This window comes from Streptomyces sp. NPDC046303, assembly GCF_055588085.1.
Map to the genome: position 1 here is coordinate 112951 of NZ_JBVJFA010000014.1, position 55571 is coordinate 168521.

At 72.2% G+C, this 55571-nt stretch carries 53 protein-coding genes and 1 pseudogene (2 of these 54 only partly in view); 23 read left to right on the forward strand and 31 right to left on the reverse strand.

All coding sequences use genetic code 11. The annotated features are described in order from the left end of the window. Positions 1–1464 carry the 3' portion of a DNA primase gene (gene dnaG, locus ACZ6I1_RS16950; RefSeq protein ID WP_469287827.1) on the forward strand. The gene continues 438 nt to the left of window position 1, outside the view, so 1464 of the gene's 1902 nt are visible here — the last part of the coding sequence; its start codon lies beyond the left edge, outside the window; its stop codon occupies positions 1462–1464. Here dnaG and ACZ6I1_RS16955 read toward each other — a convergent pair. After that, positions 1461–1937: a gamma-glutamylcyclotransferase family protein gene (locus ACZ6I1_RS16955; protein ID WP_469287829.1), complete on the reverse strand. Its 477-nt coding sequence runs from the start codon at positions 1935–1937 to the stop codon at positions 1461–1463. The genes dnaG and ACZ6I1_RS16955 overlap by 4 nt on opposite strands. Positions 1938–2143: 206 nt before the next feature. Here ACZ6I1_RS16955 and ACZ6I1_RS16960 point away from each other — a divergent pair, with 206 nt between their 5' ends. From ACZ6I1_RS16960 to ACZ6I1_RS16975, 4 genes are all read left to right on the forward strand, one after another. Next, positions 2144–2500 carry a hypothetical protein gene (locus ACZ6I1_RS16960; protein ID WP_469287831.1) on the forward strand — a complete coding sequence of 119 codons (357 nt, stop codon included), beginning with the start codon at positions 2144–2146 and terminating at the stop codon, positions 2498–2500. Positions 2501–2740: 240 nt separating this feature from the next. Beyond that, the gene (locus ACZ6I1_RS16965; protein ID WP_469287832.1) at positions 2741–3502 is read left to right on the forward strand and encodes a sensor histidine kinase; all 762 of its coding nucleotides are present in this window, start codon (positions 2741–2743) and stop codon (positions 3500–3502) included. Positions 3503–3685: 183 nt separating this feature from the next. After that, positions 3686–4228, forward strand: coding sequence for a hypothetical protein (locus tag ACZ6I1_RS16970; RefSeq protein ID WP_469287834.1), 543 nt, complete (start codon positions 3686–3688; stop codon positions 4226–4228). Between the two features lie 142 nt (positions 4229–4370). After that, the gene (locus ACZ6I1_RS16975) at positions 4371–4997 is read left to right on the forward strand and encodes a class F sortase (RefSeq protein ID WP_469287836.1); all 627 of its coding nucleotides are present in this window, start codon (positions 4371–4373) and stop codon (positions 4995–4997) included. A gap of 15 nt (positions 4998–5012) precedes the next feature. Here ACZ6I1_RS16975 and ACZ6I1_RS16980 read toward each other — a convergent pair whose 3' ends face one another. The 3 genes and pseudogenes from ACZ6I1_RS16980 to ACZ6I1_RS16990 all read right to left on the reverse strand — a co-directional run. After that, on the reverse strand, positions 5013–5789 hold the full coding sequence (locus tag ACZ6I1_RS16980) for a sulfite exporter TauE/SafE family protein (RefSeq protein WP_469287838.1): 777 nt from the start codon (positions 5787–5789) through the stop codon (positions 5013–5015). Between the two features lie 344 nt (positions 5790–6133). Next, complete coding sequence (locus ACZ6I1_RS16985; protein ID WP_469287840.1) at positions 6134–6676, reverse strand: ferredoxin reductase domain-containing protein; 543 nt, start codon at positions 6674–6676, stop codon at positions 6134–6136. Between the two features lie 22 nt (positions 6677–6698). Beyond that, a pseudogene (locus tag ACZ6I1_RS16990) lies at positions 6699–7079 on the reverse strand (ferric reductase); the annotation flags it as partial. Positions 7080–7235: 156 nt separating this feature from the next. Here ACZ6I1_RS16990 and ACZ6I1_RS16995 point away from each other — a divergent pair. From ACZ6I1_RS16995 to nirD, 3 genes are read left to right on the forward strand one after another with little or no spacing between them, the layout of a single operon-like run. Further along, the gene (locus tag ACZ6I1_RS16995) at positions 7236–8507 is read left to right on the forward strand and encodes an NAD(P)/FAD-dependent oxidoreductase (RefSeq protein ID WP_469287842.1); all 1272 of its coding nucleotides are present in this window, start codon (positions 7236–7238) and stop codon (positions 8505–8507) included. 1 nt (position 8508) lies between these two features. After that, positions 8509–11034 (forward strand): nitrite reductase large subunit NirB, encoded by a 2526-nt coding sequence (gene nirB, locus ACZ6I1_RS17000; RefSeq protein WP_469287844.1) that lies wholly within the window; start codon positions 8509–8511, stop codon positions 11032–11034. After that, positions 11031–11363 (forward strand): nitrite reductase small subunit NirD, encoded by a 333-nt coding sequence (gene nirD / locus ACZ6I1_RS17005; protein ID WP_469287846.1) that lies wholly within the window; start codon positions 11031–11033, stop codon positions 11361–11363. The genes nirB and nirD overlap by 4 nt, the downstream gene beginning before the upstream one ends. Before the next feature lie 6 nt (positions 11364–11369). Here the strand turns inward: nirD and ACZ6I1_RS17010 are convergent, their stop codons facing one another. After that, on the reverse strand, positions 11370–11780 hold the full coding sequence (locus tag ACZ6I1_RS17010; protein WP_469287848.1) for a VOC family protein: 411 nt from the start codon (positions 11778–11780) through the stop codon (positions 11370–11372). Positions 11781–11914: 134 nt separating this feature from the next. Next, the gene (locus ACZ6I1_RS17015) at positions 11915–12376 is read right to left on the reverse strand and encodes a group III truncated hemoglobin (protein ID WP_469287850.1); all 462 of its coding nucleotides are present in this window, start codon (positions 12374–12376) and stop codon (positions 11915–11917) included. 279 nt (positions 12377–12655) lie between these two features. Between ACZ6I1_RS17015 and ACZ6I1_RS17020 the strand changes: the two genes are divergently transcribed. Then, positions 12656–13816: an alkaline phosphatase PhoX gene (locus tag ACZ6I1_RS17020; protein ID WP_469287852.1), complete on the forward strand. Its 1161-nt coding sequence runs from the start codon at positions 12656–12658 to the stop codon at positions 13814–13816. A 71-nt stretch (positions 13817–13887) separates the two neighbouring features. Here the strand turns inward: ACZ6I1_RS17020 and ACZ6I1_RS17025 are convergent, their stop codons facing one another. From ACZ6I1_RS17025 to dusB, 3 genes are all read right to left on the reverse strand, one after another. Continuing rightward, complete coding sequence (locus tag ACZ6I1_RS17025) at positions 13888–14934, reverse strand: ArsR/SmtB family transcription factor (RefSeq protein WP_469287854.1); 1047 nt, start codon at positions 14932–14934, stop codon at positions 13888–13890. A 387-nt stretch (positions 14935–15321) separates the two neighbouring features. Beyond that, the gene (gene ppdK / locus ACZ6I1_RS17030; protein ID WP_469287856.1) at positions 15322–18030 is read right to left on the reverse strand and encodes a pyruvate, phosphate dikinase; all 2709 of its coding nucleotides are present in this window, start codon (positions 18028–18030) and stop codon (positions 15322–15324) included. Positions 18031–18394: 364 nt separating this feature from the next. Beyond that, a complete protein-coding gene (dusB, locus tag ACZ6I1_RS17035; protein ID WP_469287986.1) occupies positions 18395–19555 on the reverse strand; it encodes a tRNA dihydrouridine synthase DusB in 1161 nt (386 codons plus the stop codon). Between the two features lie 34 nt (positions 19556–19589). On the opposite strand from dusB, the gene ACZ6I1_RS17040 reads away from it, so the two are divergent. Next, on the forward strand, positions 19590–21056 hold the full coding sequence (locus ACZ6I1_RS17040) for an MFS transporter (protein ID WP_469287858.1): 1467 nt from the start codon (positions 19590–19592) through the stop codon (positions 21054–21056). A gap of 68 nt (positions 21057–21124) precedes the next feature. Here ACZ6I1_RS17040 and ACZ6I1_RS17045 read toward each other — a convergent pair whose 3' ends face one another. Beyond that, complete coding sequence (locus ACZ6I1_RS17045) at positions 21125–21580, reverse strand: MarR family winged helix-turn-helix transcriptional regulator (RefSeq protein WP_469287859.1); 456 nt, start codon at positions 21578–21580, stop codon at positions 21125–21127. A gap of 91 nt (positions 21581–21671) precedes the next feature. Here ACZ6I1_RS17045 and ACZ6I1_RS17050 point away from each other — a divergent pair, with 91 nt between their 5' ends. From ACZ6I1_RS17050 to ACZ6I1_RS17060, 3 genes are all read left to right on the forward strand, one after another. Further along, on the forward strand, positions 21672–22016 hold the full coding sequence (locus ACZ6I1_RS17050; protein WP_469287861.1) for a DoxX family protein: 345 nt from the start codon (positions 21672–21674) through the stop codon (positions 22014–22016). A gap of 63 nt (positions 22017–22079) precedes the next feature. Next, the gene (locus ACZ6I1_RS17055) at positions 22080–23123 is read left to right on the forward strand and encodes an aldo/keto reductase (RefSeq protein WP_469287863.1); all 1044 of its coding nucleotides are present in this window, start codon (positions 22080–22082) and stop codon (positions 23121–23123) included. 21 nt (positions 23124–23144) lie between these two features. Then, positions 23145–23738, forward strand: coding sequence for a TetR/AcrR family transcriptional regulator (locus ACZ6I1_RS17060; RefSeq protein WP_469287865.1), 594 nt, complete (start codon positions 23145–23147; stop codon positions 23736–23738). Between the two features lie 156 nt (positions 23739–23894). On the opposite strand, the gene ACZ6I1_RS17065 is transcribed toward ACZ6I1_RS17060, so the two are convergent. Further along, on the reverse strand, positions 23895–25277 hold the full coding sequence (locus ACZ6I1_RS17065) for a glycine--tRNA ligase (RefSeq protein WP_469287867.1): 1383 nt from the start codon (positions 25275–25277) through the stop codon (positions 23895–23897). A gap of 155 nt (positions 25278–25432) precedes the next feature. On the opposite strand from ACZ6I1_RS17065, the gene ACZ6I1_RS17070 reads away from it, so the two are divergent. The 4 genes from ACZ6I1_RS17070 to ACZ6I1_RS17085 are packed head-to-tail and all read left to right on the forward strand — an operon-like array spanning position 25433 to position 28654. Then, positions 25433–26482: a metal ABC transporter substrate-binding protein gene (locus ACZ6I1_RS17070; protein ID WP_469287869.1), complete on the forward strand. Its 1050-nt coding sequence runs from the start codon at positions 25433–25435 to the stop codon at positions 26480–26482. A 30-nt stretch (positions 26483–26512) separates the two neighbouring features. After that, positions 26513–27304, forward strand: a complete 792-nt coding sequence (locus ACZ6I1_RS17075; RefSeq protein ID WP_469287988.1) for a metal ABC transporter ATP-binding protein — start codon at positions 26513–26515, stop codon at positions 27302–27304. Then, positions 27304–28170 carry a metal ABC transporter permease gene (locus tag ACZ6I1_RS17080; protein WP_469287871.1) on the forward strand — a complete coding sequence of 289 codons (867 nt, stop codon included), beginning with the start codon at positions 27304–27306 and terminating at the stop codon, positions 28168–28170. Before ACZ6I1_RS17075 ends, ACZ6I1_RS17080 begins: the two co-directional genes overlap by 1 nt. A gap of 52 nt (positions 28171–28222) precedes the next feature. Further along, complete coding sequence (locus ACZ6I1_RS17085) at positions 28223–28654, forward strand: Fur family transcriptional regulator (protein WP_469287873.1); 432 nt, start codon at positions 28223–28225, stop codon at positions 28652–28654. Here the strand turns inward: ACZ6I1_RS17085 and ACZ6I1_RS17090 are convergent. The 5 genes from ACZ6I1_RS17090 to ACZ6I1_RS17110 form a co-directional block, all read right to left on the reverse strand. Next, positions 28651–29175 carry a YcxB family protein gene (locus ACZ6I1_RS17090; protein ID WP_469287875.1) on the reverse strand — a complete coding sequence of 175 codons (525 nt, stop codon included), beginning with the start codon at positions 29173–29175 and terminating at the stop codon, positions 28651–28653. The two genes, ACZ6I1_RS17085 and ACZ6I1_RS17090, sit on opposite strands and share 4 nt — an antisense overlap. Before the next feature lie 33 nt (positions 29176–29208). Continuing rightward, complete coding sequence (locus ACZ6I1_RS17095; RefSeq protein ID WP_469287877.1) at positions 29209–30030, reverse strand: isoprenyl transferase; 822 nt, start codon at positions 30028–30030, stop codon at positions 29209–29211. Positions 30031–30041: 11 nt separating this feature from the next. After that, positions 30042–30788 (reverse strand): DNA repair protein RecO, encoded by a 747-nt coding sequence (gene recO / locus ACZ6I1_RS17100; RefSeq protein WP_469287879.1) that lies wholly within the window; start codon positions 30786–30788, stop codon positions 30042–30044. 85 nt (positions 30789–30873) lie between these two features. Further along, positions 30874–32490, reverse strand: a complete 1617-nt coding sequence (locus ACZ6I1_RS17105) for a nucleobase:cation symporter-2 family protein (RefSeq protein ID WP_469287880.1) — start codon at positions 32488–32490, stop codon at positions 30874–30876. Positions 32491–32931: 441 nt separating this feature from the next. Then, positions 32932–33627 carry a TerB family tellurite resistance protein gene (locus ACZ6I1_RS17110; protein ID WP_469287882.1) on the reverse strand — a complete coding sequence of 232 codons (696 nt, stop codon included), beginning with the start codon at positions 33625–33627 and terminating at the stop codon, positions 32932–32934. Positions 33628–33797: 170 nt separating this feature from the next. Between ACZ6I1_RS17110 and ACZ6I1_RS17115 the strand changes: the two genes are divergently transcribed. After that, complete coding sequence (locus ACZ6I1_RS17115; RefSeq protein WP_469287883.1) at positions 33798–34556, forward strand: SDR family NAD(P)-dependent oxidoreductase; 759 nt, start codon at positions 33798–33800, stop codon at positions 34554–34556. A gap of 89 nt (positions 34557–34645) precedes the next feature. Here ACZ6I1_RS17115 and leuA read toward each other — a convergent pair whose 3' ends face one another. Continuing rightward, positions 34646–36409: a 2-isopropylmalate synthase gene (leuA, locus tag ACZ6I1_RS17120; protein ID WP_469287885.1), complete on the reverse strand. Its 1764-nt coding sequence runs from the start codon at positions 36407–36409 to the stop codon at positions 34646–34648. A gap of 365 nt (positions 36410–36774) precedes the next feature. On the opposite strand from leuA, the gene ACZ6I1_RS17125 reads away from it, so the two are divergent. The 4 genes from ACZ6I1_RS17125 (at position 36775) to ACZ6I1_RS17140 (ending at position 39872) form a co-directional block, all read left to right on the forward strand. Further along, positions 36775–37845: a M4 family metallopeptidase gene (locus ACZ6I1_RS17125; RefSeq protein ID WP_469287887.1), complete on the forward strand. Its 1071-nt coding sequence runs from the start codon at positions 36775–36777 to the stop codon at positions 37843–37845. A gap of 9 nt (positions 37846–37854) precedes the next feature. Then, complete coding sequence (locus ACZ6I1_RS17130) at positions 37855–38124, forward strand: protealysin inhibitor emfourin (protein ID WP_469287889.1); 270 nt, start codon at positions 37855–37857, stop codon at positions 38122–38124. A 154-nt stretch (positions 38125–38278) separates the two neighbouring features. Continuing rightward, on the forward strand, positions 38279–39097 hold the full coding sequence (locus ACZ6I1_RS17135; RefSeq protein ID WP_469287891.1) for a GNAT family N-acetyltransferase: 819 nt from the start codon (positions 38279–38281) through the stop codon (positions 39095–39097). Positions 39098–39218: 121 nt separating this feature from the next. Then, positions 39219–39872, forward strand: coding sequence for an SAM-dependent methyltransferase (locus tag ACZ6I1_RS17140; protein WP_469287893.1), 654 nt, complete (start codon positions 39219–39221; stop codon positions 39870–39872). Between the two features lie 13 nt (positions 39873–39885). On the opposite strand, the gene era is transcribed toward ACZ6I1_RS17140, so the two are convergent. The 3 genes from era to ACZ6I1_RS17155 form a co-directional block, all read right to left on the reverse strand. After that, entirely contained in the window at positions 39886–40836 is a 951-nt protein-coding gene (gene era, locus ACZ6I1_RS17145) for a GTPase Era (RefSeq protein ID WP_468348006.1), read from the reverse strand. Positions 40837–41939: 1103 nt separating this feature from the next. Further along, complete coding sequence (locus ACZ6I1_RS17150) at positions 41940–43322, reverse strand: beta-xylosidase (RefSeq protein ID WP_469287894.1); 1383 nt, start codon at positions 43320–43322, stop codon at positions 41940–41942. A gap of 63 nt (positions 43323–43385) precedes the next feature. Next, positions 43386–44423 carry a GlxA family transcriptional regulator gene (locus ACZ6I1_RS17155; RefSeq protein WP_469287896.1) on the reverse strand — a complete coding sequence of 346 codons (1038 nt, stop codon included), beginning with the start codon at positions 44421–44423 and terminating at the stop codon, positions 43386–43388. 70 nt (positions 44424–44493) lie between these two features. On the opposite strand from ACZ6I1_RS17155, the gene ACZ6I1_RS17160 reads away from it, so the two are divergent. Further along, complete coding sequence (locus tag ACZ6I1_RS17160; protein WP_469287898.1) at positions 44494–45834, forward strand: MFS transporter; 1341 nt, start codon at positions 44494–44496, stop codon at positions 45832–45834. A 12-nt stretch (positions 45835–45846) separates the two neighbouring features. On the opposite strand, the gene ACZ6I1_RS17165 is transcribed toward ACZ6I1_RS17160, so the two are convergent. The 11 genes from ACZ6I1_RS17165 to dnaJ all read right to left on the reverse strand — a co-directional run. Beyond that, complete coding sequence (locus ACZ6I1_RS17165) at positions 45847–46200, reverse strand: cytidine deaminase (RefSeq protein ID WP_469287899.1); 354 nt, start codon at positions 46198–46200, stop codon at positions 45847–45849. 68 nt (positions 46201–46268) lie between these two features. Then, a complete protein-coding gene (locus tag ACZ6I1_RS17170) occupies positions 46269–46631 on the reverse strand; it encodes an MmcQ/YjbR family DNA-binding protein (RefSeq protein ID WP_469287901.1) in 363 nt (120 codons plus the stop codon). After that, positions 46628–47932: a hemolysin family protein gene (locus ACZ6I1_RS17175; RefSeq protein ID WP_469287903.1), complete on the reverse strand. Its 1305-nt coding sequence runs from the start codon at positions 47930–47932 to the stop codon at positions 46628–46630. The genes ACZ6I1_RS17170 and ACZ6I1_RS17175 overlap by 4 nt, the downstream gene beginning before the upstream one ends. Next, positions 47929–48426, reverse strand: a complete 498-nt coding sequence (gene ybeY, locus ACZ6I1_RS17180) for an rRNA maturation RNase YbeY (RefSeq protein WP_362593749.1) — start codon at positions 48424–48426, stop codon at positions 47929–47931. The genes ACZ6I1_RS17175 and ybeY overlap by 4 nt, the downstream gene beginning before the upstream one ends. 13 nt (positions 48427–48439) lie before the next feature. Next, the gene (locus ACZ6I1_RS17185; protein WP_469287905.1) at positions 48440–49483 is read right to left on the reverse strand and encodes a PhoH family protein; all 1044 of its coding nucleotides are present in this window, start codon (positions 49481–49483) and stop codon (positions 48440–48442) included. A gap of 150 nt (positions 49484–49633) precedes the next feature. Beyond that, positions 49634–50731 carry a PfkB family carbohydrate kinase gene (locus tag ACZ6I1_RS17190; protein WP_469287907.1) on the reverse strand — a complete coding sequence of 366 codons (1098 nt, stop codon included), beginning with the start codon at positions 50729–50731 and terminating at the stop codon, positions 49634–49636. Between the two features lie 652 nt (positions 50732–51383). After that, positions 51384–52295: a ribonuclease Z gene (locus ACZ6I1_RS17195; RefSeq protein WP_469287909.1), complete on the reverse strand. Its 912-nt coding sequence runs from the start codon at positions 52293–52295 to the stop codon at positions 51384–51386. 2 nt (positions 52296–52297) lie between these two features. Beyond that, entirely contained in the window at positions 52298–52657 is a 360-nt protein-coding gene (locus tag ACZ6I1_RS17200; protein WP_469287910.1) for a histidine triad nucleotide-binding protein, read from the reverse strand. 64 nt (positions 52658–52721) lie between these two features. Then, entirely contained in the window at positions 52722–53465 is a 744-nt protein-coding gene (locus ACZ6I1_RS17205) for a 16S rRNA (uracil(1498)-N(3))-methyltransferase (RefSeq protein WP_469287912.1), read from the reverse strand. Next, positions 53462–54553: a nitronate monooxygenase gene (locus tag ACZ6I1_RS17210; protein ID WP_469287914.1), complete on the reverse strand. Its 1092-nt coding sequence runs from the start codon at positions 54551–54553 to the stop codon at positions 53462–53464. Before ACZ6I1_RS17210 ends, ACZ6I1_RS17205 begins: the two co-directional genes overlap by 4 nt. A gap of 145 nt (positions 54554–54698) precedes the next feature. Next, positions 54699–55571, reverse strand: the 3' portion of a protein-coding gene (gene dnaJ / locus ACZ6I1_RS17215; protein WP_469287916.1) for a molecular chaperone DnaJ. It continues 267 nt past the right edge of the window; the window shows 873 of its 1140 coding nt (coding positions 268–1140); the start codon falls outside the window, past its right edge — the gene reads right to left on this strand; it ends in the stop codon at positions 54699–54701.

Consider the following 55571-nt stretch of genomic DNA (forward strand, 5'->3'; position numbering starts at 1 on the left):
GAGCGCGGCTTCGACCAGGCGGCGGCCGCGCACTTCAGCGTGGGCTACAGCCCGGCCGGATGGGACCACCTGACCCGCTTCCTGCGCGGCAAGGGCTTCACCGACAAGGAGCTCATCACCTCCGGGCTCGCCCAGGACAGCCGCAGCGGCAAGCCCATCGACCGCTTCCGCGGCCGGCTGATGTGGCCGATCCGCGACATCAGCGGCGAGGTGGTCGGCTTCGGCGCGCGCAAGCTGCGCGACGACGACAACGGCCCCAAGTACCTGAACACGCCCGAGACCGCGATCTACAAGAAGTCCCAGGTCCTGTACGGCATCGACCTGGCGAAGAAGGAGATCGCGAAGACCTCGCGCGCCGTGGTGGTCGAGGGCTACACGGACGTGATGGCCTGCCACATGGCCGGGGTGACCACCGCGATCGCCACCTGCGGCACGGCCTTCGGCGGGGACCACATCAAGATCCTGCGACGGCTGCTGATGGACAACGCCACCGCCGAGGTGATCTTCACCTTCGACGGTGACGCGGCCGGCCAGAAGGCGGCGCTGCGGGCCTTCGAGGACGACCAGAAGTTCGCCGCCGAGACCTCCATCGCGATCACCCCGGGGGGTATGGACCCCTGCGACCTGCGCCTCGCCCAGGGCGACGCGGCCGTCGCCGGTCTCGTGGACTCCCGGACTCCGCTCTTCGAGTTCGCGCTGCGGCACATCGTCGCCCGGCACAACCTGGAGAACCCGGCGGGCCGGGCGGCAGCGCTGGACGAGGCGGCTCCGGTCGTCGCGAACATCAAGAACATCGCCATCCAGCACGAGTCCGCCGTGCAGCTCGCGGGCATGCTCGGCATCCGCGACGAACAGTTCGTGGTCAAGCGCGTCGCGCAGCTGGCCCGCTGGGCCCGCGAGCGCGGCAACCAGCCCCAGCAGCAGGGCCGGGGCCGCCCCTCCTACGAGGCCGCCCCCGCGCCCGCCGCCCAGCCGGCCGGCGGTCCCGCGCTGAACCTGCGCAGCCCGGCCCACCGCACCGAACGGGAGCTGCTGAAGCTGGCCCTCCAGCGCCCGGCCCTGGTCTCCCCGGCGTTCGACGCGTACGGGATGGACGAGTTCACCGCCCCGCCCTACGCGGCGGTGCGCCAGGCGATCCTGGACGCGGGCGGCGCCTCGCTCGGTACCGACGACTATCTGGCCCGCGTCCGGGACGCGGCCCCGAACGACACCGTCCGCGCGCTCGTCACGGAGCTGGCGGTCGAGGCCATCCACGCCAAGACGGTGGACGAGATGTACGCGGGGGTCCAGCTGGTGCAGGTGCGGCTGCGCGCCGTCGACCGCCGGGTCCACGAGATCCAGGGCACGCTGTCCCGGCTCGGCCCGCAGGCCCCGCCGGAGCAACTGGCGGCGGTCCAGGAGGAGCTGTGGGTGCTCCAGCAGTACGGCCAGCGGCTGCGCAACCGCGGCGCCGAGGGGCTCTAGGCAGGCCCCGGCCGCTGTGGGCCGCTCCGGGCTCTTTTCAGCCAGTCGCCGCCCGGTATCCCGGTGCCCGACTCCCGCAGGTCCCGGGCGAGCAGCGGTGACGCCAGGTAGACCCAGGCCCGGACCGGCGTGCCGTCGGCGCGCAGGGCGTCGCGGGCGATCCGGTCGTAGACGTTCCCCGGGCGGCCCGGGCCCCCGTACTCCTCCAGGACGTCCAGCGCGGCCAGCAGTTCCCCGTACGCCCCGGGCGCCGCGGTGATCAGCTCCCCGACCACGAGCGAGCCCGGCCTGTCGACCGCGAACGGATAGCCCGGGCCGTCGTACAGCGCCGCGTCCGGGAGGCTCGCGGGCTCTTCGGCGACCGTGCGGCCTCGCAGGAACAGGTCGTGGTTGACCTCGCCCGGGCGCAGCGTCCCGTAGACGAAGAACGGCAGCGGAGCGGTCGGATCTTGTGGCCGGACGACCGGTGTCACGGGCCCCTCCCTGGGGTATGGCGGAACACTCCGCAGACCGGGACCAAGGTCCCGACCTGCCTGCGCCCCACCACCGTACGCACCGCTGTTACACAACCTCCCGGTGCCCGTGACCCGCGCCGAAGCCCCTCCAGGACGCCCCCCGGCCCGGGGCGAAGGGGCTCAGCGGGCTGGATCCGACGGACATCGCGCGCGCCGACCCCCGGATGAAGCCGTACCTCGGCGAGGAAGCCGGCCTGCGGGCGCCCGGCCGGGCCGGGATCCGCCCGGCCGTCTACCGGGACCTGACGGGCGACGGGCAGCAGGACCTGATCGTCGCCGCGGACGTGCCGACCGGCCGCTCGGCGCTGAGCGTCTACGCGGTGGTCAACGGCCGGATCGTCTCGATCCTCTTCACCATCGGCCGGCAGCTGACGGCCGAGACGGTCGGTACGGACCTGCTGGTCCGCATCGCCGCCGACGACGGCTCGGAACAGGCCGTGCGCTACCACTGGGACGGCGAGCGGATGACGGTGGTCAACGACGAACGGCGCTTCCGCAAGGACGGGGAGAGCACCCGGTGAGCGCCGTCCTGACCCGGTGCCGGCATCTGCTGCGGGCCCTCGGCCTGCGCTGGAAGATCTCCGCCCTGCTCGCCGTCGGCTGCTCGCTGGTCGCGGTCGCCATCGGGCTGCTGATCCACGAGGCACGCGCGCGGCAGATCGCCGATGCGGCGCGGGCGAGCGCCCTTACCCAGCTGATCAGCGTGCGGAAGGTGTACGAGCTGACCGGCCGGCTCGACGCCGACAAGGTGGGTGAGGCCGATGCCCGGATCGACTGTCCGCAGTTGCCGGCCCCGCTGCGTACGGCGGCCCTCGCCGGGGAGCGGACCACCTTCCTGGACATGTCCGGGCCGCATCCGGCGGTCTGGGCGGCCCGGCCGGTCGGCAGGGCGCAGGTGCTGTCCGTACGGCTGTCGCTGGACGACGACCGCGAGGAGCTGGCCGAGCACGCTGACGGGTCTGCACACCGCGGCCGAACTGCTGCCGGCCGGGCGTCCGACGGAGCTCGTACGGGACCGGGTCGCGGCGCTGCGGACGCTGACCGAGGACCTGCTGGAGGTGGCCCGGCTCGACGCCAACCGGGAGGAGCCGCAGCTGGCGGCGCACCGGCTGGGGCCGCTGGTGGAGTCGATCACGCGGCGCTCGGGGGTGGCGGCGCAGGTGGTGGGCGCGTCCGGCGGCTGTGGCGCGGAGGGGGGCACGTACGTCCGCACCGACGTTCGGCGCTTCGAGCGCATCCTGACGAACCTGCTGGTCAACGCGCGGCGGCACGGTGGGGGGCCGGTCACGGTGACCGTGTCCGGGACCGCGGTCACCGTCCGGGACCGGGGGCGGGGCTTCCCGGAGAAGCTGCTGCGCGAGGGCCCGCAGCGGTTCCTGACCGGGGCCGCCGAGCGCGGTCAGGGCACCGGGCTCGGCCTGACCATCGCCCTCGGCCAGGCGCAGGTGATCGGCGCGCGGGTCGTCCTGGCGAACCTGTCGCCTTCGGGCGCCTCGGCCACGGTGCTCCTGCCGCCTGCCTGACCGCTCCGGCACCACGTCACCCGGACGGCGAAGGCGGCCCGTATGGCCGCATCAGTGGCGCTGACCTGCGCAAACCGCTGGGCGGCGGGGCGCCCCCCAGGGAACCTGACGGGACATCAGCAGGCGGGCGGCGGGCGGGCCGGGTTATCTCGAAGCACGACCCCGTGTCTCCAGGGAGCTCCCATGCGTCGACGTACAGCCCACGCGCTGACTGCCGCCGCCATGACCTGCGCGGCTTTCGCCGGCCCGGTCGCCGGTGCGGTGGCCGCCGCGGATCTCGGCATGGTGAGCTTCGCGCCCGGCGACTTCGCCAAGCTCGAGGTGTGGCCGAAATCCGCCGCCCCGGGGGCCACCGTCACGGTGAACACCACCGCCTGCGGACCCGGCAGCCATGCCGAGGGCGATGCCACCACCGTGGGCGGCGGCCGGTTCAAGCTGGTTCCCGGAACGCACAAGGAAGTGGTCGTGGGGCAGTTCCAGGTCGCCCGCGGCACCCGCGCCGGCACCTACGGCATCGGGGCGACCTGCGCGAACGGCAAGTTCGCCACCGGCGACCTGGTCGTCACCGAACGCGGCCCGCAGGGCCACGTCCAGACCGGGGTGGGCGGTGGCACGACCACCACCACCGACCCCGCCAAGATCGCGGCGGGAGCGGCCGTGCTGGCCGCGACCGCCGTCGGCGGTACCTGGCTCCTGCGTCGCCGGGCGAGCGGCACGCGGAGCTGACGGACGCCCACCGCGGCTCCGGCCGCGGTCCGACCGGTACCGTCCCCCGTCGCCCGCCCCGCGAGGTCCCCCCGTTCGCGGGGCCGGGCGACGGCCAGTCACCCCGAACCGGAAGCCGAAACGGAAAGCCGAGGGGGCACGCATGGGTGGCGATTTCCGCGGAACCCGCCACGGAGGCCTCGTGGCCCTCGCCGCCTGCGTCGGCATCTGGCTCGTGACCAGCGGCTCCCGCGAGCCCGTCGGGCCGCCGCTGCCCTCCCCCGCCGAGGCCCTGACCGCCGCCGGGGCCACGGGCCCCGGCATCGCGCCGCTCCCCGGCTCACCGCCCACGCGGATCCGGATCCCCTCCATCCGCGTCGACGCCCCGCTGACCGGGCTCGGCCTGCAGCCGGGCGGCAGCCTCGAAGTCCCGCCGCCCGACCGGCCGGACCTGGCCGGCTGGTACCGCGACGGCACCACCCCGGGCGCCACCGGCACGGCCGTCGTCGCGGGGCACGTGGACGACGCCGCCGGGCCGGGGGTCTTCTACCACCTGGGCGCCCTGCGCCGCGGGGCCACCGTCGAGGTCCCGCGCGCGGACGGCCGTACCGCCGTGTTCACGGTCCACGCGGTCGAGGTCTACGACGCCAAGGCCTTCCCCGACACCCGCGTGTACGGTCCTTCGGCGCGCGCAGAGCTGCGGGTGATCACCTGCGGCGGGGGTTTCTCGCCGCGGACGGGCTACCGCGGCAACGTGGTCGTCTTCGCCCACCTCACCGGCACGTACTAGAGCGGCATGCGGCCGCTATCCCCACTGCTCGAGGCCGAGTTTGACCACCAGCGCGCCCACCACCGTCAGCAGCACGCCGCGGACGAAGCCGCTGCCCTTCTTGAGGGCCATACCGGCGCCGATCATGCCGCCCGCCAGGTTGAACGCCGCCATGAGCGCGGCCAGCTGCCACAGCACCATGCCCTGGTAGGCGAACGTCGCGAGCGCCCCGGCGTTCGTGCAGACGTTGACGATCTTGGCGTTCGCGGAGGCGGTGACCAGGTCGAGGTGGAGCAGCGCGGTCAGCGCGAGCACGAGGAACGTGCCGGTGCCCGGCCCGATGAGGCCGTCGTAGAAACCGATGCCGAGCCCGGCGAGACCGATGGCGAGCAGCACCCGCTGACGGCTGACGGGCGAGGCGCTCGGGGCGGTGCCGAAGGCGGGCCGGAACAGCACGAAGGCGGCGACGACCACCAGCACCACCATGATCAGCGGGCGGAGCGCGTCCTTGCTGATGCCACCGGCCAGCGCGGCGCCGCCCATCGATCCGGCGAGCGCGGCGAGGCCGATGCGCGCGGCGAGCTTCACGTCCACCGGGGCCCTGCGGAGGTAGGTCACGGCCGCGCCCGTCGTACCGACGATGGAGACGGCCTTGTTGGTTCCGAGCACGGTGGCCGGGTGGGCCTGGGGCAGGCCGAGCAGCAGGGCGGGAAGGAGCAGCAGGCCGCCGCCGCCCACCACGGCGTCGATCCAGCCGGCCGCCGCCGCGGCCACGCACAGCATGATGATCATGGTCAGTGATATGTCAGGCACAACCTGACCCTATGGACCTGTCGGGCGCGGGATCCATCAATCCCCGGAAACTTGCGCAAACGTTGAGCTTCGCCCGGCCGGCTCCCGGTCCGGAGCCACCGGCGCCGCGGGATCCACGGCCGCGGTCAGCGCGCTGGCGACGAGCACACTGGCCAGCCCCAGCCCGGCGGCGAGCACCGGGGGCCTGCGGGGTCTGCGGTGCCGGGCGCGGGCCGCGGGGGCGGGAGCGGGAACGGGAGCAAGGTCGGGGGCAGGGGCGGGAGCGGGTGCCGACTCGGCCGGTGGGGCCGGGGACAGGGCGACGTGCAGGGGATGACGCATGGAACGGCGGTTCCTCTCGGATTTCAGAAGCCGAAGCACTCGGAATGGATGCGTCCGGCCGGCACCCCGGTCCGCAGCAGCCCCGCCCGGGCCGCCTCGGCCATCCCCGGCGGTCCGCACAGGTACACGTCGTGCTCGGCGAGGTCCGGCACCAGCGCCGACAGCGCCTGCGGTGCGAGCGGATCGTATGCGGCCCCGGAGGGCCCGAGCAGGTAGTGCAGCCCGGCCTGCCGCTCGGCGGCGACGGCCTCCAGCTCGGCGCGCAGGACGAGCTGTTCCTCGGCCCCGGCCCGGTAGAGCAGGGTGATGTCCCCGGGCCCGCCGGGCAGCGTCTCGAACAGGGCCCGCATGGGCGTGATCCCGACCCCGCCCGCGATCAGCAGCACCTTGGGCCGCGTCCGCCGGGCGGCGGTGAGCGCCCCGAACGGCCCGGTGGCCAGGACCCGCGTGCCGGGCCGCAGGCGGCGGATCCGGCGGGAGTGGCCGCCGAGCCCCTCGACGGTGATGCGCAGGGTGTTCGGTTTCGTGCGGCACCCGGCGGCGTACCGCCCGGGCGGAGGTCGCACCGACCGCGGCCAGGAGGACGGTCCCGGCCGAGGCGGCGGCGAGCGCGGGGTAGCCGAGCAGCTCCCGGACCGCGGACAGCACGTCGACCCCCTCGTGCACGGCGTATCCCAGCAGGGCGAAGAGCCCGTGCCCGAAGCAGAGGAGCAGCACGTGGCGGCCGCCGAGCGCGTGCCAGCGGGCGAGCCGGTCGGCGCCGGCCCCGTGCTCGACGGCGGGCACCCGCGCCATCAGGAACAGCAGCACCAGCACCCCGTACCCGGCGAGCAGGCCGGTCAGGTGCGCGGCCGTGGCGAACAGCGCGTCGGGCCGGGCCGAGGGGCGCACCTGCACCGCCCACAGCAGGGTCACCACCCCCGCCCCGCCCGCCATCCCGCCCCTGACCAGCACCGCAACATCTCGCATGGGCCCACGCCAAGGGCCCGCCGGGCGGCTCCGGTGATCCTTAAGGCGGCCTTGAGGGAGGCCTCACGGACGCTTGACCCGTGCGCTGAGGGCGGCGTTCCGTCCGGGTAACAACGGCGATGCGGCGGGGAAACAGCGGACCCGCACGCTCGGGGCATGACCTCGAAGCAGCGTGTGGTGGTGATCGGCGGCGGCCTCGCGGGCCTGCGGCTCGCTGCGCGGCTGGGCGCCGGTGCGGCGGTGACCGTACTCGGCGAGGAGCAGCACGTCCCGTACAACCGGGTGCTGCTCGCCGAGGTGCTGGCCGGCCGGTACGCGCCGGAGGTGGCCGCGCTCCCGGAGGCCGGTCCGGCGCTGCGGCGGGGCGTGCGCGCCGTCCGGATCGACCGGGCCGACCGGACGGTCCACTGCGACGACGGCGCGGCCCTGGCGTACGACACGCTGGTGCTGGCCACCGGGTCCAACCCGGTGCTGCCGCCGCTGCGGGGGCTGTTCGAGCCGGAGGGGCGGGAACTGCCCGACGGGGTGCACGCGTTCCGCACGATGGACGACTGCCTGGCGCTCTCGGAGGCCGTACGTCCGGGCGTGCGGGCGGTGGTGATCGGCGGCGGCCTGCTGGGCGTCTCGGCGGCCAGGGCGCTGGCCGCGCGGGGTGCCCAGGTGGTCCTGGCGCAGCAGGCGGCGCGCCTGATGGAGCGCCAGCTGGACCCGGAGGCCTCCGCGCTGCTGCACACCCACCTGACCGGCCTCGGCGTCGAGATCCACACGGAATGCCGGGTCCGCGGCCTGACCACGTCCTCCCCTGCCCCGCGCGCGGGCCGGCCCGGCCGGGCCGGCGGCGCCAGCGGGGCCGCACCGGCCCGCCGCCGCGTCACCGGGGCCGAGCTGGCCGACGGCTACCGGCTGGAGGCCGACGTCGTCGTGCTCGCCTGCGGCGTACGGCCCCGCACCGGACTCGCCCAGGCCGCCGGGCTCGAGGTCCGCAAGGGCGTCGTGGTCGACGGCAGGCTGCGCACCAGCGACCCCCGGATCCACGCCATCGGCGACTGCGCCGAACACGACGGCCAGGTGTACGGCCTGGCCGGAGCCGCGCTGGAGCAGGCCGACGCCCTCGCCGCCACCCTCACCGGCTCCCCCGCGCAGTACACCGGCACCCGCGCCCTCACCCGGCTCACCCTCGGCGGAGCCGGCGGCCACTTCGACCTCGCCGCCTTCGGCGAGACGACCCCCCGCCCCGGCGACGACGTGGTCCGCTTCGCCGACGCCACCCGGCGGACCTACCGGACGGTCGTCCTGCGCGACGACCGCCTCATCGGCGGGGTCCTGCTCGGCGAGCTCTCCACCGTGGGCGCCGTCGCCCGCACCTGGGAGGGCGACGAGGCACCCCTCGACCTGTTCCACCTGCTCACCGACGACGGAGGCCACTGACATGACCGAGCCCCTGCCCGCGATCGTGCTCATCGGGCACGGCATGGTCGGCCAGCGCTACCTGGAGGCGCTCGCCGAGCGCGGTGCGACCCGGTCCCACCGGATCACCGTGCTCTGCGAAGAGCCCCGGCCCGCCTACGACCGCGTCCACCTGACCTCGTACTTCTCCGGAAGCACCGCCGAGGACCTGTCCCTGACACCGCCCGGGTTCATGGAGGAGCACGGCATCAGCCTCCACCTCGGCGACCCGGCCGAGGCCGTGGACCGGGCCGCCCGTACGGTCACCTCCCGCTCCGGGCAGGTGTTCCCGTACGACGTGCTGGTCCTGGCCACCGGCAGCTTCCCGTTCGTGCCGCCCGTCCCCGGCAAGGACGCTCCCGGCTGCTTCGTCTACCGCACGATCGAGGACCTCCTCGCCATCGAGGAGTACGCCAAGGGCCGCACCAGCGGCGCGGTCGTCGGGGGCGGTCTGCTCGGCCTCGAAGCCGCCGGCGCCCTGCAGGGGCTCGGGCTCGCCACCCGCGTCGTGGAGTTCGCCCCGCGCCTGATGCCCGTCCAGGTCGACGAGGGCGGCGGCGCCGCCCTGCTGCGCACCATCGAGAACATGGGGCTCACCGTCCACACCGGCGTCGGCACCCAGGAGGTGCTGACCGGCGAGGACGGCCACGTCAACGGCATGCTGCTCTCCGACGGTTCCGCCGTCGACACGGATCTCGTCGTGTTCTCCGCCGGTGTCCGCCCCCGCGACCAGCTGGCCCGCGCCTGCGGCCTGGACGTCGGCGAGCGCGGCGGCATCGCGGTCGACTCCCGCTGCCGCACCTCCGACCCGCACGTGTACGCCATCGGCGAGTGCGCGCTGGCCTCCGACGGCCGCGTCTACGGCCTGGTCGCCCCCGGCTACGAGATGGCCGAAACCGCCGCCGACGATCTGCTGGGCCGCGAGAAGGAGTTCACCGGAGCCGACCTCTCCACCAAGCTCAAGCTGCTCGGCGTGGACGTGGCCTCCTTCGGCGACGCCCACGGCAGCACGCCCGACAGCCTCGACGTGGTCTGGTCCGATTCCCGCTCCGGTGTCTACAAGAAGCTGGTGGTCTCCCCGGACGGGGTCCTGCTCGGCGGGGTCCTGGTCGGCGACGCCGACTCGTACGGCCTGCTGCGCCCCCTCACCGGCAGCGTGCCGCCCGTCGCCCCCGAGCAGCTGGTCCTGCCGGCCGGTCTCGGCGCGCCCGTCGCACTCGGCCCGGCCGCGCTCCCCGACCACGCGGTGATCTGCTCCTGTCACAACGTCACCAAGAAGGCCATCACCGCCTTCTCCACCCTCCCCGAGGTCAAGAAGTGCACCAAGGCCGGCACCGGCTGCGGCGGCTGCCTCAAGGTGATCGGGCAGCTGCTGCCGGCCTCCGCCGACAAGGGGCTGTGCGGCTGTTTCCCCTTCACCCGTGCCGAGCTGTACGAGATCGTCCGCACCCGGCGGCTGGCCTCGTACCAGGAGCTCCTGGACGGCCACGGCCGCCCCGAGGCCCGCGGTGGCGACGGCTGCGAGGTGTGCAAGCCCACCGTCGGCTCGATCATCGCCTCGCTTGCCCCGACCGTCGGCGCCAGCGGCTACGTCCTGGAAGGGGAGCAGGCCGCCCTTCAGGACACCAACGACCACTTCCTCGCGAACATGCAGCGCAACGGCTCCTACTCGGTGGTCCCGCGCATCCCCGGCGGTGAGATCACCCCGGACAAGCTGATCGTGATCGGCGAGGTGGCCCGCGACTTCGGCCTCTACACGAAGATCACCGGCGGCCAGCGGATCGACCTCTTCGGCGCGAGCGTGGACCAGCTCCCGCGGATCTGGGCCCGGCTCGTCGACGCCGGCTTCGAGTCCGGGCACGCGTACGGCAAGGCCCTGCGGACGGTGAAGTCCTGTGTGGGACAGACCTGGTGCCGCTACGGGGTACAGGACAGCGTACGGATGGCCATCGACCTGGAGCTGCGCTACCGGGGGCTGCGCGCCCCGCACAAGCTCAAGTCGGCGGTCTCCGGCTGCACCCGCGAGTGCGCGGAGGCGCAGAGCAAGGACTTCGGGGTCATCGCGACGGCGAGCGGCTGGAACCTCTACGTGGGCGGCAACGGCGGGGCCACCCCGCGCCACGCCGACCTCCTCGCCCAGGACCTGTCCGATGCGGAACTGATCCGGCTGATCGACCGGTTCCTGATGTTCTACATCCGCACCGCCGACCGGCTGGAGCGGACCTCGACCTGGCTGGAGCGGCTCGAGGGCGGCCTGGCCCATCTGCGGGACGTGGTCGTGCACGACTCGCTGGGGCTGTGCGCGGAGCTGGAGGCCCTGATGGCCGACCACGTGGCGCACTACCGCGACGAATGGGCGGAGACGCTCGAGGACCCGGAGCGGCTGCGCCGGTTCGTGTCCTTCGTCAACGCGCCCGGCGCTCCCGACCCGACCGTGAAATTCGTCCCCGAGCGTGACCAGGTCAAGCCCGACCTGGCCGTCCTGACCATTGGAGGTGCCGTCCGATGACCGTGGAACTGCAAGTGGCGCAGGGCTGGCTGACGGTGTGCGAGCTGTCCGCCCTCATCCCCGGGCGCGGGGTCGCGGCCCTGCTGCCCGACGGGAGTCAGGCCGCGGTGTTCGTCGACCGCGCGGGGCGCGCGTACGCCATCGGCAACCAGGACCCCTTCACGGGCGCGCACGTGCTGTCGCGGGGGCTGCTGGGGAGTGCGGCGGGCCGTCCCTTCGTGGCTTCGCCGCTGCTCAAGCAGCGCTTCGACCTGGAGTCGGGGCGCTGCCTGGACGACGAGGAGGTGGCGGTCCGTACCTACCCGGTGCGGACCGCCGCGACCTCGTAGCCGGCATCAGCCCTCGATGGCGGCCGGGCCCATCCAGACGTACTCCCACACGTGGTGGTCCAGGTCCTCGAAGGCGCGGCCGTACATGAAGCCCATGTCGATGGCCGGCCGCGGCTCGGTGGCGCCCGCCGCGAGAGCGGCGTCGACGACCTCGTCGACCTTGGCGCGGCTGTCCGCGCTCAGGGCGACCATCACCTCGGTGGTCTTGGCTGCGTCCGCGACGGGCTTGGTGGCGAACTCCTTGAACTTCTCCTCGGTCAGCAGCATCGCGAAGATGGTGTCGCTGATCACCAGGGAGGCGGCGGTCTCGTCGGTGAACTGCGGGTTGAAGGAGTAGCCGAGCTTCTCCCAGAAGGCCTTGGCGGCGTCCAGGTCCTTGACCGGCAGGTTGACGAAGATCATCTGGGGCTGGGACATCTCGGTCTCTCTTCTCTCGCGCGGTGTTTGCTGCTTTCGAGGGGTAGACCGGGGGCCCCGGGGAAACTCATCGCTCCCCGCGAGATTTTTTCAAGATTTCTTCCCCGGCCTGACCTGCGGCACGAAACCGCAGGTCAGGCGGCGGAACGCAGCATGAGGGCCGCCAGGGGGACGAAGCCGAGGCCGTCCTCGCCCTCCATGGACGCGTCGGGGCCGGCGAGCCGCTCGTGCACGGCCCGTGCGATCCGCTCGCCCTGCGCCTTGGCCCGCTCGGCGTTCGGTCCCCGGTGCAGACCGTCGATGGTCGCGTGCCACAGCTGCACCCAGCGCCCGAAGTCGGCGGCGGTCAGCGCCCGCGCCGAGTGCAGGGCGGCGTGCGGGGCGAACGCGTCGCGCCGGTACTCGGCGGTGCGGAACAGGGCCCGCTCCCAGAAGTCGGTGATCCGGGGCAGGTGGGACTCGAGGTCCGTGCCGGCGATCTCGGTGAAGAAGGGCCCGATCCGGGCGTCGGCGAAGGCGGCGGTGTAGAAGCGGCGCAGCACGACGTCGAGGTCGGCGCGGCCCGAGATGTCGTCGGCGGCGGCGAAGTGGTTCATCGCTCCACCATCCTTCCCCATCGCGGGCCTCCCCAGGGGCGAAAGTCCCTCGATACGCCGCATCGGGCACCGGCCGGGAAATCGGCGCGGCCGAGGTGCGCGGGGCCTGGCGGAAAGAGCGCCCCGGGGCCCGGAAATCCCCGCCGGAGGATTGCACCTGACCGGTCGCTCGTACGTAATGAGGAATTGGCGCCACGTCAACTGGCGCCTCCTAGGTTCCTCGACGCGTGCGACCCCGCGTCCGACCGGCCGCGGGGCCTTCCTCCCACAGGAGTGACCGTGGAACGTCGTACCTTCCTGCGCGGCGCAGTGATCGGCTCGTCGGCCGCCGCCTTCGGCGGAACGCTGATGCGCGGTGCCGCCTACGCGGCGCCCGCCCAGCCCGGCGCCGGACCGTACGGAGCGCTCGGCGCGGCGGACGCGAACGGCATCCAGCTGCCGGCCGGCTTCAGCAGCCGGGTGATCGCCCGCTCCGGGCAGAACGTCGGCTCCACCACGTACAAGTGGCACAGCGCCCCTGACGGCGGCGCCTGCTTCGCCGACGGCACGGGCTGGATCTACGTCTCCAACTCGGAGATCTCCTCCACCGGCGGCGCGAGCGCGGTGAAGTTCGACTCGTCGGGCTCGATCACCTCCGCCTACCGGATCCTGTCCAACACCAACCGCAACTGCGCGGGCGGCGCGACCCCCTGGAACACCTGGCTGTCCTGTGAGGAGGTCAGCCTCGGCTACGTGTACGAGACCGACCCGTGGGGAGTGAACGCAGCCGTCCGCCGCTCCGCGATGGGCCGCTTCAACCACGAGGCGGCGGCCGCCGACCCGGTCCGCAAGGTCGTCTACCTCACCGAAGACGACTCCAGCGGCTGCTTCTACCGCTTCGTCCCCACCACCTGGGGCGACCTCTCCTCGGGCACCCTGCAGGTCCTCAAAGCGGGTACGGCCACCTCCGGCTCCTTCACCTGGGCCAACGTGCCGGACCCGGACGGCTCCCCGACCGCGACCCGCAGCCAGGTCTCGGGCGCGAAGAAGTTCAACGGCGGCGAGGGCTGCCACTACGCCAACGACACGGTCTGGTTCACCACCAAGGGCGACGGCCGGGTCTGGCAGCTCAACCTCGCGAACAACACCTACGAGCTGGCGTACGACGACTCCCTGGTGCCGGGCGGCGCGGCCCCGCTGACGGGTGTCGACAACGTCACCGGGTCCTCGTACGGCGACCTGTACGTCGCCGAGGACGGCGGGAACATGGAGATCTGCGTGATCACCCCGGACGACGTGGTGGCGCCGTTCCTGCGGATCACCGGCCAGTCCTCCTCGGAGATCTGCGGCCCCGCCTTCTCCCCGGCCGGCAACCGGTTCTACTTCTCCAGCCAGCGCGGCACCAGCGGCAGCTCCTCGGGCGGCATCACCTACGAGGTGACGGGCCCCTTCCGCACCTGAGCCCCGCCCCGCCCCGCCGCGGCCCCCGGCATCCCGCCGGGGGCCGCGGTGTTTCACGAGGCGCCCGCGTTTCACGAGGCGACCGCGCCGCCCTTGAGCAGCGCCGCGCCCAGCGGGGTCACGGTGTGCAGCACGGCGTTGCCGTGGCGGAGGGTGGTGACCAGCCCCGCCTCCCGCATCACGCAGGCGTGCTGGCTCGCCGAGGCCAGCGACACCCCCGCCCGGCGGGCCAGCTCGCTGGTGGTGGCGCCGTCGCCGATGGCCCGCAGCACCACCGAGCGGGTGTGCCCCACCAGCTTGCCCAGCGTGCGCTGGCGCTGCTCCTCCACGTGCACGGTGCGCGCGGCCTCGCCACCCGTGGGGGCCGAGGCCAGGTGCGAGGCGGCCGGGTAGACCAGCACCGGCGGCAGCTCCGGATCGTGCAGGGTGACCGCGGTGCGCCGGCAGAAGAAGGACGGCTGGAGCAGCAGCCCGCGCCCGCGCAGCCGTACGTCCCGGTCGACCGGGTAGTCGCACTCCAGCACCGGGGCCCGCCAGCGCAGCATCGGCGGCAGCGAGGCCAGCAGTTCGTCCGCGCCCCCGTCCAGCAGGGCCCGGCCGCGTGCGGCCCGCTCCGCTTCTATCTGGGCCTGGATGTGCGTCCAGTACGGCTCCACGGCCGCCCGGTGGTAGGCGCGCAGCTCGCCCAGGAGTCTGGGCAGGTGCTTGGTGCCGCCGTCCATGAACTCCCGCAGCCGCGGCGCCATCGACGCTCCCGCGCCCGCGCCCGCCCCGGAGCCCGCGCCCGGTCCGGAGCCGCCGCCGAGCAGTGAGAGCTCGCGGCGCATCCGCTCGGGCCGGATCCCGCGCAGTGCGTCGAGCGCCACGTCCCACCCGTACTGGCCCTCCACGGGGGTCAGGAAATCGGGGAAATAGCCGCGTCCCGGTATGAGCATGCCGAGCACGCGTGTTTCACCATTCAACCTGCTCCGTGTTTCCGTGCGCCATTCACCGAAGAACCGGGCATCTCGCCGGTCCCTTAAACGGTGAAAACTGAGAATCGTTTCCCACAACGCATCGGGACGCCCTGCCATCCGTACGCGTGCCAGGTCCACTCCAGTGAAATGGATACGCAGCACCGAACCCCCACCTGTGCAACCGCAATCCCCCCGCCCCATGAGTATGCATGCCGTCACACGTGGTCACCACGCCCTTTCGGCCACAGTTGAAACCCCTTTCGGCAGGGGCGTGACAACCGAAATCCTGTACTCCGCCGGGCACACTCCGATGCGACCGAAACGCTCCGTGAAGGCCGTGGGGGGCTTTGCGGGGCCTGGCGGTCGGTCGCACCGGGAAGCGCCGACGTGCCCGGCAGAATGACAGCGGCGGTGGACGGGTGGGGATCCGTCCACCGCCTGCTGGCGTAAAGATTTGTTGAACACAAAAAAATAGGCGCGCCCGCCCTCGGGCAGTCAGGGAACCCGGGGGCAGGCGCGGTCTGTGGGGGCCCTTCTCCGGGCCGGGGGTCAGCGGCTGTCGCTGCCCTTCGCCTCGGCGGCCGCACGGCCGGCCTCCAGGCGCGCCACCGGAATCCGGAACGGCGAGCAGGAGACGTAGTCGAGGCCGACCTCGTGGAAGAAGTGGACGGACTCGGGGTCGCCGCCGTGCTCACCGCAGACGCCGAGCTTGAGGTCGGGGCGGGTCGCCCGGCCCTGCTCGACGGCGTAGCGGACCAGCGAGCCGACGCCGTCCTTGTCGATGGTCTCGAAGGGCGAGACCCCGAAGATGCCCTTCTCCAGGTACGCGGTGAAGAAGCTGGCCTCGACGTCGTCGCGGGAGAAGCCCCACACCGTCTGGGTCAGGTCGTTCGTGCCGAAGGAGAAGAACTGCGCGGCCTCGGCGATCTGCCCGGCCGTCAGGGCGGCGCGCGGCAGCTCGATCATCGTGCCGATGGTCAGCTTGAGGTTCGTGCCGGTGGCGGCCTCGACCTCGGCGATGACCTGGTCGGCCTCCTCGCGGACGATCTCCAGCTCCTGGACGGTGCCCACGAGCGGGATCATGATCTCGACGCGGGGGTCGCCCTTGGCGTTCTTGCGCTCGGCCGCGGCCTCGGCGATCGCCCGTACCTGCATGGCGAACAGACCGGGGATGACCAGACCGAGGCGGACACCGCGCAGGCCCAGCATCGGGTTCTGCTCGTGCAGCTTGTGGACGGCCTGGAGCAGGCGCAGGTCGTTCTCGTTGGCGTCCTTGCGGGACTCGGCGAGGGCGACGCGCACCGACAGCTCGGTGATGTCGGGCAGGAACTCGTGCAGCGGCGGGTCGAGCAGGCGGACGGTGACGGGCAGGCCGTCCATCGCCTCGAACAGCTCGACGAAGTCCTTCTTCTGGAGCGGCAGCAGGGCACTGAGTGCCTCGTCGCGCTCGCCGTCGGTGTCGGCGAGGATCAGGCGCTCGACCATCTCGCGGCGCTCACCGAGGAACATGTGCTCGGTACGGCACAGGCCGATGCCCTGGGCGCCGAAGCGGCGGGCGCGCAGCGCGTCCTCGGCGTTGTCGGCGTTGGCGCGCACCCGCAGGCGGCGGACGCGGTCCGCGTAGGCCATGATCCGGTGCACGGCGGCGACGAGCTCGTCGGCGTCGTCGGCGCCGGCGTGCATGCGCCCCTCGAAGTACTCGACGACCGGGGACGGTACGACGGGTACCTCACCGAGGTAGACCTTGCCGGTGGAGCCGTCGATGGAGACGACGTCGCCCTCCTCGATCACCGTCTCGCCGACCGTCATGCGGCGGCGCTTGGTGTCGACGTCGAGCTCCTCGGCGCCGCAGACACAGGTCTTGCCCATGCCGCGGGCGACGACGGCGGCGTGCGAGGTCTTGCCGCCGCGCGAGGTCAGGATGCCCTCGGAGGCGATCATTCCGTCCAGGTCGTCCGGGTTGGTCTCGCGGCGGATCAGGATGACCTTCTCGCCGGAGCGGGACCACTTGACGGCCGTGTACGAGTCGAAGACGGCCTTGCCGACCGCCGCGCCCGGCGAGGCGGCGATGCCGCGGCCGAGCAGGGTGGTCTTCGCGCCCTCGTCGAAGCGCGGGAACATCAGCTGCGCCAGCTGGTGGCCGCTGACGCGCTGGAGGGCCTCGGCCTCGTCGATCAGGCCCTGGTCCACGAGCTGGGTGGCGATGCGGAAGGCGGCGCCCGCGGTGCGCTTGCCGACGCGGGTCTGGAGCATCCACAGCTGGCCGCGCTCGATGGTGAACTCGATGTCGCAGAGATCCTTGTAGTGGGTCTCCAGCGTCGTCATGATCGTCATGAGCTGGTCGTACGAGGCCTTGTCGATGGCCTCCAGGTCCGCGAGCGGCACGGTGTTGCGGATGCCCGCGACCACGTCCTCGCCCTGGGCGTTCTGCAGGTAGTCGCCGTAGACGCCCGCGTGGCCGCTGGCGGGGTCGCGGGTGAAGGCGACGCCGGTGCCCGAGTCGGGGCCGAGGTTGCCGAAGACCATGGAGCAGATGTTGACCGCGGTGCCCAGGTCGCTCGGGATGCGCTCCTGGCGGCGGTAGAGCTTGGCGCGGTCGGTGTTCCAGGAGTTGAAGACCGCCTCGACGGCGAGGTCGAGCTGCTCGCGGGCGTCCTGCGGGAACTCGCGGCCGGCCTCCTTCGCGACGATCTTCTTGAAGACCTTGACCAGCTTCTTGAGGTCGGCGGCGTCGAGGTCGGTGTCGACGGTGACCTTCTTGGCGGCCTTGGCCTCGTCGAGGGCGTCCTCGAAGAGCTCGCCCTCGACGCCGAGGACGGTCTTGCCGAACATCTGGATGAGGCGGCGGTACGAGTCCCACGCGAAGCGCTCGTTGCCGGCCTGGGCGGCGAGGCCGGTCACGGACTCGTCGGAGAGGCCGATGTTGAGGACCGTGTCCATCATGCCGGGCATGGAGAACTTGGCGCCGGAGCGGACGGAGACCAGCAGCGGGTCGTCCGACTGACCGAGCTTCTTGCCCATCTTCGTCTCGAGGGCGGCAAGGTGAGCGCTGACCTCGTCGCGGAGCTCGGCCGGGGCCGTGCCGCTGTCGAGGTAGACCTTGCAGGCCTCGGTGGTGATGGTGAAGCCGGGAGGGACCGGGAGACCCAGGTTGGTCATCTCGGCGAGGTTGGCTCCCTTGCCGCCGAGAAGGTCCTTGAGGTCGCGGTTTCCCTCGGTGAAGTCGTAGACGAACTTCTGATCTTTGTTTTCCGACACGGGTCTCGACTCCTCGAGGCTCGGTGGCTGCCCTGACGGCCAGGAACATACCCAGATCGAAGGCTTCTGGGTACGTCCACTTGGTCGTCATGAGGCTGTAACCACCCGTGCGCCAGCAGATCGAAAGTAACTCATGGGTAATCAGAAAGTACGAAGAGCCTTCACCTTCCGAAGGGAGAGGGGGGCTTTGAGGCCTGGTTGCGCTCGGATGAGCGATCATCGATACATTTGCGTTCAACTCTTGAACGCACAAAGGGTGGCACCCAGTGCCACCCTTTGAAAGTCTTATCCGTGACTTCAGCGCTCATCTGAGCGAAACCCTTCCCATGCGTGGCGTATATCACGCACCACGGAGGGCGAGATGTCAGCCTCCCGAGGTGTCCAGTTCCGCTTCCTCGCTGACGCCCGCGCAGTCGTACGGGTCCTTCAGCCAGCCCTCCGGCAGGACAACCCGGTTGTTTCCGGACGTCCGGCCCCGCGGGCCGTCCGCGCTCTCCGGCCACGCCTGGTCCAGGTCCAGCTCGCTCAGATGAGCGTCCAGTTCCGCCAGGGAAGAGGTGACCGCCAGCTTCTTGCGCATCTCGGAGCCGACCGAGAACCCCTTGAGGTACCAGGCCACGTGCTTACGGAAGTCGATCACCCCGCGCGCCTCGTCACCGATCCACTCCCCCAGCAGCTGCGCATGGCGGTGCATGGTGCCCGCGACCTCGCGCAGGGTGGGCTTGTGGAAGTCCTCCGGGCGGCCTTCGAAGGCCGCCACCAGGTCGTTGAACAGCCACGGCCGCCCAAGGCAGCCCCGGCCCACGACCACGCCGTCGCAGCCGGTCTCGCGGACCATCCGCAGGGCGTCCTCGGCGCACCAGATGTCGCCGTTGCCGAGGACCGGGATCTCCGGCACGTGCTCCTTGAGCCGCGCGATGGCCTCCCAGTCGGCGGTGCCGCCGTAGTGCTGGGCGGTGGTGCGCCCGTGCAGGGCTATCGCGGTGACCCCCTCCTCGACGGCGATCCGGCCGGCGTCGAGATAGGTGAGGTGGTCGTCGTCGATGCCCTTGCGCATCTTCATCGTCACCGGGAGGTCGCCGGCGCCGGCCACGGCCTCGCGCAGGATGGCGCGCAGCAGGTTCCGCTTGTACGGGAGCGCGGAGCCGCCCCCCTTGCGGGTCACCTTGGGGACCGGGCAGCCGAAGTTGAGGTCGATGTGGTCGGCGCGGTCCTCCTCGACGATCATGCGGACCGCCTTGCCGACCGTCACCGGGTCGACGCCGTACAGCTGGATCGAGCGGGGCTTCTCGGTCTCGTCGAAGTGGATCAGCTGCATGGTCTTCTCGTTGCGCTCGACCAGGGCGCGGGTCGTGATCATCTCGCTCACGAACAGCCCCTTGCCGCCCGAGAACTCCCGGCAGAGGGTACGGAACGGGGCATTGGTGATGCCGGCCATCGGCGCGAGCACCACCGGGGGCTGCACGGTGTGCGGGCCGATCGCGAGGGGCTGAGGGAGCGTGGTCATCCGCCCATTGTCCCGCATGCCGGGGCGGTGGGGCAGACGTACCATCGGGCGCATGATCGAGCCGAGTCAGCCGGGCCGCCGCCAGCGCATGCTCGTCCTGGCGATCTGTTGCATGAGCCTCCTGATCGTGAGCCTCGACAACACCGTCCTCAACGTCGCGCTGCCGTCGATGCGCCGCGATCTGAACGCCTCGGTCGCGGGGATGCAGTGGACGATCGACGCCTACACGCTCGTGCTGGCCTCGCTGCTGATGCTGGCGGGCTCGACGGCGGACCGGATCGGCCGCCGCAAGGTGTTCGTCGCGGGTCTGGTGCTCTTCACCGTCGGCTCGCTGCTGTGTTCGCTCGCCCCCACCCTCGACTGGCTCATCGCCTACCGGATGGTGCAGGCGGTCGGCGGCGCGATGCTCAACCCGGTGGCGATGTCGATCATCACCAACACCTTCACCGATCCTGCGGAGCGGGCGCGGGCCATCGGGGTCTGGGGCGCGGTCGCCGGGATCTCCATGGCCGCGGGCCCGCTCATCGGCGGTGTGCTCGTGGACTCGGTGGGCTGGCGCTCCATCTTCTGGGTGAACCTGCCGGTCGGCCTGATCGCCCTCGCCCTGACCCTGCGCCACATCCCCGAGTCCCGTGCGGCCCGGCCGCGCCGCATGGACCCGGTGGGCCAGCTGCTGGTCATGGCCCTGCTGGGAAGTCTGACGTACGGGATCATCGAGGCGCCGGCCGCGGGCTGGCGCTCCCCGCTGATCATGGGCTGCGCGCTGGTCGCCGCCGCCTCGCTGGTGGGGCTGCTGCGCTACGAGCCCCGGCGCGAGGAGCCCCTGATCGATTTCCGGTTCTTCCGGAGCGCTCCCTTCAGCGGGGCCACGGTCATCGCCGTGAGCGCCTTCGCGGGGATGGCCGGGTTCCTCTTCCTGAACACCCTGTACCTGCAGGACGTGCGGGGGCTGGACGCGCTGCACGCCGGGCTCTACATGCTCCCGATGGCCGCGCTGACCATGCTCGTCGCGCCGCTGTCGGGCCGTCTGGTGGGCAGCCGGGGGCCGCGGCTGCCGCTGCTGATCGCCGGCGTCGCGATGGCGGCGAGCGGGCTGCTGTTCGCCGCCTTCCGGGGCGAGACGTCCACCGCGCTGATGTTCACCGGGTACGTGCTGTTCGGGCTCGGCTTCGGCATGGTGAACGCGCCGATCACCAATACGGCGGTCTCCGGGATGCCGCGCTCCCAGGCGGGGGTCGCGGCCGCCATCGCGTCCACCAGCCGGCAGACCGGGAGCACGCTCGGCGTCGCCGTCGTGGGCGCGCTCCTGGCGGCCGGTCTGGCGCGCGGTTCCGACTTCGCCGGGGCGGCCGCCCCGGCCTGGTGGACGATCACGGCCTGCGGGCTGCTGGTCCTCGTGGTGGGGGCGGCCAGCAGCGGACCGTGGGCCCGCGCGACGGCGGACCGCACGGCCCGCACCCTGGACCCGGCGGCGTCGGCCGCCTCCGCTGTACCGCGTGAGGCCGGGCCCGGCCGCTGAGCGACGCGGGCCGGAGCGGCGTAGGGGCCGTAGGGGCCGTAGGGGCCGGCGCGCACGGCCGGCGGCCGCTACTCGTCGCAGGTGACGTCGGTCCCGTGGGTGTCGATGCGGGCCAGCAGGGCGCGCAGGGTCTCCTGCTCGGCGGCTGACAGGTCCGCGAAGAGGCCCTGCTCGACCGCGTCGAGCGCCGCGTTCGTCCGGCGCAGGGCGGTGGATCCGGCGGGCGTGATGGCCACGTTGTGGCGGCGGCGGTCGGCCGGGTCGCGGCGGCGTTCGGCCAGGCCGTCGCCTTCCAAGTCGTTCAGGATCCCGACGAGCACGCTGGGGTCCACCTCCAGCCGCTCGGCGAGCCCCCGCTGGCTGATGGGGCCGTCCTCCAGGTGCATCAGCGTCATCGCGTGCCGCGGGGTGAGTCCGGCCGCGCTGAGCGCCTTCTTCATGCGGGTCTGGGTGACCGATCCGTGCCAGGCCAGCAGCAGGCCCAGCCGCTGCGGGGGGTGCGATCCGTCCTGATCTGCCGTCATGGTCCACATCGTAACAACCGAGAAATGATTGCGTTCGGGATATCGTTGATGCTATTCAATGATTCGACATCCCCGACCGTTGGAGTCCTCCATGTTCATCGCCTACGCCGTCGTCGGCGGCCTGCTCGCCCTGGTCCTCGCCACGTCCGCCACCTTCACGCTCCAGCGCAACGAGCAGATCGTCGCCGGCATGCGGAAGGTCCAGGTCCCCGACTCGTGGCTGCCACGGCTGGCCACCCTCAAGGCCGCGGGGGCGATCGGGCTGATCGCGGGCCTGTGGTTCACGCCGCTCGGCGTCGCGGCCGCCGCCGGCGTGACCCTCTACTTCGTCGGCGCGGTCATCAGCCACCTCCGGGTGAAGGACTACGAGCTCGCACCGGCCGCCGCGCTCGCCGCGCTCGCGGCCGCCGCACTGGTCCTGCGCGTGCTGTCGTAGTCCGCCCCACCCTGACGAGTGACAGATATTGAAATCTGTCACTCGTCATGCCATTCTCGTTGCATGACGAAGAATGAGAGCACCCGCGAGAGTCACCAGAACCGCGCCCACCGGCGGCTCGGCACCACCGGGCCGTCCGTCTTCCCCCTCGGCCTCGGCTGCATGGGGATGTCCGCCCTCTACGGGGAGGCCGACCGCGCCGAGTCCCTCGCCACCCTCCACGCCGCCCTGGACGCAGGCGTCACGCTGCTCGACACCGGCGACTTCTACGGCATGGGGCACAACGAACTGCTGATCAACGAGGCCCTGCGCACCGCACCCGCCGCGGCCCGCGAGCGGGCGCTGACCAGCGTCAAGTTCGGCGCCCTGCGCACGGTCGAGGGCGGCTTCACCGGCTATGACGGACGGCCCGAGGCCGTCAGGAACTTCCTGGCCTACTCGCTCCAGCGGCTCGGCCGGGACCACATCGACATCTACCGCATCGCCCGCGTGGACCCGGACGTCCCGATCGAGGAGACCGTCGGCGCCATCGCCGAGGCCGTCGAGGCCGGGCACGTCCGCCACATCGGCCTCTCCGAGGTGGGCGCCGACACCCTGCGCCGGGCCGCGGCCGTGGCCCCGATCGCCGATCTGCAGATCGAGTACTCGCTCATCTCCCGCGGCATCGAGGACGAGATCCTGCCGACCGCCCGGGAGCTCGGCATAGGCATCACGGCGTACGGGGTGCTGTCGCGCGGCCTGATCAGCGGCCACTTCACCCGCGACCGCGCGCTGGCCCCGGGCGACTTCCGCGGGATGAGCCCGCGCTTCCAGGGCGGCAACCTCGACCGCAACCTCGACCTGGTCGAGGCACTGCGCAAGGTGGCGGACGGCAAGGGCGTGAGCGTGGCGCAGACCGCCATCGCCTGGGTGCTGTCACGCGGCAAGGACATCGTGCCGCTCGTCGGCGCCCGGCGCCGGGACCGGTTGGCCGAGGCACTGGGTGCCATCGACATCACGCTGAGCACCGCCGACCTGGCTGCCATCGAGGAGGCCGTGCCCGTCGGCGCCGCGGCGGGCGAGCGGTATCCGGCGGCCCAGATGGCCCACCTCGACAGCGAACACTGAGCTGGCGGTACGGTCGTACCCATGCCCCCCGCTGCTGCCGAGCCCCTGACTTCCGAGCGCATCCTCGAAACCACCGAGGACGTGCTGCGCCGCTTCGGCCCCACCAAGGCGACGGTGGTGGACGTGGCCCGCGCGCTGGGCGTCAGCCACGGCAGCGTCTACCGGCACTTCCCGTCGAAGGCGGCACTGCGCGAGGCCGTCACGGACCGCTGGCTCGCCAAGAGCGTCGTCGCCCTGGAGCAGATCACCTCGGCGCCCGCCGAAAGCGCGCCCTCCAAGCTGGAGGCGTGGCTGGAGGCGCTCTTCGAGTCCAAGCGCCACAAGGCGGGTGACGACCCGGAGCTGTTCGCCACCTACATCGTGCTGCTCGGCGAGAACAGCGGCGTGGTGGACCGGCATCTGACCGAGCTGATCGACCAGTTGGCCCGGATCATCGCCGAGGGAGTCGCGGCGGGCACGCTCGCCGCCGACGATGTGCCGGCCGCGGCGCGCGCGGTCTTCGACGCCACCGGCCGCTTCCACGATCCGCAGTACGCGGCCGACTGGCTCTCGCCCACGATCTTCACGGAGTTCGAGGCGGTCACCACACTGATCATCCGGGGCCTGCGCGCCTGACACGGCTGCGGCCCGTCGGTCTCGTGCGTGCCGTCGCCGGCACCCGCCACCGGGCATGCCCAGGGAAATCATGTCCGCCGACGCGGGGCGCAAAAGCCGGTGGCCCGGTGCGCGAGGCGCGCACCGGGCCACCGGCCGTTCACGTCCTGGGCGGACCTAGCAGCCGAGCAGGCGGCTGCCGAGGTAGCTCTGGATCTGGTCCAGGGAGACGCGCTCCTGCTTCATGGTGTCGCGCTCGCGCACGGTCACCGCGTTGTCGTCCAGGGTGTCGAAGTCGACGGTCACGCAGAACGGCGTGCCGATCTCGTCCTGGCGGCGGTAGCGGCGGCCGATGGCGCCCGCGTCGTCGAACTCGATGTTCCAGTTCTTGCGCAGGTCGGCGGCGAGGCCCTTGGCCTTCGGCGACAGCTGCGCGTTGCGGGACAGCGGGAGCACGGCGACCTTGATCGGGGCCAGGCGCGGGTCGAGGCGCATCACGGTGCGCTTCTCCATGACGCCCTTGGCGTTCGGGGCCTCGTCCTCGATGTACGCGTCGAGCATGAAGGCGAGCATGGCGCGGTTGACACCGGCCGCCGGCTCGATGACGTACGGGGTGTAGCGCTCGCCGGCCTCCTGGTCGAAGTAGGTGAGGTCCTGGCCGGAGGCCGCGGAGTGCGCCTTCAGGTCGAAGTCGGTGCGGTTGGCGACGCCTTCGAGCTCGGAGAACTCACTGCCGCCGAAGTTGAAGCGGTACTCGATGTCGGCGGTGCGCTTCGAGTAGTGGGACAGCTTCTCCTTCGGGTGCTCGTACCAGCGGATGTTCTCCTCGCGGATGCCGAGGTCGCGGTACCAGTTCCACCGCTCCTGCATCCAGTACTCCTGCCACTGCTCGTCCTCGCCCGGCTTGACGAAGAACTCCATCTCCATCTGCTCGAACTCGCGCGTGCGGAAGATGAAGTTGCCCGGCGTGATCTCGTTGCGGAAGGACTTGCCCATCTGCGCGATGCCGAACGGGGGCTTCTTGCGCGAGGTGGTCTGCACCACGGCGAAGTTGGTGAAGATGCCCTGGGCGGTCTCGGGGCGCAGGTACGCCTTCGAGCCGGTGTCCTGGGTCGGGCCGAGGTGGGTCTCCAGCATGCCGGAGAACTGCTTGGGCTCGGTGAACTGGCCCTTCACACCGCAGTTGGGGCAGTTGACGTCGGCGAGGCCGTTGGCGGGCACGCGGCCGTGCTTGGCCTCGTACGCCTCTTCCAGGTGGTCGGCGCGGTGGCGCTTGTGACAGGAGGTGCACTCCGTCAGCGGGTCCGAGAAGGTCGCGACGTGGCCGGAGGCCACCCAGACCTCGGGGGCGAGGATCACGGACGAGTCGATACCGACGATGTCCTCACGCCCGGTGACCATCGCCTTCCACCACTGGCGCTTGATGTTCTCCTTGAGCTCGACACCGAGCGGGCCGTAGTCCCAGGCGGCCTTGGTGCCGCCGTAGATCTCACTGCACGGGAAAACGAAGCCACGGCGCTTGCTCAGGCTGACGATGGTGTCGATCTTGTCGGCGGCCACGGTGCTCTCTTCATTACGAGGACGAACGGCGAATGCCTCAGGTTACCGGCGTCCGCACCCCCCCTTTCAAATCGGATCCCCCTCTCCGGGCCCGCTCACACCTCTCCCACCAGGGTTTTTGACAACCGTTTCCATTTTTGATGAAAATGGATGTCATGAACGTACGACGCCTCATACCCGCCGCCGCCCTCACCGGAGCCGTTGCCCTCGGCGCCACGGCCCTCACCGCCTGCTCCGGAGCCGGCGCCGCATCCGGGAGCAAGGACGGCAAGCTCGGCGTGACCGCGTCGTTCTACCCGATGCAGTTCCTCGCCGAGCAGATCGGCAAGGACCACGTGAAGGTCGACACCCTGACCAAGCCCGGTGTCGAGCCCCACGATCTGGAGATCACCCCGAAGCAGACCGCGCAGCTCGGCGAAGCCGATGTGGTCCTCTACCTCAAGAACCTGCAGCCCGCCGTCGACAAGGCCGTTGCCCAGTCCGGCGTGAAGAACGTCGTCGACGCCGCCACCCTCACGAAGCTGGAATCGCACGGCACCTCCGGCCACGAGGGCGAGCAGGGCCACTCCGGGGAAGGCCACTCCGGGGAAGGCCACTCCGCGGAGGGCCACTCCGAGGAGGAGCACGCCAAGGAGGCCGGAGAGGCCGGCGCGGGCCACGACCACGGCCACGAGGGCGAGGCCGGCGCGGACCCGCACGTCTGGCTCGACCCCGCCAAGTACGCGGAGGTCGCCAAGGGCGTCGGCGCGGCCCTGGAGAAGGCCGACCCCGACCACGCCGCGGACTACAAGAAGAACACCGACGAGCTCGTCGGCAAGCTGACCGCCCTGGACACCGAGTTCAAGACCGGCCTGGCCAACACGGACACCAAGACCTTCATCACCACGCACTCCGCCTTCGGCTACCTCGCCGAGCGCTACGGCCTGGACCAGGAGGGCATCTCCGGAGTCGACCCCGAGTCCGAGCCGAGCCCGGCCCGGATGAAGGAACTCCAGGCCGTGGCGAAGAAGGACAATGTCTCCACGGTGTTCTTCGAAACGCTGGCCAGCGACAAGACGGCCAAGACCCTCGCGTCGGACACCGGCCTCAAGACCGATGTCCTCGACCCGCTCGAGGGAATCACCGACAAGTCCCAGGGCGCTGACTACTTCGAGGTCATGCGGTCCAACCTGAAGAACCTCCAGAAGGCGCTCGGAGCCAAGTAGATGACAGCAGCAGTTGCGGAGGCGCGAGCCATGCAGTCCATGCCCCGACGGGCGGACGACCAGCCCGTCATATCCCTGCGCGGGGCCACGGCCTCGCTCGGCTCGCGCCCCGTACTGCGCGGGGTCGACCTCACCGTCCGCCGCGGAGAGGTCGTCGCCCTGCTCGGCGCCAACGGCTCCGGCAAGTCCACGGCCGTCCGCGCCGTCGTCGGCCAGGTCCCGCTCACCGACGGTTCGCTGGCGCTCTTCGGCACGGACTTCAAGCGCTTCCGCGACTGGGCGCGCATCGGGTACGTCCCGCAGCGCACCACGGCCGCCAGCGGCGTCCCGGCCACCGTCCGCGAGGTCGTCTCCGCCGGCCGGCTGGCCCGCACCCGCTTCGGCGTCCTGCGCAAGGTCGACAAGGCCGCCGTCGAGCGGGCCCTGTCCCTCGTCGACATGGACGGGTACGCCGACGCCTCCGTCAACGCCCTCTCCGGCGGCCAGCACCAGCGCGTGCTCATAGCCCGGGCCCTCGCCATAGAGCCCGAGCTGCTGATCATGGACGAGCCGATGGCGGGCGTGGACCTCGCCAACCAGGAGGTCCTCGCGGGCGCCCTGCGCGAGCAGAAGGCGCTGGGCACCACCGTCCTCCTCGTCCTGCACGAGCTGGGCCCGCTGGAGCCCCTGATCGACCGCGCCGTCGTGCTGCGCGACGGCTGCGTCGTCCACGACGGGCCGCCCCCGGAGGCCGTGGGCCAGCACGCGCTGCCCGGCCACGACCACGTACATCCCCACGCGGCGCACGACGCCGAGCCCCTGCGGACGGGACTGCTGAGCTGATGGACCTCCTGAACTACGCCTTCATGCAGCGGGCCCTGATCGCGGCCGTCCTCGTCGGCCTGACGGCGCCCGCGATCGGCACGTACCTCGTCCAGCGCCGCCAGGCCGTCATGGGCGACGGCATCGGCCACGTGGCGATGACCGGTGTCGCCCTCGGCTTCCTGCTCAACACCAGCCCCGTGTGGATGGCCACCCTGGTCGCGGTGATCGGCGCCGTCGGCATGGAGCTCATCCGGTCCCGCGGCAAGACCAGCGGCGACATCGCACTGGCCATGCTCTTCTACGGCGGCCTGGCCGGCGGCGTCCTGATCATCAACATGGCCGGCGGGTCCACCGCCAACCTGAGCAGCTACCTCTTCGGCGGGATCGCCACCGTCGCACCGGAGGACGTCACGGCCGCGGTGATCCTCACGGCGTTCGTCCTCGCCGTCACCATCGGCCTGCGCCGGCAGCTGTTCGCCATCAGCCAGGACGAGGAGTTCGCCCGCGTCACCGGCCTGCCGGTGCGCGCGCTGAACCTCCTGATGGCCGTCACGGCCGCCGTCACCGTCACGGTGGCCATGCGCATCGTCGGCCTGCTGCTGGTCAGCGCGATGATGGTGATCCCCGTCGCGGCCGCCCAGCGCGTGACCCGCGGGTTCGTGGCGACGCTGTCGCTGGCCATGGTGATCGGCGTGACGGTCTCCCTGACGGGCGTGACCGCCACGTACTACCTCGACGCGCCCTCGGGCGCGACGATCGTGCTGCTCGCCATCACCGTCTTCGTCGCGCTGACCGCCCTGTCGGCCCCGCTGGCCAGGCGCCGGGCGAAAGCCGCCCGCGCCGGCGCGGAAGAGCTCTGCACGCGCGACGACGTGAAGGTCTAGCCGGAGCGGCCGCCTGGCACAATGGTCCGCAGGCCGATACGAGGAGGAACCGGTGGCGACTGCGCCTGGCGAGACGAATACCGCGCCAGTACGAGGACGATCCACCCGGCAGCGGGCCGCAGTGGCGGCGGCGCTGGACGAGGTGGACGAGTTCCGCAGTGCCCAGGAACTCCACGACATGCTCAAGCACCGCGGCGATTCCGTGGGCCTGACCACGGTGTACCGCACCCTGCAGTCGCTCGCGGACGCCGGCGAGGTCGACGTCCTGCGCACCAGCGACGGCGAGTCCGTCTACCGGCGCTGCTCCACCGGTGACCACCACCACCACCTGGTCTGCCGCAAGTGCGGCAAGGCGGTGGAGGTGGAGGGCCCGGCCGTGGAGAAGTGGGCCGAGTCCATCGCGGCGGAGCACGGCTTCGTGAACGTGGCCCACACGGTGGAGATCTTCGGCACCTGCGCGGACTGCGCGGCCGCCGCCGCTTAGAGCCGCCTCAGGTTCCGGTCGAGGATCCCTCGGACCCGGTCGACGCCGGAAGGGCCCTGCGCGGCCCTCTTGGGCAGCCAGCCCAGGTTTCCGTTGCGGAAGACGAGGACGAAGAGGTTCCGGGTCTCGGTCCAGCCCGTGTACTGCGCCCACCGGTAGGCCACCGCCGTCCCGTCGGGCCGGTGGTGCTGCATCCCCAGCCCGGTCACCACGCACCGGTACTCAGGGTGTGCGGAGGCCCAGGCGTACATCCGGCGCGCCACCCGCCACCGGTCGAGCAGCAGGCCGCCGGCGCCGCAGAGCGCGCCCACACCGGCCGCGACGGCCAGGCCGCCCGGATCCGCCCGCCGTCCGTGCTGGACCACGATGAGCAGGGGCGCCGCCGGCGGCAGCAGCACCAGCCAGACCAGCAGCTGCCTGCGGCCCCCCGGAATCCCGAGGGCGCGCCGGCGCAGCGCCTCCCGTACGTCGGCGCGTTCCGCGCGGACGTACAGCTCCACCGCCAAGTCGGTCATGTCCATGGCGATGGAGCCTACGGGGTGTCTGACGGAGGATCAGCTGGAGGGGGCCTCGGGCTGGTTGGGGACGGCGCCGCCGAAGCGGCGGTCGCGCTGGGCGTACTCCAGGCAGGCCGCCCAGAGGTTGCGCCGGTCGAAGTCCGGCCACAGCACGTCCTGGAAGACCATCTCGGCGTACGCGCTCTGCCAGAGCAGGTAGTTGGAGGTGCGCTGCTCGCCGCTGGGCCGCAGGAACAGGTCCACGTCCGGCATGTCCGGGTAGTACATGTACTTCGCGAAGGTCTTCTCGTTGACCTTCGACGGGTCCAGCTTGCCGGCCGCCACGTCGCGGGCGATGGCCTGCGCCGCGTCCGCGATCTCCGCGCGGCCGCCGTAGTTCACGCAGAAGTACAGGGTCATCGCGTCGTTGTCGACGGTCTGCTCCTGGGCCACCTGGAGCTCCTGGACGACCGACTTCCACATCTTCGGCATGCGGCCGACCCAGCGGATCCGGATGCCCAGCTCGTTCATCTCGTCGCGGCGGCGGCGGATGACGTCGCGGTTGAAGTTCATGAGGAAGCGGACCTCGTCGGGCGAGCGCTTCCAGTTCTCCGTCGAGAAGGCATACAGCGAGAGGTTCTTGACGCCCATCTCCAGGCAGCCCTTGAGCACGTCGAGTACGACGCCCTCACCGACCTTGTGCCCCTCGGTGCGCGGCAGGCCGCGCTCCTTGGCCCAGCGGCCGTTGCCGTCCATGACGACCGCGACGTGGTTCGGAACGAGCTCACCGGGGATCTTCGGCGGGCGCTCACCGGACGGGTGCGGCTCGGGAACCTTGTACTCGCGGCGAGAGCGTCCCAGAATCCCGCGTCGTGCCATGTGTCCAGCTCCTATTTCTCGACGTAACGCAGGGAGCGTAGCCCGCGCTCCAGATGCCAGTGCAAATAGGCGGAGACCAGCCCGCTGCCCTCCCGCACGTAACGCGCCTCGCACGCGTCGGCATGGTTCCAGTCGCCCGTCAGCAGCGCGCTGAGCAGGGCGATGGCCTCCGACGAGGGTACGACGCTGCCGGGCACCCGGCAGTCCCCGCATATCAACCCGCCCGCGGCGACGGAGAAGTGCCGGTTGGGGCCGTGGATCCCGCACTTCGCGCAGTCCTCGAAGCTGGGCGCGTAGCCGTTGACGGCGAGGGAGCGCAGCAGGAAAGCGTCGAGGATGAGGTGGGGTTCGTGTTCGCCGCGGGAGAGGGTGCGCAGGGCGCCGACGAGCAGCAGGTACTGCTGTACGGCGGGCTCGCCCTCGTTCTCGGTGAAGCGCTCGGCGGTCTCGAGCATGGCGGTGCCGGCGGTGTAGCGGGCGTAGTCGGTGACGATGCCGTTGCCGTACGGGGCGATGATCTCGGTCTGGGTGCAGAGCGGCAGGCTGCGCCCGATCAGCTCGCTGCCGCGGGCGAAGAACTGCACGTCGGCGTGGGAGAAAGGTTCCAGCCCGGCGCCGAACTTGGACTTCGTACGCCGGACCCCGCGGGCGACGGCCCGTACCCGGCCGTGGCCCCGGGTCAGCAGCGTGATGATGCGGTCCGCCTCACCCAGCTTCTGGGTGCGCAGCACGATGCCGTCGTCGCGGAACAGACTCATGCGCCCATTGTCCCCTGCACCGGGGACAGCAATGGCCCTCCGTCCGGACACGGGTCCGGACGGAGGGCCGTCACCCCTTGGGAGGTCAGGAGACGGGCGTCGCCGCGTCGTCCGGGTCCGGCTTGCCGGCGCCGGGCTTCGCCACGACCGCGACGCCTACGGCGGCCTCGGCGACCGTCTCCGCGTCACCGGTGGTCTTCGCCTTGGCCCCTGCGGACGCCTCGGGCGCCGCGGTCACCTCGGGCGCCGCGGAGGTCTCGGCCGCCTCCGGTGCCGGCTCGGACTCGGCCGCGGCTGCGGCTGCGGCCTGGGCGGGCAGCTCGACCGCGGGGACGGCCGGTGCGTCGTCCTTGCCCAGACCGTTGAAGATCAGGTTGAGGACGATGGCGGCCGTGGCACCGAGGGTGACACCGCTGTTGAGGAGCGAGGACAGGTCCGCGTCCATGTACTTGGTGAAGAAGACCGGAACGGTCGCGGGGAGCAGGGCGAAGGCGAGGGAGACGCCCACGATCAGCGCGTTCTTCTCCTCCTTCAGGTCCACCTTGCCCAGGGTCTGGATGCCGGCGAGGGCGACCATGGCGAACATGACGGTCGCGGCGCCGCCGAGGACGCCGTGCGGGACGGCGGCGACGATCGCGGCGGCCTTGGGCAGCAGACCCAGGATGATCATGAAGACACCGGCGGCCACGACCACGAACCGGCTCTTGACCTTGGTCATCCGCACCAGGCCGACGTTCTCGGCGAAGGCGACGTACGGGAAGGAGTTGAGGACACCGCCGAGGGCGGTCGCGGCGCCGTCGGCCCGCAGGGCGCGGGCCACGGTCTCGCTGTCGACGTCCTTGCCGACGATGTCGCCGACCGCGTAGGTGTCACCGGTCGTCTCGACCATGGTGATCAGCATGACGATCAGCATCAGGAGGATCGGGAACCACTCGAACTTCGGGACGCCGAAGTGGAAGGGCGTGGTGATGCCGACCCAGTCGGAGTCGCCGACGCCGCCGAACTTCGCGTCCCCGAGGAGGAAGGCGACCGCGGTACCGCCGACCAGGCCGAGGAGGATGGAGATGCTGGAGAGGAACGGCCTGCCGAGCTTCATCAGGACGAGGATGAAGAGCATCGTGCCGCCGGCGTACGCGAAGTGCTTCGGGTCGCCGAAGTCGGGGCTGCCGAGGCCGCCCGCCGCGTCGTTGAGGCCGACCGGGATCAGGACGATGCCCAGGACGGTGATCACGGTGCCGGTGACCACGGGCGGGAAGAGCCGCATGACCGTCCGGAACGCCTTCGCGGGGAGCCAGGCGAAGGCGAACGTCGCGATGCCTGCGGTGATGACCGCGCCGTAGATGGCCAGCAGCGCGGCGGTTCCGCCGCCCGCACCGAGGCCTATGGCGATCATCGGAGAGACGGCGGTGAAGGTCACGCCCTGGATCAGGGGCAGGCGCGCACCGATCCGGCCGATGCCCCAGGCCTGGATGATCGAGGCGATACCGCAGGTGAAGAGGTCCGCGTTGATCAGGTAGACCAGCTGCTCGGGGCTCAGCTTCAGCGCGTTGCCGACGATGATCGGGACGATCACCGCACCGGCGTAGAACGCGAGTACGTGCTGGAAGCCGTACAGCGCGAGCTTGGGGAGGGGGAGCACCTCGTCGACCGGGTGGGTGCTCTGCTGTCCGTTTTCGGAAAGCCGGGCGGCGACACGTGCCATCTCTGCCTTGCCCTTCAGGAGGTGAGGTGAGTGAGAGGAGATCTGGTTATCCCTGGCCGGAGTGGGTCGCTAACCCGTTGATCCGCCGGGGTTGTCAGTGCGTTCACGTGACCGGAATTGAACGCCTGTGAAGGGCCTCACAGATATCGTCGACTTCTACAAACTGTTGACGATAGCGGCGACCAGATCTGTAGGTTTCTCCAGTGGTGGAGAGCAGGACGGAGGAGTAGACGGGCGCCGCCGACAGGACGCGACCCTTCCGCGCGCATATCGAGCGCACCGCGCTTGACCTGCGGATACAGCCCCTCAGACGGCTGCGGGAGCAGACGTACGGAGGGCCGTTCGGGCGGTCCAAGGGGTGGACGGTCCGGGGGCGGGAAAATCTTGGAATCGGCCCCACGTGGCCGGATCGTTACGTCTGACGCGCCCGTTTTCGGTCGTTTACGGCGCGCGGACCGCCGACAGGAGCCTGGCCACGTCGTCCGCGTCGATGCGCAGCGCCGTCCCGACGGTGGAGAGCACCTCGCGCTCGGCCGGCCGGTACGGGCCGTCCGCGAGCGCGATCCGCGCGCCCTGGAGCAGGATCGACTCGCGGCCGGGACCGGCCAGGTGCGGGGCCAGCGGCTCCAGCGCCTCGTGGAGTTCGATCGACAGCGCGGCTCCGCAGCATTCCGGGACGTCGTACAGCCCGAGCCGGCCCTCGTCGGTGGACAGCGCCTCCACGAGGGACTCCAGCTGCTCCTCGGTGCACTCCTGGAAGCCCGCGCCGCGTACGGCGCTCACGGCGGCCTCCAGGGCAGCGCGCGAGCCGGTCCCGCCGGCGGCGAGCACGGCCAGCGCCACGGTGTGCACGGCGTCGCGCAGCATGGCGGTGAAGCGGGTGGTGGTGAGGTGGTCCAGGACCTCGGTGTCGAAGCGTTCCCGGCAGCCCTGGCATTCGATGACGGGTCCGGCGCTGCCGCGCGGCAGCAGCGGCACGCCGAGGACGGTGAAGCGGCGGCGCCCGGTGCGCCTGCGGTAGTTGCGGTCCCCACCGCAGGCGGGGCAGAAGAACTCCCCGTCGCCCACGGTGCTCCAGGTGGTGCGGATGCCCCAGACCGTCAGCTTCCGGCCGTCCCCACCCCGAACTGGCAGCACGTCGCACCTCCGTCACCGTCCGGCAGCATCGCCGGTTGGCGTGATGTTAGCCACATCGATGAGGATGCGTCAGTCGTGTGACAAGACAACATCGTGCGGGACGCGGACTTGGCCGATCTGCGACCCCGCCCTCCCCCCGCCGCCTCCCGGTTTTCCCTACCCTCGGCCGCATGAACGAGAAGTCCTGTCTGGTGACCGGCGCCGCGAGCGGCATCGGCCGCGCCACCGCCCTGCTGCTGGCCCGGTCCGGGGGCCGGGTGACCGCGACCGACGTCAACGGCCCCGGCCTGGAAGCCCTCCGCAGCCGGCTGGCCGAGGAGGGCCGCGAGATCACCGTCGTGACCGGTGACGTCTCCGATCCGGGCGCCAACCGCGCGATGGTGGCCGCCGCGGTCGACGCCTACGGGCGGCTCGACGTCGCCGTGGCGAACGCCGGGGTGCTGCCCCTGTCCGACGTACGGGAGACCAGCCCCGAGGACTGGGACCACGTCATGGCCGTCGACGGCCGGGGCATGTTCCTGACCTGCAAGTACGCGATCGAGGCGATGACGGCGCAGCCGCGGCCCGGCGGTGCGCTGGTCTGCGTCTCGTCGATCTCGGGGGTGGCCGGGCAGGCCAGGCAGGCGGCATACGGGCCGGCGAAGTTCGTGGCGTCGGGCCTGACCAAGCACCTCGCGGTGGAGTGGGCCGCGCACGGGATCCGGGTCAACGCGGTGGCCCCGGGCACCATCCGAACGGAGCGGGTCATCGCGCTGACGGACGAGCCGGGCGGGCCGGAGTACCTGGAGGAGATGGCGGGGGCCCATCCGATGGGCCGGCTCGGCGAGCCGGAGGAGGTGGCCCGGGTCATCGCCTTCCTGGCGTCCGACGCGGCCTCGTTCGTCACGGGCGTGATCCTGCCGGTGGACGGGGGCTACCTCGCGCGCTGAAGCCGGCGACGACGGGACGACGGGACCACGGAATGACCGAACCCCGTCCCTCCGCCGGGGGGGGAGGGACGGGGTTCACGTACGAGGGGTCAGCGGCCCGCGCGGTTGACGGCGGAGATGACCGCCTTCAGGGAGGCGCGGGTGGTGTTGGCGTCGATGCCGATGCCCCACAGCACCCGGCCGTCGATCGCGCACTCGATGTACGAGGCGGCGACGGCGGAGGCGCCCTCGCTCATGGTGTGCTCGGTGTAGTCCAGCAGGCGGGCGTCGACCCCGATGCCGGCCAGCGCGTCGAAGAAGGCCGAGATCGGACCGTTGCCGGTGCCGTTCAGGACCGTCTCCACGCCGTCCACGACCGCCTCGACGGTCAGCGTGTCCGTGCCGTCCTTGTCGGTGGCGGTCGAGCCGGAGCGCAGCTGGATGCGGCCCCACGGGTTCTCGGGGTTGGGCAGGTACTCGTCCGAGAAGACGTCCCAGATGGCCTTCGGCGTGACCTCGCCGCCCTCGGCGTCGGTCTTGGCCTGGATGATCCGGGAGAACTCGATCTGCATGCGGCGCGGCAGGTCCAGCTTGTGGTCGTTCTTCAGGACGTACGCGATGCCGCCCTTGCCGGACTGCGAGTTGACGCGGATGACGGCCTCGTAGGAGCGGCCGACGTCCTTCGGGTCGATGGGCAGGTACGGGACGGCCCACTCGATGTCGTCCACGGTCTTGCCCTGGGCGGCCGCGTCGGCCTCCATGGCGTCGAAGCCCTTCTTGATGGCGTCCTGGTGGGAGCCGGAGAAGGCGGTGTAGACCAGGTCGCCCGCGTAGGGGTGGCGCGGGTGGACCTCCATCTGGTTGCAGTACTCGCTGGTGCGGCGGATCTCGTCGATCTGGGAGAAGTCGATCTGCGGGTCGATGCCCTGGGAGAACAGGTTCATGCCCAGCGTGATCAGGTCGACGTTGCCGGTGCGCTCGCCCTGCCCGAACAGGCAGCCCTCGATGCGGTCCGCGCCGGCCATCAGCGCCAGCTCGGCGGCGGCGACGGCGGTGCCGCGGTCGTTGTGCGGGTGCACGGAGATGCAGATGTGCTCGCGGCGGGTCAGGTTGCGGGCCATCCACTCGAAGCGGTCCGCGTGGGTGGAGGGCGTCGAACGCTCCACGGTGGCGGGCAGGTTCAGGATGATCTCGCGGCCCTCGGCCGGCTGCCAGACGTCGCAGACGGCCTCGCAGACCTCCAGGGCGAAGTCCAGCTCGGTGTCGGTGAAGATCTCGGGGCTGTACTGGTAGCCGAAGGTGGTCTCGGGACCCAGCAGCTTCTCGGCGTACTCCATGACCAGGCGGGTGCCGTCGACGGCGATCTGCTTGATCTGCTCCTTGGAGCCGCGGAAGACGACCCGGCGGAAGGTCGGGGCGGTCGCGTTGTACAGGTGCACGGTGGCGCGCTTGGCGCCGACCAGCGACTCCACGGTCCGCTCGATCAGGTCCTCGCGGGCCTGGGTCAGTACGGAGATCGTGACGTCGTCCGGGATCGCGCCCTCTTCGATGATGGAGCGCACGAAGGCGAAGTCGGTCTCGCCGGAGGACGGGAAGCCGACCTCGATCTCCTTGTAGCCCATGCGCACCAGCAGGTCGAACATCTCGCGCTTGCGGGCGGGGGTCATCGGGTCGATCAACGACTGGTTGCCGTCGCGCAGGTCGGTGGAGAGCCAGCGGGGAGCCTTGGTGACGCGGGCGTCCGGCCAGGTGCGGTCCGGGATGTCCACCTGCTCGTACGCGCCGTACTTGTGGATCGGCATCCCGGAGGGCTTCTGGGTGTGGGTCGCGTTGGTGATGGGCGTGGGGCGACCGGCGAAAGCGTGCTGACTCATGGCGTGGGGCTCCTCGCGTGTCCGCGTGTAGTTCGCTGGGACGGCCGACGACGGTCGTAAAAACCGCAACACCAAACTCCGCGGGGAGGGGGTCGGCCTACGACTACAGACCCTCGCCGCGGCAGCTAAGGAGAAGCAGCCCGAAACGCATGATGGGCCGAGCCTAGCCGAGCCGCGCCGTTAAGCGAGGACCTGTTTCAGTATGCAAGACCCGGGGGTCCGATTTGCACTGAATGTGAGCCAGGCCTCTTTCGTCCATGAAAGTCGGTTCGATCCGTCAACCCGCCACCCGCGCTTTCAGACAACTGAATGAATCATGGTCGCGTCTAGTGACAGCGGCATGACCCACTGCCACATTGCCGGGCATGGATGCCTCCCGTACCCCCAGCCACCCGGTCTTCTGCACCGTCGTGCCCCCGCACCTCCTCGACCGGATCGCCCGGTCCGAGGACACCCGGCGCGCCCGTATCGCCCTGAGCACCCTCGAACGCGACTCCCTCCTGCGCACGCGGCGCCGGGTCACTACCGTCCGGGGGGTCGCCGCCCTGGGCGCCGCCGTCTCCGACGATCCGAACCGCACGGTCTACGACGCTCAGCACGGCACCCGGCTGCCCGGCACGAAGGTGCGTGCGGAGGGCGACCCCGCGGGCCAGGACGCCACGGTCAACCGCGCGTACGCCGGGCTGGGCGCGACGTTCGAGCTCTTCCTCAAGGGGTTCGGGAGGCACTCGATCGACGATTCCGGGCTGGCCCTGGACGCGACCGTCCACTACGGCGAGGACTACAACAACGCCTTCTGGGACGGGCAGCAGATGGTCTTCGGCGACGGGGACGGCGACCTGTTCCTCGACTTCACGGTGGCGCTCGACGTCATCGGCCACGAGTTGACCCACGGGGTCACCCAGTACACGGCGAACCTCGAGTACTACGGGCAGTCCGGAGCCCTGAACGAGTCCATGTCCGATGTCTTCGGCTCGCTGATCAAGCAGTACTCGCTGGAGCAGACGGCGGAGGAGGCGGACTGGCTGATCGGGGCCGGTCTGCTGGGGCCCGAGGTGAGCGGGGTCGCGCTGCGGTCGATGAAGGCACCGGGCACCGCGTACGACGACGACGAGCTCGGCAAGGACCCGCAGCCCGCGACGATGGACGACTACGTGCGCACCTCCCGCGACAACGGCGGGGTGCACATCAACTCCGGCATCCCCAACCACGCCTTCTACCTCGCGGCGACCGAGCTGGGCGGGAAGGCCTGGGAGCGGGCGGGGCAGATCTGGTACGACACCCTCACCGGCGGCGAGCTGGCGGCGGACGCCGACTTCGCGGACTTCGCCCGGCTGTCGGTGGCGGCGGCCGTGAGCCGGTACGGGGACGGGGGCGCGGAGCACCAGGCCCTCCAGAAGGCATGGTCGACGGTGGGCGTCCCGCTGGCGGGGTAGACGCTTCCCATGCGCATCGAAGTGATCAGGACGGGTGGTTTCGCGGGCATCGAGCGCCGGGCCGAGATGGACACATCGGGCCGGGCGGACGAGGCCGAGTGGCAGGCCCTGGCCCAGCTGGCGCTGCGGCCCGGTCCGCCCGGGCCCGCGGGCGGACCGGTACGGGACGGGTTCTCCTACCGGATCACGGTGGACGGACGGACGGTGTCCTGCCAGGAGCCGAACCTGTCGGACGCACAGCGGGCGCTCATCTCGCGGATCCTGAAGGAAGGCGCCTGAGCAGGAGCGGGGAGCCGGGAGCGGGGAGCCGGGAGCGGGGAGCCGGGAGCGGGGAGCCGGGAGCGGGGAGCCGGGAGCGGGGAGCCGGGAGCGGGGAGCCGGGAGCGCCCGAAACGCAGGTGCCCGGGCGCTGTCCCTTTGCTTGGATGGCCGGATGACCGACCACATGATCGACTCGACGCTTTCCGAGCTGGAGCACTACTACGACACGGTGCCGCGGGTGGGCGGGGCACGGGCCGAGGACTTCGGGCCGCTGACCCTGTTCGTCCAGGAAGGCGACGGCTGGCAGTACTACGCGCGGCCCGCGCTCGGAGGCAGCGCCGCGACCGCGGCGGACGTGGAGCGGGTACGGGCACGGCAGCGGGAGCTGAAGGTACCCGAGTCCTTCGAGTGGGTGGCCGAAAACAGCCCTTCCCTGCGGGCCGCGGTGGAGGCGGCGGGGCTGCATGTCCATGCGCACCCGCTCATGGTGCTCGACCCGTCCGCCGCACCGCTCCCCCCACACCCGGACGTCCGCCTCCTGGGGGCGGGCGACCCGCTGCTGTCGGCGGCGGTGACGGTCCCGGCCCTGGCCTTCGCCGCGCCGGGCACGGCGATAGGCGAGGCCGGCCCCGCCGAGCTGGCGGCGGCGACGGCGGATCCCGACGCCGAAGCGCGCCGGGCCCGGGTGTCCGCCATGCTGGCGGCGGGCCGTACCGCCCTGGCGGCGGCCGTGCGGGACGGCGTGGTGCTGTGCTCGGGCCAGTACAACCCGGTCGGGGACGTGGCCGAGGTGGTGGGCGTCGGCACCCTGCCGTCGGCCCGCCGCCAGGGGCTGGCCCTCGGCGTCACGGCGGCCCTGGTCGCGCAGGCGCTGGAGCGCGGCGCCCGTACGGTCTTCCTCTCCGCGGGCGACGAGGACGTGGCCCGCGTCTACGCACGCATCGGGTTCCGGCGCGTGGCGACGGCGCTGATCGCGGAACCCGCCGCCTGAGGGCCCGGCGGATTTGCCGTTCCGGCAAGGACTTGCCGGAACGGCAAGGATATTTGCCCCCTCGGGTGATACCGGCGCAGCATCGGGCCGTATCGGCAGACCCGTACAGGAAGAGGCCCCCATGTCCGACCACCACCACAGCCACCAGCAGGAACACGCCGCGGGCGAGGAGTTCTGGGACGCCCGCTACAGCGAGAGCGACCGCATCTGGAGCGGCAAGGCCAATGACGTCCTGGTCCGCGAGGCCGCGGACCTCACCCCCGGCCGCGCCCTCGATCTGGGCTGCGGCGAGGGGGCCGACGCGGTGTGGCTGGCCCGGCAGGGCTGGCACGTCACCGGGACCGACATCTCCGGTGTGGCCCTGGAACGGGCGGCGCGGCACGCCGAGGAGGCCGGGGTCGGCGACCGCGTCGCATGGCAGCGGCACGACTTCGCCGAATCCTTCCCCGCCGGGGAGTTCGACCTGGTCTCGGCGTGCTTCCTGCACTCGTACGGGGACTTCCCGCGCGCACGGATCCTGCGCAGGGCCGCCGCGGCCGTGGCTCCCGGCGGGGTCCTGCTCATCGCGGGCCACGCGGGCGGGCCCTCCTGGGACCCGGACAAGCACGCGGAGATCGACTTCCCGACCCCGGAGCAGGTCCTGGCTCAGCTGGAACTGCCCGAGGGCGGTTGGGAGGTCCTGCTCGCCGAGGAGCACGTACAGGCCCTGACCGGCCCCGACGGCCGGCCCGGTACCCGTCCGGACAACGCGCTGAAGGTCCGCCGGCTGCGCTAGCGCGGCCGGAGGGTCAGAAGCCGAGCTTCCGCAGCTGCTTGGGATCCCGCTGCCAGTCCTTGGCGACCTTCACGTGGAGGTCGAGGAAGACCGGGGTCCCGAGCAGCGCCTCGATGTGCTTGCGCGACTTCATCCCGACCTCCTTCAGGCGGGCGCCCTTCGGGCCGATGATGATGCCCTTCTGGCTCGGCCGCTCGATGTAGACGTTGGCGTGGATGTCGAGCAGCGGCCGGTCCGCCGGGCGGTTCTCGCGCGGGATCATCTCCTCGACGACCACGGCGATCGAGTGCGGGAGCTCGTCCCGTACGCCTTCCAGCGCGGCCTCGCGGATCAGCTCGGCGACCATGACCATCTCGGGCTCGTCGGTGAGGTCGCCCTCCGGGTACAGCGGCGGGCTCTCCGGCAGCAGCGGCGCGATCAGGTCGGCCAGCAGCTGGACCTGGCTGTCGCCGACGGCCGAGACGGGAACGATCTCGGCCCACTCGAAACCGAGCTCGGCGCCGAGCTGGTGCACGGCGAGGAGCTGCTCGGCCAGCGCCTTGGACTCGACGAGGTCGGTCTTGGTGATGATGGCGATCTTGGGGGTCTTCTTGATCCCCGCGAGCTCCTTGGCGATGAACTTGTCGCCGGGGCCGAGCTTCTGGTCGGCGGGCAGGCAGAAGCCGATGACGTCGACCTCGGCCCAGGTGGTGCGCACGACGTCGTTGAGGCGCTCGCCGAGCAGCGTGCGCGGCTTGTGCAGGCCGGGCGTGTCGACGAGGACGAGCTGGGCGTCGGGGCGGTGCACGATGCCGCGGACGGTGTGGCGGGTGGTCTGCGGCCGGTTGGAGGTGATCGCGACCTTGGTGCCCACGAGTGCGTTGGTGAGGGTCGACTTCCCCGCGTTGGGGCGGCCGACGAAGCAGGCGAAGCCCGCACGGTGCGGGCTGGTGGACTCGGGGGAACGATCGCTCATACGGGCCATTCTCCCCGATGCGACTCCCGGCGCCGACCAGGCCATGGCGGCGAGGACGCCGGCGGCCGCCAGGAGCGTGCCGAGGAAGGGGTGCGCGGCGTAGGCGGCACGGCCCTGAGCTGTGGTTCCGCCGTCCGTGGCGCGTACCGTCACCACGGCCTGTTCCGCGGCGGGCGGATCGTCCCAGCGTGCGTGGAGCCGGACTTCCTGACCCGGCAGCAGTTCGGCGGGCAGGCCGGTGAGGGCGCGGCCGGGCAGGGGTCTGCCGAGGGCTCCGGAGGCGGTGAGGGCGGCGCGGGGGCGGAGGGTGACGTTGCCGATGTTGTGGAGCGTGTAGGCGACCTGCGCGCCGGAGCCCCGCCGGCGGACGGAGACGTCCCGGACGGCGAGGGCCGGGGCGGTGGGACCGGTCACGCGCAGGTACACGCGCGCGGCGACGGCCTGCCGCACGCCGATGCCCTGGGCGGTGGCCGCGGCGGGCCGGTCCTCCAGGGCCACGATGGCGCCCGGGTGGTCGCCGGGTTCCGCCCGGTCGGGGACGGCGAGGGTGAAGCCGACCCCGACCGACCCGCGGGCCGGTACGGTGACCCGCTCCCGGTCGAGCCCGGCCCACGCGGCGACCGCCAGCCGCGGCTCCTCGGGGCCCCGGAGCGCGAAGCCGCCGTCCCGGGGGGTGTTGTACGCGTCGGCGGCGTAGAGCCGGAAGGTGCGGGGGACATCGCTGCGGTTGGCGATCGTCACGGAGTCGGTGACGGACTGGCCGGGCGCGGCGGCGAGGTAGAAGTAGGGCCGCTGCCCGAGGGTGGTGGCGGCGGGCAGCACGGACCACTGCCCGTTGTCGGCGGCCGCGGCCGTCCCGGCGGGGTTCAGCCATACCGCGGCCAGTGCCAGCAGCACCCCCGCGAGCCGGGCCGCCACAGCCCGGCTGCGCCGGGTCCCGGGGCTCCGCCCCAGACCCCGCGCCTCACACGACGGCGAGGCTGGATTTCGGCTGATGTCCGCCGCAGCCGCGCACAACCCAGCCCCGCCTGGAGACCCCTCCCAGCGGTGGCTGGGGGAGTCTGCTCCGCGCAGCGGCAGCGGCAGCGGCAGCGGCAGCGGCAGCGGCAGGGTCATGACAGCGTCAGGGTGAGGACCGCCGAGTACGCGCCCGGCGGGGTGTACGACGGCACCTGGAGGCTGACCGCGGCATCGACCGTGAAGGTGCCCCCGGCCGGCGACGCGTCGGGGGTGGAGGCCAGCACCGCACCCTCCGGGCCGACCACGCCCGCGCTGCCCGGCGTACAGGGGCTCGGACTACCCGCCGCGGCGGTGCACGCAGGGGTCCAGGAGAGGGAGGCACCGGGGATGCGGACCCCGCCGGGACCGGTGAAGTCGGTGACCTTGCCGGTCAGGGACCAGCCGGCCGGGCCGCCGCGGGCGTCCTTGACGGTGACGGTCCCGATCCGGCCGGGCGCGGCGCCGCCGGCTCCGTACGGGACGGCGCCCAGGGTGATGGCCTCGCCGACCTGGGTCATGCCGAGGGCGCCCGGCTCGACGGTGGCGGTGAGCTGCTGGCTGCCGGACGACACCGGGGGCGGGAGCGGGGGCGGGGGCGGGAGCGGGGACGGGGGCGGGGACGGGGGCGGCGTGGTGTCGATGACCGTGTACGCGGCCGGGCCCGAGCCCCGCGCGGCCGACCAGGCCGCGCCCTCGTAGGCGACGACCGCGGTGGTGGCCTTGTCGGTGACCGGCAGCTCCGCCAGGACCTCGCCGAGCTGGTCCGCGGTGGCGCTCACCCGGTCGGCGGTCTGGGCGGCGCCGGCCCGTCCGGCGACCGTGACGGCCGCGCCCGGGGTGAATCCGGCGGCGGTGACCTTGACCTTGTCGCCGGGTTTCCCGTGCGCCGCGGACAGGAAGACGCTGCGGAGGCTGGCCGTGGGCAGCGGGGTCGCCGCCAGCCGCGCGGAGACGGGAGCGGCGGCACTCGGCGTGCACACCGTGGCCAGGTTCAGCGGGTGGCCGGTGTGCAGGGTGTAGGCGCCGGGGGCGAGGGTGGTCTCGCCGGGCGCGGTGACGGTGAAGGTGCCCGTCATGGTGACGGCGGGCAGGGGCGCTCCGGCCGGCACGGGGCCGCGGTGGGCGCCGACCACGGTGACCTCGCCGTTCTGGGCGCCGGAGAGGAGGATCCGCCCGGTCGGGGTGAGCCCGTCGGCGGGCAGTTCGCCGCCGGCCGGGTTGACGGCGGGAGTGGCGGCGACCTGGTAGGTCACGGTGACGGCGTCGCCGACCTGCGGTGCCGGGTTGTCGACGGTGAGCCGGGCGGTGGTCGTCCCGTCGGCGGGCGGAAGTCCGGCTTCCTGGGGCGGCAGGCAGTGGGTCGGGAACTCCACGTGTCCCGGGGGCGTTTCCCGCTCGGCGGCGGCCGGTGCGCTCAGCGCGCCCCCGGTCGCGGCCGCGAGTACGGCCAGGCCCACGGCCGCCGACCACCTGCTGCTGCGCGCCCCTGTCCGCACTGCCCGCCCCCTGGGTTCCACCGCCCCGACAGGGGGCCATTCACGGGCGGGCGGCGGCAGAAGTCAAGGCGCGGACCCGCCCGCAACTGATGGCCCATCAGGAGATGTCAGCAACGGCGGGGCCCCCGCCTCCCGGAACGTGCGCCGGTAGGCCGTCGGGCTCACCCCCAGCGCCGCCTGCACGTGCTTGCGCAGCGACTGCGCCGTCCCGAAGCCCGCTTCCCGCGCCACCTGTTCCATCGGCAGTTCGGTCTGCTCCAGCAGCCGCCGGGCCCGCTCCACCCGCTGGCCGAGGATCCACTGGCCGGGGCTGACCCCCGACTCCTCCCGGAACCGGCGCGTGAAGGTCCGTACGGACACGGCCTCCTGCCGGGCCAGGTCGCTCAGGCGCAGCGGTTCGTGCAGCCGGTCCAGCACCCAGGCGCGGGCCGCCGCGGTGCTGGCGAGCCGCGGCTCCGGCATCGGGCGCTCGATGAACTGCGCCTGCCCGCCGTCGCGGTGCGGCGGTACGACGGTGCGCCGGGCCACCTCGTTCGCGACGGCCGCGCCGTGGTCGCGGCGCACGATGTGCAGGCACAGGTCGATCCCGGCGGCGACGCCGGCGGAGGTGAGCACGTCCCCGTCGTCGGTGTAGAGCACGTCCGGGTCGACCCGGACGGCCGGGAACAGCCGCTGGAAGTGGTCGGCGGAGGCCCAGTGGGTGGTGGCCCGGCGGCCGTCGAGGTATCCCGCGGCGGCGAGCACGTAGCCGCCGGTGCAGATGGAGACGAGCCGGGTGCCGGGCCGGATGTGCGCGAGGGCCTCGGCGAGCTCCGGGGTCAGCCGGCCGTGCTCGTGGACCGGTCCGAGCTCGTACGAGGCCGGTACGACCACCGTGTCGGCCGTGGCCAGCAGCTCCGGGCCGTGCTCGACGCGGATCGCGAAGTCGGCGTCGGTGGGCACGGGGCCGGGGGCGAGCCCGCAGGTCAGGATCTCGTACAGCGGCCGCCCGGCGGGATCCTTGGCGCGGCCGAAGATGCGGTGCGGGATGCCGAGTTCGAAGGGCAGCAGCCCGGCGAGGGCGAGTACGGCGATGCGGTGGGGCGGGGCGTGCGGCTGCATGGCCCGATCGTATCGAAGCGTGTCGGTCAGGCCACTGTCGTACGCGGCCCGTGGGCCGGAAGCTGTCGGCGTGACCCAGACAGTCCCCGCCTCCACGGCCTCCCCGCGCGCTCCCCGGCGGCCCCGGCGCGTCCACCGCGCCTGGTCCGTCGCGGCCGTCGCCTTCGTGACGATCATCGGCGCCGCCGCCTTCGCGTCCCTGCCCGGACTGCTCATCGAGCCGCTGCACGAGGAGTTCGACTGGTCGCGCGGCACGATCGGCTTCGCCGTCTCCGTGAACCTCGCGCTGTACGGGCTCACCGCGCCGTTCGCGGCCGCCCTGATGGACCGCTTCGGCATCCGCCAGGTCGTGGCCCTGGCCCTGCTGGTCATTGCGGGCGGCTCGGTCGCCACGGTCTGGATGACCGCCGCCTGGCACCTGGTGCTGTTCTGGGGCGTCCTGGTGGGCCTGGGCAGCGGCTCGATGGCCCTGGCCTTCGCGGCGACGGTGACCAACCGCTGGTTCACCGCCCGGCGCGGCCTGGTCACGGGGATCCTCACCGCGGCCGGGGCCTCCGGTCAGCTGGTCTTCCTGCCGCTGCTGTCCTGGCTGGTGGAGCACCACGGCTGGCGCCCGGCCGCGGTGACGGTCTCCCTGACCGCGCTCACCGTGGTCCCGTTCGTGTGGCTGCTGCTGCGCGACCACCCGGCGGACGTGGGCCTGGCCCCGTACGGCGGCACGTACGCGCCGAAGCCCGCCCCGGTGCCGGGCGCCGCCCGGCGTGCGGTCACCGTCCTGTCCAAAGCGGCCAGGACCGGTCCGTTCTGGCTGCTGGCGGGCACGTTCGCGATCTGCGGGGCCTCCACGAACGGCCTGGTCAAGACGCACTTCGTGCCGGCGGCCCACGACCACGGGATGCCGGTGACGGCGGCGGCCGGACTGCTGGCGGTGATCGGCGTCTTCGACGTGGTCGGCACGGTGGCGTCGGGCTGGTTCACCGACCGCTTCGAGGCGCGGCGGCTGCTGGCGGTGTACTACGCCCTGCGCGGGGTCTCGCTGCTCTTCCTGCCGATGCTGCTGGCCCCGTCCGTGCACCCGCCGATGGTCTTCTTCATCGTCTTCTACGGCCTGGACTGGGTCGCGACCGTCCCGCCGACGATCGCCCTGTGCCGCGAGCACTACGGGGACGACGGGGCGATCGTCTTCGGCTGGGTGCTGGCCTCGCACCAGGTGGGTGCGGCGGCCGTCGCCTTCCTGGGCGGGCTGGCCCGGGACGTCTTCGGCTCGTACGACGTCGTCTGGTACGCCTCGGGCGCGCTGTGCGCGATGGCGGCGCTGATGTCGATGGTGATCCGGCGCCGGCCGGCTCCGGCCGCGACGGTCGTCCCGGCCGGAGCGCAGAAGCGCGGAGCACAGAAGCGCGGAGCGTAGGGCCTTGTGCCGTCAGCCCGCGGGGGTGGTGGACTTCAGGGTCCCGTCCGGGCCCGCCAGCAGCACCGGGGTGTCCGGGCCGCCCAGGTCGCGGACGGCCGCGCGGTCGGCGTCGGCCGGTGCGTCGGCGGAGCTGACGACGGCGGCGGCCTCGAGGGACCGGGCCCCGCTCGCCACGGCCATCGCGACGGCGGTCTGCAGCGCGGTCAGCTTCAGGGAGTCGAGCTCCACCGTGCCGGCGACGTAGGTGCGGCCGGTCTCGTCGCGCACCGCCGCTCCTTCCGGGACCCCGTTGCGGGCCCGGGCGCTGCGCGCCAGCGTGATGATCTTGCTGTCCTCGGGGTCGATCCCATGGGTGTCGGTCATGGGCGAAGCATAGGGAGCGTCGGGGCGGGGCCGTACGACGGCCCCGCCCGGAGCCCTTTCGGGGCGTGTCACGGGCGGTCGAGCCGCAGCCGCTCCGCCTTCGGCAGACCCGCCACGACCAGGTCGTAGGAGTCCTCCACGAGCTCGCGGAGCATCGCGTCCGGCAGGGCGTCCGGCCCGCCCGCGGTCACCGTGTTCCAGTGCCGCTTGTTCATGTGGTAGCCGGGCACGATCGCCTCGTGCTCCGCGCGCAGCCGTACGGCCAGCTCCGGTTCGCACTTGAGGTTGACCTTCAGCGGCTCCGCGTCCAGCGCCGTCAGTGCGAACACCTTGCCCAGCACCTTGAACACGGAGATCTCCGGGGTGAAGGGGAACTCCTCCACCGCCGCGTTGAAACCCAGGCAGAACTCCCGCAGCTGCGCCGGGGTCATTCCCCCTCCTCCCCCGCGGCGTCCGCCGCGGCCACCGGTTCGACGAGGACCGTCACGATCTTGTTCCGCCGGCCGGCCGGGGATTCGGCGGTGAGCCGCAGCGGGCGGCCGTCGGGCAGCTCGACGACCGCCGAGGCGCCGGCGATGGGAACCCGGCCCAGGGCCTTCGCCAGGAGTCCGCCGACCGTCTCCACGTCCTCGTCGTCGAAGGCCTCGACCTTGAACAGTTCGCCGAGGTCGGTGATGTCCAGCCGCGCCGTGACCCGGTAGCGGTCCGCGCCGAGGTCCTCGACCGGCGGGAGCTCCCGGTCGTACTCGTCGGTGATCTCCCCGACGATCTCCTCCAGGATGTCCTCGATCGTGACGATCCCCGCCGTGCCGCCGTACTCGTCGATGACGACGGCCACGTGGTTGCGCACCTGCTGCATCTCGCGCAGCAGGTCGCCCGCGTTCTTGGTGTCCGGCACGAAGACCGCCGACCGCATCACCGTGGAGACCAGGTCGGACTCCGCCTCCCGGCTGATGTGGGTCTTGCGGACCAGGTCCTTCAGGTAGACGATCCCGACGATGTCGTCCTCGTTCTCCCCGGTCACCGGGATGCGCGAGAAACCGGACCGCAGCGCGAGGGTGGTCGCCTGGCGGACGGTCTTGTACCGCTCGATGCAGACCAGGTCGGTGCGCGGCACCATCACCTCGCGCACCAGGGTGTCGCCGAGCTCGAAGACCTGGTGCACCATGCGGCGCTCGTCGTCCTCGATCAGCGATTCCTTCTCCGCGAGGTCGACCATCGCGCGCAGTTCGGCCTCGGAGGCGAACGGCCCCTTGCGGAAGCCCTTGCCGGGCGTGAGCGCGTTGCCGATGAGGATCAGCAGCTGCGGGACCGGCCCCATCACCCGTGCGAGCGGTACGAGGACGTACGCGGCCGCCGTCGCGGTGTTCAGCGGGTGCTGGCGGCCGATCGTGCGCGGGGAGACGCCCACGGCGACGAAGGAGACCAGCACCATGACCGCGATGGCCACGAGCAGCGCGGTCCAGTTCTCGCCGAACTCGTCGAGGCAGACGTAGGTGACGAGGACGCCGGCCGCCATCTCGCAGGTGACCCGGACCAGCAGCGCCACATTGAGGTAGCGGGTGGGGTCTCCGGCCACCTGCACGAGCTTCTCGCTGCCGCGCCGGCCCTCCCGTACGGCCTGTTCGGCGCGGAAGCTCGAGATGCGGGCGATCCCGGATTCGGCGCAGGCCGCGAACCAGGCCACGACCACCAGCAGGACGGCGCCGGTGATCAGTTGCGGGGCGTTCACGAGACGGTGGGCGCCGGGGACGGGCCCGTCATGCCGCGCTCGGCGCGCCAGCCGTCGACGATCGCCGCCTGGAGGCCGAACATCTCGGCCTTCTCGTCGGGCTCCTCGTGGTCGTACCCGAGCAGGTGCAGCACCCCGTGGACGGTCAGGAGCTGGAGCTCCTCGTCCATGGAGTGCTGCGTCGGCGCGTCCTCGCCCTGCTTCTTGGCGACCTCGGGGCAGAGCACGATGTCGCCGAGGAGCCCCTGCGGGGGCTCCTCGTCGTCCTTCGCCGGCGGACGGAGCTCGTCCATCGGGAAGGACATGACGTCGGTGGGTCCGGGCAGGTCCATCCACTGGATGTGGAGCTGCTCCATCGCGTCCTCGTCGATGACGATGACGGAGAGCTCCGAGAGCGGGTGAATCCGCATCCGGGTGAGCGCGTAGCGGGCGATGTCGAGGATCGCCTGCTCGTCGACCTCGGTTCCGGACTCGTTGTTGACGTCGATCGACATGGTGCGCTGGGTTCTACTTCCGCTGATGGCCGTTCGGGGCCGGCTGGCTGTCGTCGTACTTCTCGTACGCGTCGACGATACGGCCGACCAGCTTGTGGCGGACGACATCCTCGGAGGTGAGCCGCGAGAAGTGGATGTCGGGCACCCCGTCGAGGATCTCCTGGACCTGGCGCAGACCGCTCTTGGCGCCGCCCGGCAGGTCGATCTGCGTGATGTCACCGGTGACGACGATCTTGGAGTCGAAGCCGAGCCGGGTCAGGAACATCTTCATCTGCTCGGCGGTCGTGTTCTGTGCCTCGTCGAGGACGACGAACGCGTCGTTGAGCGTGCGGCCGCGCATGTACGCCAGCGGGGCCACCTCGATGGTTCCGGCGGCCATGAGCCGCGGGATCGAGTCCGGGTCCATCATGTCGTGCAGCGCGTCGTAGAGCGGGCGCAGGTACGGGTCGATCTTGTCGAAGAGCGTGCCGGGCAGGAAGCCCAGCCGCTCCCCCGCCTCGACGGCGGGCCGGGTCAGGATGATCCGGCTGACCTGCTTGGACTGCAGGGCCTGGACCGCCTTGGCCATGGCGAGGTAGGTCTTGCCCGTACCGGCGGGGCCGATGCCGAACACGATCGTGTTCTTGTCGATCGCGTCGACGTACCGCTTCTGGTTGAGGGTCTTGGGCCGGATGGTGCGGCCGCGGCTGGAGAGGATGTTCTGGGTGAGCACCTCGGCGGGAGTCTCCTGCGGGACGCCCTCCTTGCCGTTGCCGCTCGCCTTGAGCATGGCGATAGAGCGTTCCACTGCGTCCTCCGTCATCGGCTGCCCGGTGCGGAGCACCAGCATCATCTCGTCGAACAGGCGCTGGATCAGAGCGACTTCCGCCGCCGCCCCGATCGCACTGACCTGATTGCCCCGAACATGGATGTCGGCCTTCGGGAAGGCCTTCTCGATCACGCGCAACAGGGCGTCACCGGAACCGAGCACCGTCACCATCGGGTGCGTGGCCGGAACGGTGAAGTGGGCTCGCGCCTGCCCCGGCGCAGGGATGTGGGCTGTCGGTGTCTGAGTCATGGGCCGGCACTGTGGCCTGCGCATACCTCCCGCTGAGGGGCCGCGCCGATCGACGACCTCCGGAATACCAAGCGTACGTCGCCGCGGGAGCTTCCCCGAGAGGTTTTCCAGCGGTACCCGAGCGCCCCGCAACCGGCGGGGGCGGCCCGGCTACGCCGAGTGCCGGAAGCCGATCGTGGGCACCGCCCTGCGCCGGGCCGCCGGGGTCGGGCCGTGCGGGATCAGGTCGTCGAGGAACGCGTACCGGCCGCGCAGCTCGGCGGGGGCGGTCCGCCACCAGTGGGCCACCTCCGGCCAGCCGGGGGCGGAGAGCGAGCCGCCGAACTCCTGGACCGACAGGGCCGCCGTCAGCCCCGCGAAGGCGAGGCGGTCCGCGAGCGGCCAGCCCGCCAGGGTGCCGGTGAGGAAGCCCGCCACGTAGACGTCGCCCGCGCCGGTGGGGTCCAGCTCCTCGACGGTGATTCCCGGGACCTGGGCCGTCTCGCCCGTCCGCCCGTCCACGGCGTACGAGCCCTCCGGGCCCATGGTCACCACCGCGATCGGCACCCGCTCGGCCAGGGCCCGGGCTGCCGCGCGCGGACAGTCGGTCCGCGTGTACCGCATGGCCTCGCCCGCGTTCGGCAGGAAGGCCTCGCAGTGCGCCAGGTCGGCCAGGGCCCCCAGGTCCCACCGCCCGCTCTCGTCCCAGCCGACGTCGGCGAAGACCCGCGCGCCGCGCCGGGCCGCTTCCGCGATCCAGGGCTCGCCCCGGCCGGGCCCCAGCGCGGCCACGGCCGCGCGGGCGCGCGGCGGGCACTGCGGGAAGGGTCCGGGGGCGGCCGGCGGGGGCGCCTCGTGGCCGTGGGAGATCATCGTGCGCTCGCCCTCGTAGGCCATCGAGACGGTGACGGGGCTGTGCCAGCCGGGGATGGTCCGCGACATGGAGAGGTCGATGCCCTCGCCCTGTTCGAGGGCGTCCCAGCAGTACTCGCCGTAGTGGTCGTCGCCGAAGGCCGCGGCGAGCGAGGTGCGCAGGCCGAGGCGGGAGAGGGCGGTGGCCATGTTGGCGACGCCGCCGGGGCTGGAGCCCATTCCGCGCGCCCAGGACTCCGTACCGCGCACCGGGGCCGAGTCGAGGCCGGTGAAGATGATGTCGAGGAAGACGGTGCCGGTCAGGAAGACGTCGCAGGCCGGTTCCTTGGGGTTGCGCAGCGGACCGAGCGGGTCCACCGCTGCCGCACGGCTGTCGACGTTGTCCCGACTGGTCACGGTGTACTCCCCGTTGGCTTGAAGGGTCGTTTCTTCCGAGGGCGTTCGGTGCGAGCGTTGTCGTCGGCAGGTCTCCGGTGGAGGCCCGCACGGAGCCAAACTCAGTGTGTCGCAGATCACTACAGGAATGCTCTCTTCCTGCTATCGAGCCACTTGATGCGCAGGGGACTCCTGTCACTCTGCGTCTGCGTCGCCGTCCACCGCGCGCAGGCCGACCCGCCCGCGGCTGTGGCGGCCGGGCGCCGTACCTGGCGCTGCCGCGGCTCGGGGTGGCAGGGACCGCCGTCCGCCGCGCGCCGGCCAGGCGGCTCCTCGGCACTCGAGGTGATCGATGACTCACGGGGCGTGGCCGGGCGGGCCGGGCGCAAACGGCAGCCGGGTCGCGTGGCCGGCGGGGGTCGCGCTGCACGCGGGCGGGCGGCTTGCCCACCGGCCCGGCGCGAGGGCGGGGTGGTGCCGCCTCGGCCGTCCTCGCAGCCGGGGCGGGTGCGCCGTCGGGGCCCGGAACTCTCCGTCGCGCACATCCCGTCCCGGCGCCGCCTCCGCGTCCTGCGGCGCTCTCCGGCCCCGCGCCCCGCTCCCGGGGCCGCCTTGAGCCGCCGTCAGCGGCCCGCGCGCCCCGAAGCGCCCCGAAGCGCCCCGCCGCGGAACCTCAGCGGCGCTTGGGGAGCGGCACGCGGACCAGGTCCGCGGCTACCGTCAGCTCGCCCTCGAACCCTGCCGCGCGGGCCTGCCGTTCGAACTCCGTGGGATCGGTGTAGCGCTGGGAGAAGTGCGTCAGCACGAGGTGCCGTGCCCCCGCGTCCCGCGCCACCCTCGCCGCCTGCCCCGCGGTCAGGTGCCCGTGCTCGGTGGCCAGCGCCGCGTCCTCGTCGAGGAAGGTCGACTCGATCACCAGCAGGTCGCAGCCCGCGGCCAGCTCGTCCACGCCCTCGCAGAGCCGGGTGTCCATGACGAACGCGAACCGCTGCCCCGGCTTCGGCTCGCTGACCTCCTCCAGCGTGACCGCGCCCAGCCGCCCCTCGCGCTGGATCCGGCCCACGTCGGGCCCCTTGATCCCGTGCCGGGCCAGCAGCTCCGGGATCATGCGGCGCCCGTCCGGTTCGGTGAGCCGGTAGCCGAAGGACTCCACCGGGTGCGAGAGCCGCCTGGCCTCCAGGACGTACGAGGCCCCGCGCGCCAGCTCCCGCATCCCGTCCCCGGCCACCGGCTCCTCGTCCAGCAGCACCGTCTCGCGGTAGGCCGTGGCGTACCGCAGCCGGTCGAAGAACTTCTGCCCCGAGGCCGGGTAGTGCGCGGTGACGGGGTGCGGGACCCGGTCCAGGTTGATCCGCTGGATCACCCCGGCCAGGCCGAGGCTGTGGTCACCGTGGAAGTGGGTGACGCAGATCCGGTTGATGTCGTGGGCGGCCACCCCGGCGCGCAGCATCTGCCGCTGGGTGCCCTCGCCCGGGTCGAAGAGGATGCCCTCGCCGTCCCAGCGGAGCAGGTAGCCGTTGTGGTTGCGGTGGCGGGTGGGCACCTGGCTGGCGGTGCCCAGCACCACGAACTCGCGTACGGACACGGTTATCCGGGGGGCCACTGGAGGCCGCGGCCGCCAAGGACGTGCGCGTGGGTGTGGAAGACGGTCTGGCCGGCGCCGGCGCCCGTGTTGAAGACGACCCGATAGCCGTGGTCGGTGATCTTCTCGTCGAGGGCGATCTGGCCGGCCTCGACGAGGATGTCGGCGGCGATGCCGGGTTCGGCCGCGGCCAGCGAGGCCGCGTCGGGGTAGTGCACCTTGGGGATGATGAGGACGTGTGTCGGCGCCTGCGGGTTGATGTCCCGGAAGGCGACGGTCGTCTCGGTCTCCCGGACCACGGTCGCCGGGACCTTCCCCGCGACGATCTTGCAGAACAGGCAGTCGGCCTGCGGTTCCCCGGCCATCGCTTCGCCTCCGTGTCGTTGATCGCTCCGGGCATCGTATCCCCGGAGCGCGACGGGAGTTCGGTCAGCTCCAGCGGCCGGTGCGGGCCAGGAGGACCGCCGTCGCCGCGGTGCCGGCCGTGGAGGTGCGCAGGACGGAGCGGCCCAGGCGGTACGGGCGGGCTCCCGCGTCGGCGAAGACGGCCAGCTCCTCCGGGGAGACCCCGCCTTCCGGGCCGACGACCAGCACGAGGGAACCGGCCGCCGGGAGCTCGGCCCCGGCCAGGGCCTCGGAGGGCGTGTCGCGGTCCTCGTGGAGGACCATCGCCAGGTCGGCGCCGGCCAGCAGGGCGGCCACCTGCTTCGTGGACATGGCCTCGGCCACCTCCGGAAAGCGGACGCGCCGGGACTGCTTGCCGGCTTCCCGGGCCGTGGCGCGCCACTTGGCGAGGGACTTGGCCCCCCGGTCGCCGCGCCACTGGGTGATGCACCGCGAGGCCTGCCACGGCACGATCGCGTCCACGCCCGTCTCGGTCATGGTCTCCACGGCCACTTCGCCCCGGTCGCCCTTGGGCAGGGCCTGGACGACGGTGATCCGGACCGCCGGTTCGGCTTCCTCGAAGACCCCGGACACGGTCACGACCAGCCGGTCCTTGCCCTCCGCCGCCTTCACGACCGCTTCGGCCCAGCCGCCCCGGCCGTCCGTGAGGACCACCGCCTCGCCCGCGTTCAGCCGCTTCACGGACACCGCGTGCCGGCCCTCCGGGCCGTCCAGGACGAACTCCGGCCCCGTCGGAACCTCTTCGACCACGAACACCGGGGCGGTCATGACGCACTCCTCATCTGCATTGCCTTCAACGTGCTCTGTGCCTCGGCCAGTTCGGCCGCCAGCACTTCCATCAGCTCCCCGGCCGGCAGCGCCCGCGCGAGCCGGTGCCCCTGCCCCGCCCACAGGGCCATGCCCTGCGGGTCCCCGGCCGCGGCGGCGGCTTTGCGCAGTCCCGAGGTCAGGTGGTGGATCTGCGGGTAGGCGGCGGGGGCGTACGGTCCGTGCTCGCGCATGAACCGGTTGACCAGGCCCCGCGCCGGCCGCCCGGAGAAGGCCCGGGTCAGCTCGGTCCGTACGAACAGCGGGTCCGTCAGCGCCTTCTTGTGGAGCGGGTCCGCCCCCGACTCCGGGCAGGCCAGGAAGGCCGTCCCGAGCTGGGCCGCCTCCGCGCCCGCGGCGAGCAGCGCGGCGATCTGCGAGCCCCGCATGAGACCGCCCGCCGCGATGATGGGGAGCGCGACCCCCTCCCGTACCTGGGCCACGAGCGCGAGCAGGCCCACCGACGCCGTGCCGTCGGCCTGCGGGTCGTCCCGGTGGGTGCCCTGGTGGCCGCCGGCCTCCACCCCCTGCACGCACACGGCGTCCGCACCGGCCTCCTGCGCGCGGCGGGCCTCCTCGACGGAGGTCGCGGTGACGACGGTGTACGTACCGGCCGTGCGCAGGGCGGCCAGGACCGCCGGGGCGGGGCAGCCGAAGGTGAAGGAGACGACCGGGACCGGGTCCTCCAGGAGGATGGCGAGTTTGGCGTCGTAGCCGTCGTCGCAGGTGCCGATGATGTCCTCGTCGGCCAGGGAGATCTCGTACCAGCTCGCCTCGCCGGCCAGCTGCCCGCGGTACGCCTCGACGGCGGCCGGGTCCACGTAACCGGTCTGCGGCATGAAGAGGTTCACGCCGAACGGGCGCCGGGTGAGCGCGCGCACCTGCTTGATCTCCTGGTACATGCCGTCGGCGGTCTTGTACCCGCCGGCCAGGAAGCCCAGTCCGCCCGCCTCGCACACGGCGGCGGCGAGCGGCGGACAGGAGGCGCCGCCCGCCATGGGGGCCTGCACGATCGGATAAGCGCAGAGACCGTTCGGTGCCGAGGACATGCACTGCATCGTGCCATGTCCCGCTCAGCGGACCGAATCACGGCATTCGCCTGGCATAGTCCGCTTCCCGGCGCGGCCGGAACACATAGGGCGAGCCCGGCCGGGGACATCCCCGGCCGGGCTCGTCGACAAAGGTCGCAGGCGGTCAGCGGCCGTTGAAGGCGTCCTTCAGGCGGCTGAACAGGCCCTGCTGGCCCGGCGCGAACTGGCCGGTGGGCCGCTCCTCGCCGCGCAGCTTCGCCAGCTGGCGCAGCAGTTCTTCCTGCTGGGTGTCCAGCTTGCCCGGGGTGGTCACCTCGACGTGGACGATCAGGTCGCCGCGCCCGCCGCCGCGCAGGTGGGTGACGCCGCGCCCGTGCAGCGGGATCGACTGGCCGGACTGGGTGCCGGGCCGGATGTCGATCTCCTCCATGCCGTCGAGCGTCTCCAGCGGGCACTTGGTGCCCAGGGCCGCCGCCGTCATGGGGATGGTGACCGTGCAGTGCAGGTCGTCCCCGCGCCGCTGGAACGTCGGGTGCGGCAGCTCGTGGATCTCCACGTACAGGTCGCCGGCGGGGCCGCCGCCGGGGCCGACCTCGCCCTCGCCCGCGAGCTGGATGCGGGTGCCGTTCTCGACACCGGCCGGGATCTTGACGGTGAGGCTGCGGCGGGACCGGACCCGGCCGTCGCCCGCGCACTCGGGGCACGGGGTCGGGACGACGGTGCCGAAGCCCTGGCACTGCGGGCAGGGGCGCGAGGTCATGACCTGGCCGAGGAAGGACCGGGTGACCTGCGAGACCTCACCGCGGCCGCGGCACATGTCGCACGTCTGGGCGGAGGTGCCGGGGGCGGCACCCTCTCCGGAGCAGGTGGTGCAGACGACGGCCGTGTCGACCTGGATGTCCTTGGTGGTCCCGAAGGCCGCCTCGTCCAGCTCCAGGTCCAGGCGGATCATGGCGTCCTGGCCGCGCCGGGTCCGCGAGCGCGGGCCGCGCTGCGAGGCCTGGCCGAAGAAGGCGTCCATGATGTCGGAGAAGTT

Bases quoted from the DNA above. Each gene is read 5' to 3' on its own strand.
- ACZ6I1_RS16960 (WP_469287831.1), top strand. From the start codon at position 2,144: ATGAAGCCGTACCTCGGCGAGGAAGCCGGCCTGCGGGCGCCCGGCCGG.
- ACZ6I1_RS16965 (WP_469287832.1), top strand. From the start codon at position 2,741: ATGCCCGGATCGACTGTCCGCAGTTGCCGGCCCCGCTGCGTACGGCGG.
- ACZ6I1_RS16970 (WP_469287834.1), top strand. From the start codon at position 3,686: ATGCGTCGACGTACAGCCCACGCGCTGACTGCCGCCGCCATGACCTGC.
- ACZ6I1_RS16975 (WP_469287836.1), top strand. From the start codon at position 4,371: ATGGGTGGCGATTTCCGCGGAACCCGCCACGGAGGCCTCGTGGCCCTC.
- ACZ6I1_RS16995 (WP_469287842.1), top strand. From the start codon at position 7,236: ATGACCTCGAAGCAGCGTGTGGTGGTGATCGGCGGCGGCCTCGCGGGC.
- nirB (WP_469287844.1), top strand. From the start codon at position 8,509: ATGACCGAGCCCCTGCCCGCGATCGTGCTCATCGGGCACGGCATGGTC.
- nirD (WP_469287846.1), top strand. From the start codon at position 11,031: ATGACCGTGGAACTGCAAGTGGCGCAGGGCTGGCTGACGGTGTGCGAG.
- ACZ6I1_RS17010 (WP_469287848.1), bottom strand. From the start codon at position 11,780: ATGTCCCAGCCCCAGATGATCTTCGTCAACCTGCCGGTCAAGGACCTG.
- ACZ6I1_RS17015 (WP_469287850.1), bottom strand. From the start codon at position 12,376: ATGAACCACTTCGCCGCCGCCGACGACATCTCGGGCCGCGCCGACCTC.
- dusB (WP_469287986.1), bottom strand. From the start codon at position 19,555: ATGCGGGACAATGGGCGGATGACCACGCTCCCTCAGCCCCTCGCGATC.
- ACZ6I1_RS17040 (WP_469287858.1), top strand. From the start codon at position 19,590: ATGATCGAGCCGAGTCAGCCGGGCCGCCGCCAGCGCATGCTCGTCCTG.
- ACZ6I1_RS17045 (WP_469287859.1), bottom strand. From the start codon at position 21,580: ATGACGGCAGATCAGGACGGATCGCACCCCCCGCAGCGGCTGGGCCTG.
- ACZ6I1_RS17050 (WP_469287861.1), top strand. From the start codon at position 21,672: ATGTTCATCGCCTACGCCGTCGTCGGCGGCCTGCTCGCCCTGGTCCTC.
- ACZ6I1_RS17055 (WP_469287863.1), top strand. From the start codon at position 22,080: ATGACGAAGAATGAGAGCACCCGCGAGAGTCACCAGAACCGCGCCCAC.
- ACZ6I1_RS17060 (WP_469287865.1), top strand. From the start codon at position 23,145: ATGCCCCCCGCTGCTGCCGAGCCCCTGACTTCCGAGCGCATCCTCGAA.
- ACZ6I1_RS17070 (WP_469287869.1), top strand. From the start codon at position 25,433: ATGAACGTACGACGCCTCATACCCGCCGCCGCCCTCACCGGAGCCGTT.
- ACZ6I1_RS17075 (WP_469287988.1), top strand. From the start codon at position 26,513: ATGCAGTCCATGCCCCGACGGGCGGACGACCAGCCCGTCATATCCCTG.
- ACZ6I1_RS17080 (WP_469287871.1), top strand. From the start codon at position 27,304: ATGGACCTCCTGAACTACGCCTTCATGCAGCGGGCCCTGATCGCGGCC.
- ACZ6I1_RS17090 (WP_469287875.1), bottom strand. From the start codon at position 29,175: ATGGACATGACCGACTTGGCGGTGGAGCTGTACGTCCGCGCGGAACGC.
- ACZ6I1_RS17095 (WP_469287877.1), bottom strand. From the start codon at position 30,030: ATGGCACGACGCGGGATTCTGGGACGCTCTCGCCGCGAGTACAAGGTT.
- recO (WP_469287879.1), bottom strand. From the start codon at position 30,788: ATGAGTCTGTTCCGCGACGACGGCATCGTGCTGCGCACCCAGAAGCTG.
- ACZ6I1_RS17105 (WP_469287880.1), bottom strand. From the start codon at position 32,490: ATGGCACGTGTCGCCGCCCGGCTTTCCGAAAACGGACAGCAGAGCACC.
- ACZ6I1_RS17115 (WP_469287883.1), top strand. From the start codon at position 33,798: ATGAACGAGAAGTCCTGTCTGGTGACCGGCGCCGCGAGCGGCATCGGC.
- leuA (WP_469287885.1), bottom strand. From the start codon at position 36,409: ATGAGTCAGCACGCTTTCGCCGGTCGCCCCACGCCCATCACCAACGCG.
- ACZ6I1_RS17125 (WP_469287887.1), top strand. From the start codon at position 36,775: ATGGATGCCTCCCGTACCCCCAGCCACCCGGTCTTCTGCACCGTCGTG.
- ACZ6I1_RS17130 (WP_469287889.1), top strand. From the start codon at position 37,855: ATGCGCATCGAAGTGATCAGGACGGGTGGTTTCGCGGGCATCGAGCGC.
- ACZ6I1_RS17135 (WP_469287891.1), top strand. From the start codon at position 38,279: ATGACCGACCACATGATCGACTCGACGCTTTCCGAGCTGGAGCACTAC.
- ACZ6I1_RS17140 (WP_469287893.1), top strand. From the start codon at position 39,219: ATGTCCGACCACCACCACAGCCACCAGCAGGAACACGCCGCGGGCGAG.
- era (WP_468348006.1), bottom strand. From the start codon at position 40,836: ATGGCCCGTATGAGCGATCGTTCCCCCGAGTCCACCAGCCCGCACCGT.
- ACZ6I1_RS17155 (WP_469287896.1), bottom strand. From the start codon at position 44,423: ATGCAGCCGCACGCCCCGCCCCACCGCATCGCCGTACTCGCCCTCGCC.
- ACZ6I1_RS17165 (WP_469287899.1), bottom strand. From the start codon at position 46,200: ATGACCGACACCCATGGGATCGACCCCGAGGACAGCAAGATCATCACG.
- ACZ6I1_RS17170 (WP_469287901.1), bottom strand. From the start codon at position 46,631: ATGACCCCGGCGCAGCTGCGGGAGTTCTGCCTGGGTTTCAACGCGGCG.
- ybeY (WP_362593749.1), bottom strand. From the start codon at position 48,426: ATGTCGATCGACGTCAACAACGAGTCCGGAACCGAGGTCGACGAGCAG.
- ACZ6I1_RS17185 (WP_469287905.1), bottom strand. From the start codon at position 49,483: ATGACTCAGACACCGACAGCCCACATCCCTGCGCCGGGGCAGGCGCGA.
- ACZ6I1_RS17200 (WP_469287910.1), bottom strand. From the start codon at position 52,657: ATGGCCGGGGAACCGCAGGCCGACTGCCTGTTCTGCAAGATCGTCGCG.
- ACZ6I1_RS17205 (WP_469287912.1), bottom strand. From the start codon at position 53,465: ATGACCGCCCCGGTGTTCGTGGTCGAAGAGGTTCCGACGGGGCCGGAG.
- ACZ6I1_RS17210 (WP_469287914.1), bottom strand. From the start codon at position 54,553: ATGTCCTCGGCACCGAACGGTCTCTGCGCTTATCCGATCGTGCAGGCC.